Consider the following 56166-nt stretch of genomic DNA (forward strand, 5'->3'; position numbering starts at 1 on the left):
AACGGCCCGCGCGCGGTGTCCCGGTGGACGTCCACCGGGACACCGCGCGCGGTCAGTCGGACGACCCGCCCCGCCGCTGCCGTCGCCTCGCCCGGTCCCGCCAGCTGCGTGCCAGCCGGTGCAGCTCGGCCACCTGCGCCTCCGGCAGGTTCCAGGTCTGGGTCAGCAGCCGCAGCGTCGACACCCGCGGGCAGGACACACCCCGCTCCAGGTCGCGGATCGACCTCACGCTCAACCCCGTCGCGTCACCCAGCTGCTCCTGCGTCATCCCCATGTCCAGCCGGATGGTCCGCAGCAGCGTCCCGAGTGTCGCGCCCTCCCCCGTGACCGTTCCGTCCATGCCTGTTCCCCCCTCAACTCAGAACAGCTCAACTTGCCCGTCCGGGACGGGCTTTGTGTGAAGTGAGTTCCGTCGCACGCTAACCGCATCCGGCCCGTACGGCAGGCGAACCCGGGCGCCGGGCGCGTGACGTGGCTCACTCGGCGCACCGCGGCGCGCACCGCGCCCCACCCCCGGCACGCTCCGTGACCGGCACCCGTCGCACCGGCCGCCGACCCCCGCGAACAGCGCCGGAACGAAGATCGACGCGCCCCCGACCGCCCCTGTGAGCGGCGCCCGGGATGAGGCAGGATGGGAGGTGGAAAGGGCGGCCTCTCATTGCCGGCCACCACGTGCACTGAGGAAGAGGACCCCCATGAGCATCGACCCGTCGTCCATCCCGTCCTTCGGCATGCCCCAGGGGGGCCAGCCCGGCGGCCAGGGCGGGCAGCCGGCCGGCCCGCCGCCGATCATCGTCCCGGACCAGGGCCTGGTCGCCCAGCTGCTCGACCAGATGCAGCTCAAGCACGTCGTGGACGAGGAGGGCGACCTCACCGCCCCCTGGGAGGGCTTCCGCGTCTACTACATGTTCCGCGGCGACCAGAAGGAGCTCTTCGCGGTGCGCGCCTTCTACGACCGCGCGTACCCGCTGGAGAAGAAGGGCGAGATCCTCGACCTGATCGACGAGTGGAACCGTGAGACCCTCTGGCCCAAGGTCTACACCCACACCCACGAGGACGGCGTGGTCCGCCTGATCGGCGAGGCCCAGATGATCGTCGGCACCGGCGTCAACCTGGACTACTTCGTGACCACCACCGCCAACTGGACCCAGGCCGCGGTCGGCTTCGAGCAGTGGATCGTCGAGCGCCTCGGCCTGCAGAACGAGATCGAGGGCGAGGACGGCGAGGCCCCCGAGGGCACCGACGAGGCCTGATCCCCAGGCCTGATCCCCGGGCCTGATCCCCGGGGCCCGCTCCGGCCCCGGCGACGTCCGGTACGGCCCGCCACCGCGTTCGCGCCGGTGGCGGGCCGTCCTCGTCCCCGGCCCCGGCGGGCCGTCCTTGTCCCCGGCCCCTGGCTGTCCCAGGATGGGCGCGACGACGACGCAGGAGGAGCCGCAATGGGAACCAGGCCGCTGTTGAACCGCCGATTGGTCGGTATGGGAACGACGATCTTCGCCGAGATGTCCGCCCTGGCCACGGCCACCGGCTCGATCAACCTCGGCCAGGGCTTCCCGGACACCGACGGGCCCGACGAGATCGCCCGGGCCGCCGCAGACGCCGTGCTGACCGGCCGGGGCAACCAGTACCCGCCCGGCCCCGGCATCCCCGAGCTGCGCACCGCGATCGCCGAGCACCAGCAGCGCTTCCACGGCCTGACCTACGACCCGGACGGCGAGGTCCTGGTCACCGCCGGCGCCACCGAGGCCATCGCGGCCACCCTGCTGGCCCTGCTGGAGCCCGGCGACGAGGTCATCGCCCTCGAACCCTTCTACGACTCCTACGCCGCCTGCATCGCCATGGCCGGCGCCACCCGCGTCCCGCTCACCCTCCGGGCCCCGGACTTCCGCCCCGACCTCGACGAGCTGCGCACCCTGATCACCCCGCGCACCCGGCTGCTGCTGATCAACACCCCGCACAACCCGACCGGCACCGTGCTCACCGCCGGGGAGCTCCGGGTCATCGCCGAACTCGCCGCCGAGCACGACCTGCTGGTGGTCACCGACGAGGTCTACGAGCACCTGGTCTTCGGCGCGACCCACCACCCGATCGCCGCGCTGCCCGGCATGCGCGAGCGGACCGTCACCATCTCCTCCGCCGGCAAGACCTTCTCCTTCACCGGCTGGAAGGTCGGCTGGGTCACCGCGAGCCCCGCCCTGGTCGCGGCCGTGCGCACCGCCAAGCAGTACCTGACCTACGTCAGCGCCGGCCCCTTCCAGTACGCCGTCGCCGAGGCGCTGCGACTGCCCGACGCCTACTTCGACACCCTCCGCGCCGACCTGCTGCGCAAGCGCGACCTGCTGGTCGACGGCCTGGCGGCGGCCGGGTTCCGGGTCTTCACCCCCGAGGGCACGTACTTCGTCACCAGCGACATCACCCCGCTCGGCGAGAAGGACGGCATCGAGTTCTGCCGCGCCCTGCCGGAGCGCTGCGGGGTCGTCGCCATCCCCAACGCCGTGTTCTACGACGACGTCGACGCCGGCCGTAGCCTGGTCCGGTTCACTTTCTGCAAAAAGGATGACGTCCTCCAGGAGGCCGTTGCGCGACTGCAGCGCCTCTGAGGGCCCGCGCGCCCCCTTTCACGCCCTTCGAACAGTGTCGCCGCAGTCCCGACGGCTGTTCTGATGCATCATCAACTCACGTGATCGAACTGCCAGGTTGCCGCCTCCACGGCAGATCCGACGGCCCGTCCGGCACAGCTCAGCCGCCCTCCCCGCCCCGTGCGAGGAGGGCGGCGGCGCGTGATGCGCGCTGACGGCGCACAACCAGCGCGCACGGCGCGCGACCCGGTGACAGGGGCGCGCGCTGTGCAAACTCGCACACCGGCTCGATCAGAGCCGGGAAGCAGGTGTGCTCGAAACGGTGAATGCTTGACAAAGTTGGGTAAATCACCGGCGGACCCGGCGTATTCGTGCTTCTCTGCTGCTGAATCTCCAGCCGGAATCCTTCCTTCCACGGTCGGCCGCGCCCAGGGCCGCACAGCCCCGAACAGCCTCGCCATCGCCTAGGCTTTTCTCGCTGCTGCTCGGCGGGCGCGCACGGAGCTGAAACGCGGAGCCGAGCATGCTCACCACACTGCAGACCTCCTACACGGACACCCGCGCCGGTGACCTGGCCTGGTGCCTCGGCGGCGACCCGCTGCCCGCTCTCGCGGTCCGCGACCTGAGACTCGACGGCGGCGGCCGTCCCGGCACGACCGGCACCCTCCAGCTGCGGCTGCTGGGCGCCTCGCACCAGGTGGTGATCGACGCCGGTCCCGGCCAGTGCCTGGAGACCGTCGCCTGCCTGCCCGGCCGCCGCACCCCGCTGCCGGCACGGGTGGCCAAACAGGTCGGCGGCTGGGAGTACGAGTTCGCCGCCCGGATCGAGGCCCTGCCGCCGCACGACTTCGCGGCCCGCGCCCAGGAACTGCTGGCCCTGGTCGAGGGCCACCCCCGGGGCCTCGCCGGGGTCTTCCCGGGCGACCCGAGCGCCTTCACCGCACTGGTCACCCAGGGCGGCACGGACCGCCTGCTCTGGCGGACCTGGCACGCCTACCCCCAGGAGGGGCAGCTGGTGTGCACCCGCTCCTCGCTCGTGGTGTCGGGGGCATGACCGCCGGGAGTCCGGGCGAGAGCACCGGTCCGGGCATACGCTGCAAAGCGAAGGTCAACGAATCGCACGCAGGAACGATTCGTCAATCAGACGTGGCTCAGTGTCCGTCGGATGGGCGCAGCTATCCGTCCCGCACGTCCCCTAGCGTTTGTTCGTGATCAACCATCCGGCCGGTCCGCCCGCACGCCCGCGAGTGGACCTCGACGACGGCACCCCACTCCGACCCGGGCACGGCCTCACCCCACTGCCCGCCCGCCGTCGATCCCGGCTGCGATCCCGCCCCCGGCTCGCCCGCCTGACCGTCCTGATGGCCGCGTTCGTCTGCGCGGCCTGCGGGCTGGTCTACGAGCTCGAACTCGTCGCGCTCGGCGACTACCTGCTCGGGGACGCCGTCACCCAGACCTCCGTGGTGCTGTCCGTCATGGTGTTCGCCATGGGCCTCGGCTCGCTGCTCGCCAAACGGTTCACCCACCGGCCCGCCACCGCCTTCGCCCTGGTCGAATGCGCACTCGCCCTCACCGGCGGACTCTCCGTCCTCACGCTCTACTCCTGCTGGGCCTGGCTCGGCCGCTACCAGACCGCCATGGTCGGCCTCACCTGCCTCATCGGCATCCTGATCGGCGCCGAGATCCCCCTGCTGATGACCCTCATCCAGCGGATCCGCCGCGAGGACGCCGGACGCGCCGCCGCCGACCTGTTCGCCGCCGACTACGTGGGCGCGCTCATCGGCGGCCTCGCCTTCCCCTTCCTGATCCTGCCCACGCTCGGCCCCGGCGACGGCGCGCTGCTCACCGGCGCCGTCAACGCCGTCGCCGGCGCGGCCGTCGTGCTCTGGCTCTTCCGGGAGGAACCCGTCCCCCGGATACGACGGCTGCTCTGGGCCGGCTGCCTGCTCGTCCTCGCCGTCCTCGCGGCCGCCGCCGCCGGCTCCGACACCGTCGAACGCGCCGCCCGGCACACCCTCTACGGCGACCAGGTCCGCTACGCCACCCGCAGCCGCCACCAGGAGATCGTGCTCACCGGCCCCGCCGAAGGCCCGCTCCGGCTCTACCTCGACGGACGCCTCGCCGTCTGCGGGCCCGACGAGTACCGGGCCAGCGAAGGCCTCGTCCACCCCGCCATGGCCGCCGGCCCCGACACCCGGGTCCTGCTGCTCGGCGGCGGCGACGGGCTCGCCCTGCGGGAAGTCCTTCGGCACCGGGGCGTGCGCACCGTCCGCCTCGTCGACGCCGACCCCGCCCTCCCCCGGCTCGCCCGCACCGACCCCGCGCTCGCCGCCCTCGGCGACCACTCCCTGGACGACCCCCGGGTCCGCACCACCGCCGCCGACCCGATGGCCTGGCTGCGCGGAGCCGACCCGGGCACCCCCGGCGGCGACGGGCCGTACGACGTGGTGCTCGCCGACCTGCCCGCACCGGCCGACGGCGGACCGGTCAAGTTCCACTCCCAGGAGTTCTACGGCCTCGCCACCCGGCTGCTCTCCCCCGGCGGCCGGATCGCCGTCCGGGCCGGGAGCGACCCGGACGGCCTCTGGCAGATCGACTCCGGCCTGCGGACCGCCGGACTGCAGACCGCCCCCTACGCCGTCCCCGGCAGCCCCACCGCCGGCTGCCGCCCCGGCCCGCCGGACACCGCCCAGAACTACCTCCTCGCCGCCGCCGGCCGCCCCCCGCTCACCCTCGCCCCCGACGCCCCGCCACCCCGCGCCCTCACCCCCGACACCCTCCGCACCTCCACCGCCCGCCTCACCTCGACCCGCCCCGCCCACCCCCCGGCCGCCCTCACCCTCCTCGGCCCCCGCTGACCGGCGGCCGCGGTCGCGGAGCGGCCTCCGGAAAGAACGGCGCCCCCGCCGAACGACGGCAGGGGCCAGGCACCGCGGTCGGGCGGGGAAGTCGGGTGGTGGTGGGTAGGGACCGGGCGCCCTCCTCGGCCCCCGCTGACCGGCGGCCGCAGTGGCGGAGGAACCCGCGTGGTCGCGGAGCGGCGCCCGGAAGGGGCGACGGCCCCCGGCCGGAGGGCGGCGGTGGCCCGGGGCCGGGGTGGGGCGGGTGGGGCGGGGAAAGTCGGGTGGTGGTGGGTAGGGACCGGGCGGGGTTGGGTCGGTAGGCTCCGTGGCATGGAGCATGAGGTTGTCGTCCCGATGTCCGCCGAGCTGGTGCGGCAGGCCTTGCAGGATCCGGCGCTGCTGGCGCGGAGCGTCCCTGGGCTGAGCACCGAACCGGCCGCCGTCGGGGGCGGGCCGGCCGAGGAGATCGGCGGGCGGCTGAAGCTGCGGATCGGCGGCTCCACGATCACGTACAAGGGCGTGCTGTCGCTGATCGAGGGCCGTGGGGGCGTGCTGACCGTGCTCGCCGAGGGCGAGGAGGCCCGGGGCAGTGGCGAGGCGACCGCCACCGTGCGGGTCAGCGTCGTGGACGGCGCCGAGGACGGCACCGCCGTGATCCGCTTCACGGGCGACCTGAGCGCCACCGGCCGGCTGACCGAGTTCGACGAGGAGACCCTCGACGGCACCGGCCGCCGGCTGCTGGACCGGTTCGCCGCCGCCCTGGTCGCCCCGGAGGGCGAGCAGGAGCAGGACGACGACTCCGGCGCCGCGACCGCCGCGGTGGTCTTCATCGAGGACCGCCAGGACCAGCCCGGCGACGACCTCGACGACGACCTCTCCGAGCTGATCGCCTTCTCCGACGCGGACGCCGAGCGCTTCGGCCTCCCCATCGGCTCCGCCGACGACGAGGACGCGGACGCGAACGCGGACGCGGACGGCAACGGGGGCGAGGACGACGAGGCCCCGGACAGCAGCGCCGCGGCCGAGCACGGGGAGCCCGTCGAGGCGGCGGACGACGTCGAGGAGCGCTCCGCCGGGCAGGACTCCGTGGCCGAGGAGATCCCGGTCGAGCCGCTCTTCGCGTACGAGGACGAGCCGGCGCTCTCCGGCCCGGTGCGCCGCAGCATCGTCGGCCGGTCCGCCGAGGAGGTGGACCACGCCCCGCCGCGCGGCCCGTACGCCCCGGCGCTGCCGGCCCGCAGCGCGCGGGCCCGGGCGGCGTCCCGCTGGGGCGGCGAGGCGGGCGGGATCGTGGTGCCCGGTACGGGTGGCCGCAGCGCGGTGCCGTGGGTGATCGGCGGTTCGGTGGCGCTGCTGGGTGGTGCCGTGGTGCTGGTCAGGGCGCTGCGCCGCCGCTAGTCCGGGGGCGCCGTCGGGGACGTCAGGCCCTAGACTGAACGCTCATGAGCAACGACCGCGACGCCCTGCTGGCACAGATCAAGGACAAGGCCGTCGTGCACGGCAAGGTCACCCTTTCCTCCGGCAAGGAGGCCGACTACTACGTCGACCTGCGCCGGATCACGCTGGACGGCGAGGCCGCCCCGCTGGTCGGCCGGGTGATGCTGGACGCGACCTCGCACCTGGAGTACGACGCCGTCGGCGGTCTGACCCTGGGCGCCGACCCGGTGGCCACCTCGATGCTGCACGCCGCCGCCGCGCGCGGGCGGACGCTGGACGCCTTCGTGGTCCGCAAGACGGGCAAGGCGCACGGTCTGCAGCGCCGGATCGAGGGCCCGGAGGTGAAGGGCCGCCGGGTGCTGGCGGTCGAGGACACCTCCACCACCGGTGGTTCGGTGCTGCAGGCCGTCGAGGCGCTGCGTGAGGCGGGCGCCGAGGTGGTCGGCGTCGCGGTGATCGTGGAGCGCGGCGGCGCGGGCGCGGTCGAGGAGCAGGGTCTGACGTACGTGACCGCGTACACCCTGGACGACCTGGGCCTCTGACCCCGGCACCGCCAGGGAATCGGAACCTCCGGAACCCCCGGGACTTCCCCACGGACGACTGAGGGCCGGGCCTGTTTCACGTGAAACAGGCCCGGCCCTCGTGCTGTCCGCTCGTGGCCGGGGCTCAGCCGCGCCGGTGGCGGCCGCCGGCCTGCGCCGTGGCGTCGGCGACGCTCTCGGCGACGCCGGCCTTCTTCTTCTTCCGCTCGCGCAGGATCTCGATCAGGATCGGCGAGACCGACAGCAGGACGATCAGCAGCACCGCCGGGATCAGGTACTTGTCGATCACCGGGGCGAGCGCGTCGCCGAAGAAGTAGCCGATCAGCAGCATCGACTCGGTCCAGAGCACACCGCCGATGACGTTCCAGAGGAAGAACGTCCTGGCGGGCATCTCCAGGGTGCCGGCGACCGGGTTCAGGAAGGTGCGGACGATCGGCATGAAGCGCGCCAGCACCACGGCCTTGCCGGCGCCGAACTTGTTGAAGTACTCCTCCGCCTTCACCACGTACTCGCGGCGGAAGATCTTCGACTCCGGCTTGTCGAACATCTTCGGTCCGACCTTGACACCGATCAGGTGTCCCAGCTGGGCACCGGCGATCGCCGCGATCGGGCAGCCGACGAGCAGCACCGCGATCGGCAGCTTGGCACCGTCGCCGAGCACCGACGAGGCGGCGTTCGAGGCGGCGACGCCCGCGAGGATCAGCAGCGAGTCGCCCGGGAAGAAGAAGCCCACGAGCAGGCCGGTCTCCGCGAAGATGATCGCGATCAGCCCGATGGCGCCGAGGGACGAGATCAGGGATTTGGCGTCGAGCAGATTGACGGCCAGCTGGTTGTAGTCCACGGGCGCAGGATAGCGGGCGTACCTTGCGGGCGTACCTCGCGGGCGAGCGGCCGTACCGTGCCCGGGGGCTCCCGGCGGGCGCCCGTCGGGGCGGGTCCCACCGGCCCCGGCCGCCCCGGGGTGCGGCGTTTCGACTGGCGGGCTCCTGCTGACCTGCGGGCACGAGTCTGGGAAGATGGCCGAGGCGTCCGGTCCGCGGCGGCCCTCCACCCTCATGGCCGTACCGCGGAGGTCGCCTCGAACCTTGGTGCCGGAGAGCCACACCGCAACGCCGCGCGTCGGCGGGCCGGCACGGAGTCGTCAAGAAGGCGTACACAGCGTCGGACAGCACCGTCCGTACGCCGCAACCCGACAGGAGCGGATCGCATGCCCATCGCTACTCCCGAGGTCTACAACGAGATGCTCGACCGGGCCAAGGCGGGCAAGTTCGCCTACCCGGCCATCAACGTCACCTCGTCGCAGACCCTGCACGCCGCGCTGCGTGGTTTCGCCGAGGCCGAGAGCGACGGGATCATCCAGATCTCGACCGGTGGCGCGGAGTTCCTGGGCGGCCAGCACAACAAGGACATGGTGACCGGCGCGGTCGCGCTCGCCGAGTTCGCCCACATCGTCGCCGCCAAGTACGACATCACGGTCGCCCTGCACACCGACCACTGCCCGAAGGACAAGCTGGACGGCTACGTCCGCCCGCTGCTGGCCGTCTCGGCCGAGCGCGTGGCCAAGGGCGAGAACCCGCTGTTCCAGTCGCACATGTGGGACGGTTCCGCCGAGACCCTGTCGGACAACCTGTCCATCGCCCAGGAGCTGCTGGCCCAGGCCGCCGCCGCCAAGATCATCCTCGAGGTCGAGATCACCCCGACCGGTGGCGAGGAGGACGGCGTCACCCACGAGATCAACGACGAGCTGTACACCACCGTCAACGACGTCGTGCGCACCGCCGAGGCGCTGGGCCTGGGCGAGAAGGGCCGCTACCTGCTGGCCGCCTCGTTCGGCAACGTGCACGGCGTGTACAAGCCGGGCAACGTCGTGCTGAAGCCGGAGCTGCTGCGCGAGCTGCAGGACGCGATCGGCAAGCAGTACGGCAAGACCGACCCGTTCGACTTCGTCTTCCACGGCGGCTCGGGCTCCTCCGCCGAGGAGATCGCCACCGCGCTGGAGAACGGCGTCGTGAAGATGAACCTGGACACCGACACCCAGTACGCCTTCACCCGCCCGGTCGCCGGCCACATGTTCGCCAACTACGACGGCGTGCTGAAGGTCGACGGCGAGGTCGGCAAGAAGAACACCTACGACCCCCGCACCTGGGGAAAGCTGGCCGAGGCCGGCATGGCCGCCCGCGTGGTCGAGGCCGCCGAGCAGCTGCGTTCGGCGGGCAAGCGCCTGAAGTGAGCGCGGTCACCGCGTGAGACACGGGTGCCCCCGGCGGTCCTCCGCCGGGGGCACCCGCACGTCCGGGGTTCCTCTGGTTCCCTCTGTTCGAACGGCGGCTCGGACTACTGCTTGAGCTCCGCGTACGCCTCCGCGCTGCTGTCCTTCAGGAACTGCCAGCAGCGGGCCTCCTCCTCGGTCTCCTTGATCGCGCCGGCCGCCCGCGCGAGCGCCGCCAGGCAGCGCAGGAAGCCGCGGTTGCCGCGGTGCTCCCACGGCACCGGGCCGTGGCCCTTCCAGCCGTTGCGCCGCAGCGCGTCCAGGCCCCGGTGGTAGCCGGTGCGAGCGTAGGCGTACGACTCGACGTAGCGGCCGGCCGCGTAGGCGTCGTCGGCGAGCATCGCCCAGGCGAGGCAGAAGACCGGGAACTCGGCAGCCACCTGGGTCGGGGAGGCCGACTCCTCCGCCAGCATGCGGTAGGGCCGCTCCTCCTCGGGCAGGAGGGTCGGTTCGGGACCGTCGAGAAGATTCCTGTGGATCGCCATGCCCTGAAGTCTGCCACCCGAGCCGCAGGGGTCAACCGTCGCACCGTGGTCGTCGGCCACCGCGCTCCCGCCCGCCGCCGTCGCGGGGCCGTTCAGTGCCGGACGGTCACCACGATCTTCCCGACCTGTCCGTTGGACTCCATGTGCCGGTGCGCCTCGACGATCTCCGTCAGGTCGAAGACCCGGTCGATCAGCGGCTTCAGGGTGCCGTTGCGCAGTCCGGCGTGGACGAAGGCCCGGCCGCGGCGCAGCGCCGCCGGGTCGGCGACGAGGCCGGCCACGGCGTAGCCCCGGACGTCCAGCGGCCACACCATCGGCAGCGGGGTGGGCCGGGGGTCGAGCCAGCCGTAGACGATCAGGGTGCCGCCCGGGGCGACCAGGGTGGCGAGGTCGGTCAGACCCGGTCCGGCCACGCAGTCGAGGACGATCCGCGCGCCCTCGTCACCGGTCACCGCCCGGACCTTCGCCACCGTGTCGGCGGCGCCGTCCGCGACCACCACGTGGGCCGCGCCGGCCGCCCGCAGCTGGTCCTCCTTCGCCGCGGCGCGGGTGACCGCGACCGCGACACCGCCGAGGGCCGCGACGATCTGGATCGCGGCGACGCCGACGCTGCTGGACGCGGCGGTGACCACCACGCGGTCGCCGGGCGCGATCCGGCCGGCCTCGACCAGCGCGCCGTAGGCGGTCAGGTAGGACAGCCAGACCGCTGCACCGGTGACGGCGTCCAGGTCCGCGGGCCGGGGCAGCAGGGTCGTCGCGGGCACCACCGCGTGGTCGCCGTACACGCCGGAGCCGGACATCCCGGTGCCGACCGCCAGGACGCTGACCGCGTCGCCGGGCGCGACCTCCGTCACGCCGGGGCCGACGGCGAGCACCTCGCCGGCGGCCTCGCCGCCGAGCCGGGAGCCCGGCAGGGTCGCGTCGTACCAGTAGCCGCCGGAACGGAAGAGCGCCTCGGCCCGGTTGAGCCCGATCGCGTCGATCCGGACCAGCGCCTCCCCCGGGCCCGGGTCGGTCAGCGTCACCTTCTCCAGCCGCAGGACCTCCGGTCCGCCGATCTCGTCGAACAGTACAGCCGTGCTCTCCGTGGCCATGGCTTGTCACCCTCCCCTTGGACGAACCGAGTGATCGATGCTCATTTTCCGTGCACCGTTCTGTTTTCGCGCACCGAACTCTAATTCAGCTCTGTACGATGTCAAGCGTGGAAGATCGGAAACCCGGCCGACGCGCCCGGCTGCGGGCGCAGACCACGGCGGAGATCAAGCGGATCGCCCTGGAGCACATGGCCGAGCAGGGCGCGGACGCGATCTCGCTGCGCGCCATCGCCCGTGAGATGGACATGAGCGGCAGTGCGATCTACAGCTACTTCGACACCCGCGACGACCTGATCTCCACGCTGATCGGCGACGTCTACACCGCACTCGTGGACGCCGTGGAGGCCGCCCGGGACGCCGTGCCCGCCGACGATCCCGGCGGCCGGATCACCGCCTGGGGCGAGGCGCTGCGCACCTGGTCGCTGGCCAATCCGCAGGGCTTCCGGCTGATCTACGGCGATCCGGTGTCCGGCTACCGGCCGCCAGCCGACGGGCCGGCCCCGGAGGCCGCGAAGCGCGCCTGCCTCGGACTGGTCGGCCTGATCGCGGCCGCCTGGCCGACCGCCCGGGCACTCCAGGACGACCCCTCGGCCCGGTGGAGCGACTTCTCCGAGGACCTGGTGGCCAAGGTCCTCGAGCGGGACCCTGACCTCCCGCCCGCCGCCGTCGCGCTGGCGCTGCGGACCTGGGGACGGATGCACGGCCTGGTCGCCCTGGAGCTGCACGGCCACCTGGGCCCGCAGGCGCACCATCCGGACCGGCTGTACCGGCGCGAGCTGCTGGACCTGGTCCGCTCGCTGGGGCTCCCGGCCGCCTGAGCCGCCTACCCGACCGGGCCGTCCGCGGCGGGCGGGGGGCGAACGGGCACACGGGACCTCCGTGATCTGCATACCGGGTACATGGACATTCACCCGTTCGCCATGCCAAGGTGACGATCATGCCCGGAGCCCGACCCGCCAGCAGGCGAGCCGCCCCCCATCGGAAGAGCGGCGGCAGACGCCGCAAGTCGGCCCGGAGAACAGGCCCTGGCATGCTCACGGCACTGGTGCTCTCGGTGCTCGTGCTGGGCGCCACCGCGATCGCGCTGACCTGGCCCGCCGGCACCCCGGAGGCCGCCCCCACCGCCCAGGCGCGGGTCGTCCCGCCCGGCGAGCAGACCGCACCGGCGGCACCGGCCCCCACGCCCACCGCGGCCGCCACGCCGGCACCCACCCCGACGCCCACGCCGCCGCCGGTCCCCACTCCCCCGCCCGCCCCCGCCGGGCCGGACCCGGGCCCCACCAAGGGCACGGGCACCTTCACCATCGCCCAGGCCGGCGCCAAGGCCGTCGGACGCGGCACCGTGCGCCGCTACCGGGTCGAGGTCGAGGACGGCATCGGCATCGACCCCGCGACCGCCGCCGCCCAGATCCACGGCATCCTCGGCGATCCGCGCGGCTGGACCAACGACCGCCGCAACGGCTTCCAGCTGGTCGCGACCGGCTCCTACGACTTCACCGTGAAGATCGCCTCGCCCGCCACCGTGGACCGGATCTGCGGCGCCTCCGGGCTGGACACCCACGGCGAGGTCAACTGCAACGTCGGCGACCAGGTGCTCGTCAACTCCAAGCGCTGGAACACCGGTTCACCGCAGTTCAGCGGCCCGATCGAGGAGTACCGGGCGCTGATCGTCAACCACGAGGTCGGCCACCGGATCGGCCACGGCCACGAGAGCTGCCCCGCCCCCGGCAAACCCGCGCCCGCGATGATGCAGCAGATCTACGGCCTCAAGGGCTGCACCCCCAACGCCTGGCCGTACTCGGCGGACGGCACGTACCTCAGCGGGCCGTCGGTGCCGTGACCCGGACGGCACCGCAACGGAGTTGAGACCGTACCGGCAGCCCGGCGGGACCCCCGGCCCGTACGCTGCGATCATGACCGCTGCCCAACGCCGAAGGCCCACCGCCCTGTTCGCATCCGCCGCAGTCCTGCTCGGCGCGGCCGCCTGCTCGTCCTCGTCCGGGGGCGTGCCGTCCGGCCCGGGCGGGCTCTCGTACGACACCGTCCGCACGGTCGCCGAGAAGCTGCTCCAGGACCAGGCGGCGGGGAAGGGGAAGGAGGCCGCCTGCCCGTTCGGCCTCGACCTCGGCAAGGCGCTCAAGGCGGCCGGGATCCCCGGGACGCCCGCCCTCGACACCGGGGACGAGCACGCCGTGGACGGCGACATCGGCAACGGCGAATCGCCGCAGCCGTGGCCGTCCGGCATGAGCCACCCCCCGGAGATGCCGTCGATCCCGGCCAAGCCCCCGCTCGCCGACGTCTCCTGCGGCTGGCGGGTCGGCTCGGCCAAGCTGGACCTCGAACTGCTGGCCACCACCCAGCGCGGGGTCGCCGTCAACCTGATGCTGCCGGGCATCCAGCACGCCGCCCGCCTCGGCGCCTCCGACCTCCAGCAGCTCGCCGCCGACCAGCCGGGCCCCGGGCAGACGAAGCTCCTCGCCGGCCGGGGCACCGCGGCGCTCTCCCGGATCACGCCCAAGGGCGACGGGGACATCGTCCTGCTGGTGTCCCAGAACTACGACGCCCAGCCGGACGAGGCGCTCACCGGCGAACCGCTGCGCAAGCTCGCCGAGTCACTGGCGGGCCAACTGCGCTGAGCCGCCTCACGGGCTCTATCCCAGGACCGGCAGGTGGTCCCGGAGGTCGCTGCGCTCCCCGGAGGCGGACACCGCGGCCGCCTCCACCGCCGTCGCCCAGTCGGTCCGGCCGGTGGCCAGCCGGATCCAGGTCAGCGGGTCGGTCTCGACCACGTTCGGCGGGGTACCCCGGGTGTGCCGGGGGCCCTCGACGGCCTGCACCACGGCGTACGGCGGGATCCGCAGCTCGACCGCGCCGCCGGGGGCGCGCTCGGCGAAGGCGTCGGCCAGCATCCGGGCGACGGCGGCGACGGCCTGCCGGTCGTGCGGGAAGGCCTCCGGGCCGAGCGCGGCGGCCAGGTCGTCGGCGTGCACGACGGCCTCCACCAGCCGGGTCACCAGGTAGTCGGTCAGGAGCATCGACCGGCCCGCCAGGAGGGTGATCCGGCGCCCCGGCTCCGCCACCACCGGCCCGTCGAGCACGGCCCGCACGGCGTCGAGCGGCCGGTCGAACGCCGCGGCCACCGCCTCGGGCGGGCCTGCGTACCCGGTCGCCGCGTGCTCGGTCACCGCGGCGTCGACGGCCCCGGCCATCGTCCTGCTCAGCTCCGCGTAGCCGGCCAGCGTGAGCACCGGCCCGTCCGGCCCCTGGTCGTCCAGCGTGTCCGGCAGCCGGCCCAGCGCCAGGCCCAGGTGGGCCACCAGCTCCCGCACCCGCCAGGAGCCGAGCCTGGTCGGCAGCTCCAGCTGCGCCGCGGTCAGCCGGTGCACCGCGGCGCGCAGCGCCTCGTTCTGCGCCGCCAGCGCGGCGCTCGTCTTCTGCGGTTGGTACGTACGGGACTTGGGAGGCATGGGCCCCAACATACGCCGAGGGGCGGACGGTTCCGTAGAACCGTCCGCCCCTGTTACTCGCCCGCTCGCCCCCGAGCCAAAGGGGCGGCCCGTCAGCCCAGCAGGGCCTCGATGACGCCGGTGTGGGCGTCCTTCAGCTCGGTCAGCGAAACGCTGAACTGGCCCTGGACGTCCAGCTCCTGGCCGTCCACGACACCGATCCGAGTGGCCGGCAGGCCACGCGCGGTGCACATGTCGTTGAAGCGGAGCTCCTCGCTGCGCGGCACCGCCACGACGGCGCGGCCGGCCGACTCCGAGAACAGCAGGACGAACGGGTCCGTGCCCTCGGGCACGACGATCCGCGCGCCGTGGCCGCCCTTGAGGCAGCTCTCCACGAGCGCCTGGCCGAGGCCGCCGTCGGAGAGGTCGTGCGCGGCGTCGATCATGCCGTCACGGGAGGCGGAGATCAGGATCTCGCCGAGCAGCCGCTCGCGCTCCAGGTCCACCTTGGGCGGCAGGCCGCCGAGGTGGTCGTGGACCGCCTGGGACCAGGCCGAGCCGCCGAGCTCGTCCGCCGTGTCGCCGAGCAGGTAGAGCAGCTGCCCCTCCTCGGCGAAGGCGAGCGGGACGCGCCGGGTGACGTCGTCGATGACGCCGAGCACCGCGACCACGGGGGTCGGGTGGATGGCGACCTCGCCGGTCTGGTTGTAGAGCGAGACGTTGCCGCCGGTGACCGGGGTGCCGAGCACCAGGCAGGCGTCGGCCAGGCCGCGGGTGGCCTCGGCGAACTGCCACATCACGTCCGGGTCCTCGGGGGAGCCGAAGTTGAGGCAGTCGGAGACGGCGAGCGGCTTGGCACCGCCGGCCGCGACGTTGCGGTACGCCTCGGCCAGGGCCAACTGGGCGCCGGTGTACGGGTCCAGCTTGGCGAAGCGGCCGTTGCCGTCGGTGGCGACCGAGACGCCGAGGTTGGTCTCCTCGTCGATCCGGATCATGCCCGAGTCCTCGCCGACCGAGAGCACGGTGTTGCCGAGCACGAAGCGGTCGTACTGGTCGGTGATCCAGGACTTGGAGGCCTGGTTCGGGTGGCTCGCGACCTTCAGCAGGTCGGCCTTGAGGCCCTCGCCGGTGGTCGGGCGGGCCAGCCGCTCGGCGGTCGGGGCGTCGGCCTGCAGCGCGTCCTGCCAGCTCGGGCGGGCGTACGGACGCTCGTAGGTCGGGCCCTCGTGGGCGACGGTGCGCGGCGGGACGTCCACCACGAGCTCGCCGTGCCAGAAGATCTCCAGGCGCTCGCCGTCGGTCACCTCACCGATGACGTTGGCGATGACGTCCCACTTCTCGCAGATCTCCAGGAAGCGGTCGACCTTGTCGGGCTCCACGATCGCGCACATGCGCTCCTGCGACTCGCTCATGAGGATCTCCTCCGGCGAGAGCGTGTGGTCGCGCAGGTGCACGGTGTCGAGCTCGATCCGCATGCCGCCGGAGCCGGCCGAGGCCAGCTCGCTGGTGGCGCAGGACAGGCCGGCGCCGCCGAGGTCCTGGATGCCCTTGACGAGCTTCTCGCGGAAGATCTCCAGGGTGCACTCGATGAGGAGCTTCTCCTGGAACGGGTCGCCGACCTGGACGGCCGGGCGCTTGGCCGGCTTGGTGTCGTCGAAGGTCTCGGAGGCCAGCACCGAGACGCCGCCGATGCCGTCGCCACCGGTGCGGGCGCCGTACAGGATGACCTTGTTGCCGGCGCCGGAGGCCTGCGCGAGGTGGATGTCCTCGTGCTTCATGACACCCACGCACAGCGCGTTGACCAGCGGGTTGCCCTGGTAGCAGGAGTCGAAGACGACCTCGCCGCCGATGTTCGGCAGGCCCAGGCAGTTGCCGTAGCCGCCGATGCCCGCGACGATCCCGGGCAGCACGCGGCGGGTGTCCGGGTGGTCGGCCGCACCGAAGCGCAGCGGGTCCATCACGGCGACCGGGCGGGCGCCCATCGCCAGGATGTCGCGCACGATGCCGCCGATGCCGGTGGCCGCGCCCTGGTAGGGCTCGATGTACGACGGGTGGTTGTGCGACTCGACCTTGAAGGTGACCGCGTAGCCCTGGCCGACGTCGACCACACCGGCGTTCTCGCCGATGCCGACGAGCATCGCGTCCGAATCGGGCTTCTTCTCGCCGAACTGCTTCAGGTGGACCTTGCTGCTCTTGTACGAACAGTGCTCCGACCACATGACCGAGTACATGGCGAGTTCGGCGCCGGTCGGGCGCCGGCCGAGAATCTCCCGGATGCGCGCGTACTCGTCCTCCTTGAGGCCGAGTTCGGCCCAGGGCTGGGCGGCGTCCGGGGTCTGCTCGGCGTTCTTGACGGTGTCGAGGCTCATCAGGCGTTCACCAGCTGCTTCAGGACGGAAGTGAAGAAACCCAGGCCGTCCGTGCCGCCGGTACCCACCAGCGGCTCGACCGCGTGCTCCGGGTGCGGCATCAGACCGACGACGTTCCCGGCGGCGTTGGTGATGCCGGCAATGTCATTGATCGAACCGTTGGGGTTGACGTCCAGGTAGCGGAAAACCACCCGGCCCTCCGCCTCCAGCTCGTCGATGGTCCGCGCGTCCGCGGTGTAGCGGCCGTCCATGTTCTTCAGCGGGATCCGAATCTCCTGCCCGGCCGCGTAATCGCGGGTCCAGGCGGTGCCCGCATTCTCCACCCGCAGCTTCTGCTCGCGGCAGATGAAGTGCAGGTGGTTGTTGCGGAGCATGGCGCCGGGCAGCAGGTGGGACTCCGTCAGCACCTGGAAGCCGTTGCAGATACCGAGGACCGGCATTCCGAGCTTCGCCTGCTCGATGACGCTCTGCATCACCGGCGAGAACCGGGAGATGGCGCCGGCCCGCAGATAGTCGCCGTAACTGAATCCGCCGGGCAGGACGACGGCGTCGACCTGGTGGAGATCCTTGTCACGGTGCCAGAGGGCGACCGGCTCGGCGCCGGCGAGGCGGACCGCGCGCTGGGCGTCGCGGTCGTCGAGGGATCCGGGGAAAGTGACGACGCCGACGCGGGTGGTCACTTCGCCGCCTCCTCGACCCGGACGGTGAAGTCCTCGATCACGGTGTTGGCGAGAAAGGTCTCGGCGGCTTCGCGGATACGGGCGAGCGCCGCGTCGTCGACCGGGCCCTCCACATCCAGCTCGAAACGCTTGCCCTGGCGGACGTCGGCGATCCCGGTGAATCCGAGACGGGGCAGTGCACGCTGCACCGCCTGGCCCTGGGGGTCGAGGATCTCCGGCTTGAGCATGACGTCGACTACGACGCGTGCCACTGGCACTCCCGGTGGTGTCTTCGGTGAGGCGGGGGAACTCCAGACTACCGGTGGTTTCGGGCGGCATTGCTGGCCGGGGATAGCGACGCGCGTAGACCCCCGACCCTTACGCCCCAAGGGATCCGGCGCCCCTACCCCCCGCCCCGGCGGGCCGGTTTCGACGGTTTCGGCGCCCGGAACGGCCCCGCCCGGAGAACACCCGAATACGGCACTTGGGGACAGATCCGCCCGTCCCGCACATCGGTATCCGGCAGTCCCGCGAAGACACGTGAATATCCGGAAAAGAATGCCGGACTCTTCGATTTCGACCCCCTTCGGGTGCAGAATAGGGCCACCTGTCGCGGCAAGTGCTGCGTATCAGGCGGGCCAACGGGCCTGCCCGTATGCGCTTGCGCGAGTTGGTGCACATCAGGCCCCGGGCGTACCCCCGCGGACCGGTGGCCGAATTGCCGAGAGGATTGACACCCATGGCTCAGCGTGTAGTTGTCACGCTCTCCGACGACCTGGACGGCGGCGCTGCCGCGGAAACCGTCCACTTCGGCGTCGACGGGAAGTCGTACGAGATCGACCTGTCCCTGGACAACGCGGAAAAGCTGCGCGAGGCGCTCGCCCCGTTCGTCGCCGCCGGACGCCGTCAGAGCCGCACCGGAAAGTCCTTCCGCCGCACCGCCCTCACCCCGGACCCGGCCGCCGTCCGCGCCTGGGCCCAGTCCCGCGGCATGGAGCTGCCGGCCCGCGGCCGCATCCCCAAGCACGTGTACGAGGAGTTCGCCGCGGCGAACTGACCCCCGGGGCCGGCCCGAAGGCGGGCCCCCGGTCGCCCCGCCCGCCCTGGACCGAAAGGGTGGGGCGACCACCCCGAAAGATGCTGTAGAGTATTCCTCGTCGCCGCAACGGAGAGATCCGGAGAGGCGGCGGGTGCCCCACCAGGCACCGTGCGGACGTGGCTCAGTTGGTAGAGCATCACCTTGCCAAGGTGAGGGTCGCGAGTTCGAATCTCGTCGTCCGCTCGCAGTGCGCGAGCACAGCACAACTCAATAGTTTGACCTGCGGACGTGGCTCAGTTGGTAGAGCATCACCTTGCCAAGGTGAGGGTCGCGAGTTCGAATCTCGTCGTCCGCTCAGAAACGAAGGGCCCCCTCGATCGAGGGGGCCCTTCGGCATTCCCTCCGCGCGGCATTCCCCCACGAAATGGCCCATGACATTTGTCATCGCCCACCCGTGGATCCCCACCGCGATGTCATGACGGCCCGCACTGCCTGCGGGGCCCGGGCGGCGGAAGGCTTGGGGCATGGAAACGAGCCAGCCCTCCCGCCCCGACGACAGCGTGATCGAGGTCACCGACCTGCACCGCCGCTACGGCAGTGGCACCACCGGCTACCACGCCGTCCAGGGCGTCGACCTGACCGTCGGCCGCGGCGAGCTGTTCGCCCTGCTCGGCACCAACGGGGCCGGCAAGACCTCCACCATGGAACTCATCGAGGGCCTGGCCGCCCCCAGCGGCGGCACCGTCCGGGTGCTCGGCCACGACCCCCACCGGGAGCGCGCCGCGGTCCGCCCGCGGATCGGCATCATGCTCCAGGAGGGCGGCTTCCCCGGCGACCTCACCGCCGCCGAGACCGGCCGCGCCTGGGCCGGCATGACCAGCGGCACCCGCCCGGTCGAGGAGGCCCTGGAGCTGGTCGGCCTCGCCCACCGCCGCGACGTCCGGGTCAAGCAGCTGTCCGGCGGCGAACGGCGCCGGCTCGACCTCGCGATGGCCCTGCTCGGCCGCCCCGAGGTGCTGTTCCTCGACGAGCCCAGCACCGGCCTCGACCCGGAGGCGCGCGCCGCCGTCTGGCGGCTGGTCCGCGAACTGCGCGCCCAGGGCACCACCGTGCTGCTCACCACGCACTACCTGGAGGAGGCCGAGGAGCTGGCCGACCGGCTGGCCATCATGCACGGCGGCCGGGTCGTCACCAGCGGCACCGTCGCCGAGGTGATCGCCGGACGGCCGTCCCGGATCTCCTTCGAGCTGCCCGCGTTCGGCGGCACCTCGCTCCCGCCGCTGGCCGCCGAGGTCGCCGTCGACGGCCGCAAGGTCACCGTGCAGACCACCGACCTCCAGCAGACCCTCTACGACCTGCTCGGCTGGGCCCACCGGCACGGCATCGCGCTCGGCGCCCTGGACGCCCGCAGCGCCTCGCTGGAGGAGGCCTTCCTCGCCATCGCCTCCGAGGCCGCCAACCAGGCCCCGCCGCAGGCCGCACCGCCCTCCGGGACCGCCGCCCCCGCCCGTACCGCCCGCCGCCGCCTGATCGGATCCGCCCGATGACCACCGCCGTCCCCACCGCCACCGGCCCCACCACCGCCGGCCCGCGCAGCACCACCGCCCGCCGGCTGCTCGCCCTCGGCCGCGCCGAGGCCACCCTGCTGCTGCGCAACCGCACGGCCCTGTTCACCGCCCTGCTGCTGCCGCTGTTCCTGCTCTTCACGCTGCGGGGCACGCTCACCCAGCAGGCCGAGGACCACCCCGGGCTGGACGTCGACTCGCTGCTGGTCTACGGCTCGGTCGGGATGATGCTCGGCTTCGTCGTCTACTACAACCTGACCGCCGCCTACGTCGCCCGGCGCGGCGAGCTGGTCCTCAAGCGGCTGCGCACCGGCGAGGCCCGGGACATCGAGATCATGCTCGGCACGGCCGTCCCCTCGCTGGTGCTCGCGCTGCTGATGGCCGCCGTGATCGGGATCGGCGGCAGCGTCGCCCTGCACCTGGCGGTGCCGGTCAACCCGCTGCTGATGCTCGCCGGCCTGGTGCTGATCCTGGCCACCATGATCGCCATGGCCGCGCTGTCCAGCTCCTTCACCAAGACGGTGGAGAGCGCCGGCATCACCACCATGCCGATCATGCTGGTCATCCAGCTCGGCTCCGGCCTGTTCATCCCGCTGGAGGTGATGCCCGACCGGGTGGCCGACGTCTGCCGCCTGCTGCCGACCACCCCGGCCTACCAGCTGATCCGCGTCGGCTGGTTCGGCACCGACGGCTCGTCCGCCGCGACCGGCTTCGCCGGCAGCTGGGGCACCGCGGCCCCGCACCTGGTCACCGCGGCGGTCTGGCTGGGCCTGGCGGTCTGGGGCGCGGTGCGCTACTTCCGCTGGGAGCCGCGTCGCTGATTGGCCGACAGCAAATCAAGGTAATACCCCCAGTCAGACCTCTGATATGAAGGCAGCTGCAGGATCGTGGTCGAACTGGGGGCAGCACGTTGAACATGGGTTCACCACTGCGCAGATGGCGGGGCTTCGGAAAGCCCAAGCGCGCCGAGCTCTACTTCCGCTGGTCGATCTACCTGATGCCGCTGATCGTGCTGCCGGTGGCCCTGCTCGGCCTCGCCGCCCAGACCGGGCAGTACCCGGTCGGCTCCGCCCGGGTCATCCTGGCCGTCTCACTGGCCACCACCCTGGTGGGCATCCGGGCCTGCCGCACCTCGCTCGACCACTACCTGGGGCGGCCCACCGACCACCACCGCTGGCTCCTGGCCAACGGCGCGGTCACCGTCGTCGGCGCCTGGGCGCTGCTGCTGACCGGCCCGGCGATCGACGGGCCCACCGCTCCACCGCCCACCCTCCTCCTCACCACCGGCCTGCTGGTCGTCGCCTTCGCCCCGCTGTCCATCGGCCTCCCGCTGCGCTGGTCCGCCCCGGCCGCCGTCGTCCTCGCGCTGGTGGTCGCCCCGGCGATGATGCTGGCCGGGATGAGCGTCGGCAGCACCGCCGGACAGCTGGTCGGCACCGTGCTCGGGATGCCCTTCGTCGCGGCGAGCTGCCGCAGCTTCGCCTGGCTGACGGCGGTGGTCTGGGAACTGGACGGCGCCCGCGAGACGCAGTCCCGGCTGGCCGTAGCCGAGGAGCGGCTGCGCTTCTCCCGCGACCTGCACGACGTGATGGGCCGCAACCTCACCACCATCGCGCTGAAGAGCGAGCTCGCCGTCCAGCTGGCCCGCCGCGGACGCCCGGAGGCCGCCGAGCAGATGGCCGAGGTGCAGAAGATCGCCCAGGAGTCGCAGCGCGAGGTCCGCGAGGTCATCCGCGGCTACCGCACAGCCGACCTGCACGCCGAGGCGATCGGCGCCCGCGCGGTGCTGCGCTCCGCCGACGTCGCCTGCGAGATCGACCTCGGCGAGCACGCCGACGAACTGCCGCCGCCGGTCCAGTCGGTGTTCGGCTGGGTGATCCGCGAGGCCACCACCAACGTCCTGCGGCACAGCGAGGCCGGGCGCTGCCTGATCCGGCTGCGCCGGGAGGACGGCCGGGCGGTGCTGGAGCTGGAGAATGACGGGGTGCCCGCCGTGCCGCTCCCCTCCCAGGGCGGCGGCACCGGGCTGCGCGGGCTGCGCGAGCGGCTCGCCGCCCACGACGGCGAGCTGACCGTGCCGCCCGCGGCGGCGGGCACCTTCCGGATGCTCGCCACCGTCCCGCTGCCGGACCACGCGGACCGGACGGACCAGGCGGGCCACGCAGACCAGGCGGACCGAACGGACCAGGCGGACCGAGCGGCCCGCGCGACCTGAGCGGTCCGCCCGCCGCCGGACCCGAGCGACCCGAGCCGACCCGAGGAAGGCCCCACCCGATGACCGACCCCACCGTGCCCGTCCGCGTCCTGCTCGCCGACGACGAGCACCTGATCCGGGGCGCGCTCGCCGCGCTGCTCTCGCTGGAGGACGACCTGGAGGTGGTCGCACAGGCCGGCTCCGGCCCCGAGGCGCTCGCGATGGCCCGTACCCACCGGCCGGACGTCGCGGTGCTGGACCTGCAGATGCCCGGCAAGGACGGCATCGAGGTGGCCGCCGAGCTGCGCCGGCTGCTGCCGGACTGCCGCTGCATGATCGTCACCGGGCACGGCCGCCCCGGCTACCTGAAGCGGGCGCTGGAGGTCGGGGTGCGCGGCTTCCTGCCGAAGACCGTCTCGGCGGCGGACCTGGCGGGCATCATCCGCACCGTGCGCTCCGGCGGCCGGTACGTGGACCCGGAGCTGGCGGCGGACGCGATCAGCGCCGGGGAGACCCCGCTGACCCCGCGGGAGACGGACGTCCTGGAGCTGGCCGCCGACGGCACCTCGATCGTCGAGATCGCCGAGCGGGCCTCGCTCTCCCAGGGCACCGTCCGCAACTACCTGTCCTCGGCGGCCACCAAGCTGGGCGCGGAGAACCGGCACGCGGCGGTGCGGATCGCCCGCGAGCACGGCTGGATCTGACCGGCCGCGCCCGCGGGCGTCACCGGGTCACTGCCAGGTGGTCCCGGTCAGCCGCTCGTACACGTCGATGTACTTGGCGCGGGTCAGCTCGACCACCTCGGCGGGCAGCGCCGGCGGCGGCTGCTCGCTGTAGCGGTCCCAGCCGGAGGCCGGGGAGACCAGCCAGTCGCGGATCAGCTGCTTGTCGAAGGACGACTGCGAGCGGCCAGGCCGGTACTCGTCGGCCGGCCAGTAGCGGGAGGAGTCCGGGGTGAGCACCTCGTCGCCGATCACCAGCTCGCCGTCCAGCAGGCCGAACTCGAACTTGGTGTCGGCCAGGATGATGCCGCGCTCGCGCGCGATGTCCCGGGCCCGGGCGTAGACGTCCAGCGTGGTGCGGCGCAGCTGGGAGGCCAGCTCGGCGCCGATCCGGCGGGCGGTCTCCTCGTAGGGGACGTTCTCGTCGTGCTCGCCGACCTCGGCCTTGAGCGCCGGGGTGTAGATCGGGGCGGGCAGCTCGGAGCTGTTCTCCAGGCCCTCCGGCAGCGCGATGCCGCAGACCGTACGGCTCTCCTCGTACTCGCTCAGGCCGGAGCCGGCCAGGTAGCCGCGGGCGACGGCCTCGACCGGGATCATGTCCAGGCTGCGGCAGACCAGCGTGCGGCCCTTCCAGTCGGCGGGGGCGCCGGCCGGGACCTCGGTGGAGATCACGTGGTTGGGGACGATGTCGGCGATCCGCTCGAACCACCACAGCGACAGCTGGGTGAGGATGCGGCCCTTGTCGGGGATCTCGTTCGGCAGCACCCAGTCGTGGGCGGACGTCCGGTCGCTGGCCACCATGACCAGCTCTCCCGACTCGGTGCGGTAGAGGTCGCGCACCTTGCCGGTGTGCAGGTGGACCAGGCCGGGTACCTGGACCGGCTCGGGCTTGGTGACAAATCCGCTCAAGGTGTTCAGTCCTCAGGGGTCGTTCGCGGGCGTGGGGCACGGCGAAAGGGGAGGTCACTGCCCCCGCAGTCTTTCACGCCCGCCGGAACTCAGTTCTTGCAGAGCCGGTCCAGCAGGTTGGCGGTGGCCCGCTGGATCCGCTCGTCGGTCAGCCCCGGGCGGCCCAGCGCGGGCGACCAGGCGAAGGTGCCGGCCGCGAAGACGTACGCGCCGCTGGGCGCCCGGTACAGCGAGGTCTCCTGGTAGCGGGTGCGGCCGGCCAGGTCCCGGTACGGCGAGTGCGCCAGCAGCACCCGCTCGGTGTGCTCGGGCAGCGCCACCTTGGGGTAGTACCGGTCGGCCTCGCCGGCCACCAGGCCGGGCAGCTCGTCGCCCTCCTGCAGGCCGGTGCCGTCCCAGAGCCAGTGCGCGGTGTGCCGGGCGACCAGCGGGACGGGCGCGGCCACCCGGCCCGAGTACTGCACCCCGAGCAGGTGCTGCTCGGGCTCCCCCGCGTCCCGCCAGAGCGCGCTGGCGGCGCCGGTGGCGCCGGCGGCCGGGCTGCCGGGCCCGACCTTCTGCCGCTTGCGGCAGTTGAGCAGCCGGTTGGGCTCGCCGGAGGCGGCGGCGGTCAGCTCGACCCGCCAGTACATGGTGTTGGCGGACAGGAACACCAGCGAGGTGCCGCCGTCCCTGGCCCGCTCGGCGGCCCGGCGCATCGGCGCGGACCAGTACTCGTCGTGGCCGGGGAAGACCAGCGCCCGGTGCCGGGACGGGTCGACCAGTCCGGCGTGCAGGTCGGTGGCGGTGGCGTAGGAGAGGTCGTAGCCGTAGCGCTCGGCCCAGCGGATGAAGTCGTACGCGTGGCCGACGTGCAGCGGCAGTCCGGCGGTGGCGTGCGGACGGTCGAAGGAGACCGTGACGGCCGCCTCCGGCTCGCCGACCAGGTCGCCCCGGCCGTCCCAGGCGTGGTAGAGGCTGGCGCCGGTGCGGCCGTCCTCGGGGAACAGGTTGTACGCCTGCCAGGTCACGTCCGGGAGCACCAGGAGCAGTTCGGCGGTGTGCCCCTGGTCCTCGAAGTCCCGCACGGTGAACGGGATGTGGCTGCGGTGCAGCAGGTCCGCCGTGGTCAGCACGGCGACGTACGCGCCGGGCTTCCAGTGCGCCGGGACCTGCAGGCGCCAGGAGTGCCACCAGTGGTGGCAGGAGACCGTCCGGTCGACCACCAGCGGGGCTGGCTGGGCGAGGCCGGAGATCGGCGGGCTGGAGGTGATGTGGCGGGCGCCGTCGCCGCCGTAGTGGCCGATCCGGTAGACGTCCACGGTGAACTCACGGGGCGGGTTGACGGTGACCCGGAAGTCCACCGAGCCGCCGGGGCGGATCACCCCGGCCGAGGCGAAGCCCTTGATCTGCTGGTCGACGTCGTTGGAGCTCTGCGGGGTGCCGACCGGAGGCTTGGGCAGGGGGCCGGCCGTCAGCGGCCGCTGGCCGGGCGCGTCCACCGAGACGTACCAGGGCACGGCGCCCTCCGCCCCGGCCAGGTACTGGTCCGGGCTGCGCAGCCAGGGCAGCGGGCCCTGGCCGAAGGGGTCGGAGACGCTGTAGGCGTGCGTTCCGGACTCCCAGCGGCGGTTGAGTTCCGTCCCCACGCGCCCCTCCCAGGTGCACTTCCGCGACTCCTCGTTCGCCTCCGGGTGCCCCTGATCCGGTGTCGACGGTCCTGGCTCGGCGCTCGTCGCTTCCGGCACCGGCGCGCCCTTCGGCTCCCGAGGCCCGGTTGGCACGTGCCCCCCGGATGTGCGTGCGGTCTAATACACCACACAGTGCTGCCGGTTCGTCACCCTCCGGTGGCAATTGGTGCCGGGAATCTGACGGCCCGCCCGGAGGGGGCCTCCGGCCTGCGAGGACGACCGGCGGCCGGACCGGCCGGGGGCGCGTGCGGTGGTGTCGAGCGCCGCCCCACCGGTCACAGCCGGACGGTCACAGCCGGACGGGCTTCTCCAGCCGGACGTCGGCCGCGTCCAGCCAGGCCCGCAGCGGGCCGTCCTGGCCCTGTTCGACGGCCTGGGCGACCGGGCCGGCCAGGTCGGTGCGGCGGACCCCGCCGAGCAGCAGCACCGGACCGTCCAGCCAGTCCAGGCCGGGAGCACCGCCCGCGGTGTCCACGGCCGCGCAGCAGACCATCGCGGTGACGTGCTCGACCAGCAGGTCACGGCCGCTGCGGTCGGGCTCCAGCAGCGGGGCCGGGGCGGTGGTGCGGGCCAGCTGGGCGGCGAGGGCGGCGGCCAGCCGCTCGCCGTCGCCCTCGGCGAGCCGGACCAGCAGCCTGGTGAGGGTCGGGGCGCCGGGCCGGGACTGCGGGGCGAGCCGGTCCAGGGCGGACTGCAGCGCGGCGGCGCCCGCCCGCCAGCCGGCGTCCACCACCTCGGCCGGGTAGTCGGCCCACTCCAGCTCGTGCCAGGCGCCGGCCGCCGGGCGGCCGAAGAACAGCTCGGCGGCGAGCCGGGAGACCGCCCGGTCGACGGAGCCGGGCTCCTCCAGCAGGTCGCAGGCGGGGCGGTCGCCGAGCCGGCTGCCGTAGCCGTCGGCCAGCCGGTCGCGGCGGGACAGCTCGGTGAGGGCGGCGACCACGCCGGCGTTGAGGTGGGCCGGGTGGCGGCCGAGCCGCCAGGCGGGCAGCGCGACCCGGGTGAGCAGCCGGTCCCAGCCGGCGTAGGCGAGGCCGACCTGCTCCTGGGCGGCGATCCGCAGCCCGTAGTCGACCGCCCTGGCCTGCTCGGAGGCCCAGCTCGCGACGGCGCGCTCCAGTTCGGCGGAGTGGCCGCGGCAGGCGCCGAGCAGCCGGCGGGTGATCCGCCGGGCGATCCGGTCGGCGAGCGCGGCCGGACCGCGCCGGGGCGGCCGGGGCGGGGCGGCCAGGGTGCCGCCGCCGAGGCCGGGGGCCGCGCCCTGCCCGGAGTCCAGGCAGGCGTCCAGACCGCGCAGGAAGCGGCGGGCGGCGGCGATCTCCGGGTCGGCGGAGGCGGCGGCGCCGGCCACCACGGGGGCGAGCAGGGCGCGCAGCTCGCCGGCCCGCATCCACCAGAGGAAGGGCGAGCCGATCACCAGCACCGGGGCGGGCGGCTCCTCGTGCGGCCGCAGCGGGTGCGCGCGGCGCGGCGGGGCGACGTCCTCCAGCCAGCTGTCGCAGTCCGGGGTGAGGGCGATCGCGGAGGGCGCGGGGACGTCCAGCCGGTCGGCCAGCTCGTCGATCAGCCGGTACAGCTCGGGGGCCTCGGCGCGGTCCAGCGGGACGGCCGGGGTCCGGGGCGGCTCGGCCCGGCGCAGGGCGTGGGCGGTCAGCCCGGCGACCAGCAGGGTCACCCCGGCGACCGCGCAGACCACCCAGCGGGCGGCGTCCCAGCCGGCCGCGTCGGCGGCCCCGGGCGCGCCGATCCGGCCGGTGAACCGGCCCGCGAGCAGGACCACCGCCAGGGCGGCGGGCAGGACGGCGGCGGCCAGCGCGAGGCCTCGGACGCGCAGGACCGCGTGGGCGTGAGCGCGCGCGGTGTCGACAGCGGCCATACGGTGCGGCACCCCCTTCGGAGCCCTCGGGCGCCCGGCTACGGGCCCTGAGCCGACTCGAAACGATCAGTTCCGACCGGGAAGCGGAGGTGTCCGATCCCGGTAGTGCATGCTGCGTGGCGCTACTGCCATTTTCGACGCCCCGGTGCGGGTGGTCGTTCCGGATCTCCCCGGTTCTCACTCGTCCCGGTGACGCCGCCCGAATTCCGGACGCCCGCGACCGGTCCGGTGCGAAGCACCCGGCGACCGCCCGGCCGGACGCCGTCCAGCATCCCCCCGCGGAAGCGCCGCTACCCGGCGGCGACCCCGGCGCGCGACCCCCGCGCGCTGCGATCCAGCGCACCATAAGGCCGGGCGGACCGTTACGTCAGCCGGATGCGGGTGCTGTCACCCGATGGGCTGGAATCCGTCGGCTGAACGGTGCGTCCGCCCCGGGAACCACTCCAGTCCCGAAACGCCGAGGGCGCTGCGTCCATGGGGGTTGGTTCCCACGGCCCGCAGCGCCCTCGGGGCAAGCTTCGGAACGGCTCTCGGAGCAGCCTCGGAGCCGCTCCCGGAACAGCCTCCGAGCGGCCTCTCAGCGGCCTGACGTCGCTACGCGGTGGCCGCCTTCAGCGCGATGTCGGTGCGGTGCTGACCGCCCTTGAGGGAGATCCGGTCCACCGCGGCGTACGCGTGCCCGCGCGCCTCGGCCAGGTCGGCGCCGGTCGCGGTGACCGACAGCACGCGGCCGCCGGCGCTCAGCACCTGCCCGTCCTCGCCCGCCTTCGTCCCGGCGTGCAGCACGAACGCGGTGCCGTCCGCCTCGGCCTCGGCCAGGCCCTCGATCGGGTCGCCGGTGCGCGGCGCGGCCGGGTAGCCCTCGGAGGCGACGACCACGGTCACGGCCGCCCCCTCGTCCCAGCGCAGCGGCTCCAGCTGGTCCAGGGTGCCGGTGGCGGAGGCCAGCAGCACCGCGGCCAGCGGGGTGCGCAGCCGGGCCAGCACGACCTGGGTCTCCGGGTCGCCGAAGCGGGCGTTGAACTCGATCACCCGGGTGCCGCGCGAGGTGAGCGCCAGGCCCGCGTACAGCAGGCCGGAGAACTCGGTGCCGCGGCGGCGCAGCTCGTCCACGGTCGGCTGCAGGACGGTCTCCAGGACCTCCTCGACCAGCCCGGCGGGCGCCCACGGCAGCGGCGAGTAGGCACCCATGCCGCCGGTGTTGGGGCCCTCGTCGCCGTCCAGCGCGCGCTTGAAGTCCTGCGCGGGCTGCAGCGGGACGACGGTCGTGCCGTCGGTGATCGCGAACAGCGAGACCTCGGGGCCGTCCAGGTACTCCTCGATGACCACGCGCTCGCAGGAGGCCGCGTGCTCCAGCGCCTCCGCGCGGTCGGAGGTGACCACCACGCCCTTGCCGGCGGCCAGCCCGTCGTCCTTGACCACGTACGGGGCGCCGAAGGCGTCCAGCGCCTCGGCGGCCTCCGCCGCGGTGGTGCAGACGTAGGAGCGGGCGGTGGGGACACCGGCGCCGGCCATCACGTCCTTGGCGAAGGCCTTGGAGCCCTCCAGCTGGGCCGCGGCGCCGGACGGGCCGAAGACGGGGATGCCGGCCGCGCGTACGGCGTCGGCCACGCCGGCGACGAGCGGTGCCTCCGGGCCGACCACGACCAGGGCGGCGTCGAGCCGCTCGGCCAGGGCGGTGACCTGGGCACCGTCGAGCTGGTCGACCGGGTGGACCGTCGCCACCTGTGCGATCCCGGCGTTGCCCGGGGCACAGTGCAGCTCGGTCACGGCGGGATCTTGGGACAGAGAGCGGCACAGGGCGTGTTCGCGGGCGCCGCCGCCGATGACGAGGACCTTCACGCCTCGCAACAGTAGTCGGTGGCCGGTTCCGGCCGCTCTCCGGTCCCGTCGGATCCTCCAGGAGAACCGCTTTGTACGCCGAGGATGCCGGAGGATCCTCCAAGTCCGAAGGGGGTCGGACGGCGGTCGGTGCCCGGGTCACGACCACGGGTCACCGGGCCCTCGCTCGGACGGGTGAAATCCCGCCGGGCCCCGCAACCCGCTCACCTCGGGTTCCGGTGGCCGAAACCGGTAACGATCAACCACGAAGCTCCCCCATGGTCAGCCATTTGGCGGTAAGAAGTGCTGTTGGACAACCACCGGCAGACCCAGCGTCAGCCGATGCACCGCCAGCACCCAGCCGCCCGCCCGCCACAGGGAGCCCCACAGGTGAGCCAGCCGGAAATGCAGCCCGAGGAGAGTGCCTGGGGCAAGGAGATCGGCGAGGAGGACCCGCCCGCCGCCGCCGTGGTCCGGCGCGCCTCCACCCGCCACCGGACCGATCTGAGCACCCGCCAGTTCCCGCTCGGGGACTGGGGCGAGCCCGCCGAGCGGCTGGAGGAGCTCTACCGCTGGTCCGAGGAGCGGGCGGTCGAGGCGATCGAGTGGTACCGCCGGGACCGGGTCTGGAAGCGCCGCTGGGCACGGCTGCTGCGGTTCGGCACGGCCGGGTTCGCGGTCGGCGGGGTGACCGCCCCGCTGGTCGACCTGGCCGGCGCCTTCGCGCACGGCACCAGCTGGGGCTACGTCGGCCTGGCGCTCTCCGCCGGCTGCTACGGCGTCGACCGGGCCTTCGGCGTCACCTCCGGCTGGATGCGGGACGTCTCCACCGGGCAGGCCCTGCAGCGCCGGCTGGAGGCCTTCCAGTTCGACTGGGCCTCGGAGTGCGTGCGCGAGGTGCTCGGCCCGACCGAGGGCACCGCGGGCGAGGCCGCCGAGCGCTGCCTGGGCGTGCTGCGCCGGTTCTGCGAGGACGTCTCGGACATGGTCCGCACCGAGACCTCGGAGTGGATGCTGGAGTTCCGCGCCTCGATGACCCAGCTGCCCACCCAGGCCCCCGGGAGCTGGGGCGGGCGCTCCGAGCCCGGGGTGGGCGCCCAGGTGCGGGTGCTGCCGCCGCCGGGCACCCGGCCGACCATGCCGCGCCAGCGGCCGCCGGAGGGGCCGCTGCGGTAGCGCCTGCCCCTCCTGCGTCGGCGCCCGGCGGCAGCTCAGGCGTTCAGTCGCTCAGTCACGCTACGCGAAGACGATCATCGAGCCCTGGGTGACGCTCCTGGTCGCCGCCGCGTACAGGCCCGACCAGGCGTGCCGCTCCCGGGCGAAGGGGTGCACGTCGTCGATCGGCGGCCCGAACGGCTGCTCCAGACCGGTCGGGCCGAGCGGCCGGGTCGGGTCCGGCGGGTTGAGCGGATCGATGCCCAGCGCCGGTGCCACGGCCTGGAGTTCGCGCAGCAGTCCGTGGCTGGAGCCGAGCGGGCCGCCGGTGGCGAGCAGCGCGTCGTCCACCAGCGGCACCGCGAACTCGATCGGCACGTACGCGCCCGCGTGGTCGAAGTGCCAGACCAGGTGGGACTGTTCGGCGCTGCTCTCGAACATCTCCAGCAGCTGCTCGTAGTCCCCGCCGAGCGCGTCGACCGGGGTGATGTCCAGGCCGGTGAGGCCCAGCAGGTAGGCGCGGCGCAGGAAGTGCAGCGAGTCGTAGTCGAACGCGGCTATCGGCTCGACGGCGCCGCTGAGGCCGGGGACGTACTCGTAGACCGGCACCTCGGGCAGCCCTCGCGAGACCAACACCGAGTTGTAGAGGGCTAGGTCGTCCCGGAAGGGGTTGTCGGGGCTGTGGCTCAGCACGTCCACCAGCGGGACGAGCCAGAGGTCGCAGGCCATGGCCGGCAGTTCCTCTCCGGGCGGCGGGAATCGCCCGCGGAGCGGGGCGACGACGGGGGCGGGGTCGGTACCCGGACGGCCCTTTCACGGGGCGCCCGGTTCGACGCCCGCCCACCCTACCGGCCCGGGGCCGCGTGCGGGTCGGGCCGTCCTCGCGGGGCCTCGGGGGGCGCGGACGGGGGCAGCCGGCGGCCCAACCGGCCGTACGGGACCGAGCGGGGCTGCGGCACCAGGCCGAGGCCCAACCCCAGCTCACGGCCCAGCTCCCGGCCGACCTCGTCGCCCCGCGACGGCCGGCCGCCACGGGCCGGACCGGGCTCGGACCCGGCCTCCGGAGCGGGGGCGGAGGGGGCGGCCGGCTCTCCGGCACCGGGCGCCGGCGGCGTCCCGTCCGTCCCTGCCGTCCCCGCCGTCCCTGCCGCCCCTGCCGCCCCTGCCGTCTCGGCGAGCAGTCCGAGGACCGTCACCGACTCCAGCGGCTGCCCGGCCAGTTCGGCCAGCGTCCGGGCGGTGTGCAGGTTGTACTCGCAGATGATCCGGTGCGCGCCGGCCAGGTCACGCGCCTCGATCGCCGCGACCAGGTCCGGGTGGCGGTCCCAGCAGACCCCGGCCAGGCTGGGCATCTCCCGCAGGTAGGGGGCCGCGAACATCCAGGACTGCACCCGCAGCCAGTCCAGGTAGTCGGCGATCCGGCGGTTGCCCAGCAGCCCCGCGACCTCCTGCCAGAACCGCCGGTCGCAGCCCACCATCACGTCCAGGTTCCCGGCCCTGGCGGCCCGGACGGCCGCGTCGGCCCGGCGGTGCAGCGAGGGCAGCCGGCTGAGGTCGGGTAGGGCGCGGCGGGTCGAGAACTGGCGGTGGAAGCTGTCGGTGAGCAGCACCCGGGACTCGAAGATCTCCAGGAAGTCGTCCCAGCACAGCTCGGGCACCGTGAAGCCGCGGTGGTGCTCGACCCGCAGCAGGCCCTGCGAGCCCAGGTCGACCAGCGCCTCGCGGGCCGGGGTCGCGGAGACGCCGTAGAGCTCGGCGATCTCCTTGACGGTGAAGTTGCGACCGGCCGCCAGTCGGCCGGCCATCATCTCCTCGCGCAAGGCGCCGGCGATCTGTTCGCGCAGGCTGTTGCGCTGGATGACGGGACGGGGGGTGCCGCCGTCGCCGGTGCCAGGCATGGGCGCGACCTCCTCGGGCGGGCCGACCGGGCCGGTCTTCGACGGGCCGGCGGGAACACGACGAGTGCTCATCTTCTCAAACCCGCCCGGGCCAGGTCCGAACCAACCCTCCGGAAGCCGCCGGGCGCCCCCTGGCTCAGCGCTGGACCGGCGCCGGGATCCCCAGCAGGCGGTCCCGCAGCACCGGGAACTCCTCCCGCGCCCTGGCCACCTCGGCCGGGTCGAACTCGACCGTCAGCACCTGCTCCTCCGCCCCCGCCTCGGCCAGCACCCGGCCCCACGGGTCCACCACGATGCTGTGCCCGGCCTGCTCCACCCCGGCGTGCGTCCCGGCCGTGTTGCAGGCCAGCACGAAGGCCTGCTCCTCCACCGCCCGCGCCCGGGCCAGCAGCGTCCAGTGCTCACGCCGCTTGGCCGGCCAGGCCGCCGGGACCACCAGCAGCTGCGCGCCCGCGTCCAGCAGCGCCCGGAACAGCTCCGGGAAGCGCAGGTCGTAGCAGGTGGCCAGGCCCAGCGTGGCGAAGTCGGTGGGCGCGGTGACGATCTCCTGCCCGGCGCCCATCACCACCGCCTCGCCGCTGTCGAAGCCGAAGCGGTGGATCTTGCGGTAGGTGTGCACCAGCTCGCCGTCCGGGGCGAACAGCATCGAGGTGTTGTAGATCGGCCCGTCCGGGTCGCGTTCGACGATCGAACCGGCGTGCAGCCAGACCCCGGCCGCCCGGGCGGCGGCCGCCATCGCGTCCGAGGTGGGCCCGTCCAGGCCCTCCGCGCCGTCCGACCAGAGGTCGTGGGCGAAGCCGCCGAGCGGCCACAGCTCCGGCAGCACCACCAGGTCGGCGCCCTGCTGGGCCCGCACCAGCGCCGCCGCCCTGGCCCGCCGCTCGGCGGGCGGCTCGGCGTCGGAGACCGCGAGTTGGATCAATGAAGCGCGCACAGTACCACCGTCCACGGCAAGAGACCTACGATCGTCACCCGAAAGCGCTGCCCAGCTGTCTCCCGGCAGCGTAACGTGCGGTTAGCGTGTGCGCCCGGAAGCCGGACCATCCCGGTCGGCCAGGACGGCCGGGCGCGGACGGCAAGGAAGCTGACGGAGGGCCGGAGATTCCCGTGACGGACAACCAGACCGTGCAGGCTCACACCGAGGCCTGGACCCAGAGCATCGAGTCCATATCGGAGCTGGTCGCCCCCCTCCCCGAGGGGTCCTGGAACCGGCCCACCGAATGCCCCGGCTGGTCCGTCCGGGACGTCGTCTCGCACGTCATCGCGGTCGAGTCGGAGCTGCTCGGCGACCCGCGCCCGATCCACTCGCTGCCCCGTGACCTCCGTCACGTGACCACCGAGTTCGCCCGCTACGTCGAGCTGCCGGTCGACAAGCGCCGCTGCCACACCGCGCTGGAGATGACCAGCGAGCTGGAGTACACGGTCATCCGCCGCTCCCGCGCGCTGCGCAACGCCAAGCAGACGCCCGGCGAGCCCGTGCGCTGGCCCGCCGGCCCGCTCGCCAGGGACGTCCCGTACCACGAGCTGCTGCGGATGCGGGCCTTCGACGTCTGGGTGCACGAGCAGGACCTGCGCCGGGCCCTGGAGACCCCCGGCAACCTGGACTCCCCCGCCGCGCTGATCGCCCGGGACCTCCTGCTGGAGCTGCTGCCCAAGGCCGTCGCCAACAAGGCCGGCGTCCCGGCCGGGACGGCCCTGGTGCTCGACGTCACCGGCCCGGTGGAGTTCCTGCGCACCGTCCGGGTGGACGCCACCGGCCACTGCACCGTGGACGAGTCGATCAGCCTGGCCCCCGACGTCCAGCTCACCATGGACTGGGAGACGTACGTGCGGCTCGCCTGCGGCCGCGGCCGGCCCGGCCCGGTGTCCGTGGAGGGCGACAAGGAGCTCGCCGAACGGGTGCTGGCGAACTTCTCCGTCACCATCTGAACCACCCGGCGCCCCTGGCGCACACCACCCGGCGTACACGCACCAACGCGCGCCGGGTGGGCACCACTCGCGCATCCATACGTCAACCCAGCACCAGCCACCTCACCTGTTTGGCCTCGTTGTTCCGGGCAGTCCTGCCACCACCCGGAAGAAGGAGGGGCGTCCACCATGGACGACGAACAGGAACAGCGGGAACAGATGGTGCTGGTGCGGTCGAGCTTCCCGGTCACCGGGCAGCCGATCCGCGTCGTGATGATCGACGGCGAGCCGTGGTTCGTCACGGCGGACGTGTGCCGGGTGCTCGGTCGCGGCAACGCGGCGCAAGCTGTGAAGGGGCTGGAAGAGCACCAGCACCGCACCGTCGACATGAGGGCGGTAACTGTCACCAAAAGTGATAGTTACGACGTTTCCGCAGGTCGGAAACTGTACAGCCACGCGAATCCATACCTACGCGTGCTGAACGAGGCAGGCCTGTACACCCTGCTGATGCGGTCCAACAAGGCGTCCTCCAAGCCGTTCAGGGATTGGGTCACCCGTGACCTCCTCCCTTCCATCCGCCGCGGGGACACCGACATCCCCACCCAGCAGCGGCGGATGGCGGAGACCCTGGCCGAGGCGGTCGGGCAGCAGGTGGAGATCATCGCCGAACTCAATCGCGACGGCTGGCCCCAGGTCTACCTGCGGTCGGACGGGGCGGTGTACTGCAAGCACGGGGAAATGCTCTACGACGTGCCGGCGCGCGAGGACGACAGCGGCCCGCCCTTCGGCGGCTACTACTCCTGCCCGAGTGTCGAGCGGGTCGGCATCAGGGGTGGCACGGCCATCCCCCGGTGCTCGAAGGTCAAGATCGTGGATCTGGTCCGCATGCTTGTCCTGGCACCCGCACCAACCCCTCTCGGTGACGGACAGCTGACCGTGGAACTGCATGGCGCTCGAATCTATGGGACGGCCCGGCAGATCTCGGACCTGATGCGCGAGTACGGCCGCTGATGCCATCGCTAACCCTCGCTTTTGGCTAGGGTTAGCGCGTCTTCGCAGGTCAGAAACCCTACGCATCAACCTTCCGGCGCAGCCGGAGGATCATCAGCGTCCCCACTGCCAGCGGGACGTACTGCCAGCAGAACGCCCAGCGGAAGGCGTCGGCCGAGTACGAGCCGGCGCCTTCCGGGGTGAGGGCGTCGAGCAGTACGCCGATGCCGAACAGTGTGATCATCGTTCCGATGAAGCCGCCCATGTTGACGATCCCGGAGGCGGTGCCGAGCCGCTCCGCGGGGTTGCGCGAGCGGGCGTAGTCCAGGCCGACGAGCGAGGCCGGGCCGTTGCTGCCCATCACCAGGATGATCCCGACCAGCAGCCAGGTCGGCGGGTGTCCGCCGGGCCAGGCCAGTACCAGTGCCCAGCCGAGCGCGGTGGCCGTGATGGCGGTGAGCACGATCGGCATACGGGCGCGCGCCGTCGCGGAGAGCAGCCGGCCGAAGAGGAAGCCGAAGGTCATGTTGGAGAGCACCAGCAGGGTCAGCAGCCCGCCGGCCCCGGCCCGGGACATGCCCTGCGCCTCGACCAGGTAGGGCAGGCCCCAGAGCAGGCCGAAGGCGTTGCCGGGGAACTGGGTGGTGAAGTGCACCCACAGGCCCAGCCGGGTGCCCGGCTCCCGCCAGCAGTCCAGGACCTGCCGGCGCAGGCCTGGCCGTTCCCGGTGTTCCACCGGCCGTACCGGGGCCGCCGGCACCGGGGACTCCCGGAGGAAGAGCGCGACCAGCGCGAACACCGCCACGCCGAGCAGCGCGATCGCGGCGAAGGTCGGCGTCCAGCCTTCGCTGTGCAGTGCCTGGGCCAGCACCACGGTGGTGATCAGGTTGCCGCCCATCCCGGCAAGACCGGTCAGCTGGGCGACGAACGGGTTCTTCGCCGCCGGGAACCAGCGGGCGGCGATCCGCAGCACGCTGATGAAGGTCATCGCGTCGCCGCAGCCGAGCACCGCCCGGGAGGCGAGTGCCGGGGCGAAGGTGGAGCTGAACGCGAAGGCGAGCTGCCCGGTGCTCAGCAGCAGCACGCCGAGCAGCAGCACCCGGCGCGGCCCGAACCGGTCGACCAGCAGGCCGACCGGGATCTGCATGGCCGCGTAGACCAGCACCTGGAGGATCGAGAAGGTGGAGAGCGCCGAGGCGCCGATGCCGAAGCGGTCGGCGGCGTCCAGTCCGGCGACCCCGAGGCTGGTGCGGTGGATGACGGCCAGGACGTAGACGCTGACGCCGACGGACCAGGCCAGCCAGGCCGCGCGGCCGCCGGGCGGTCCGGCCGCGGGGACGGCGGTGCCTCGGGGAGCGGGAGCGGAAGCGGGAGCGGGGGCGGACAGGGGCGCGGCTGGGCGGGCGGGCTCCACGGTCATAGTGCGACCAGGTTAGTCATCCCATGATGGGAGGCCCAGGGCGGGGTTCGGTCGTCCGGACGCGAACCCGCACCGACCGGACGCGGCCCCGCGCCCCCGCGGGGCCGTGGATCCGCCGGTGCGCTCCCCGGTCTCAGCCGGCCAGCGTCCAGGACACCGACCGGGTCATGTAGCGGTCCCGGAAGGCCTCGTCCCGTACCCAGTCGGTGGTGTCCCGGACGGTCGCGGTCACGGTGGCCGTCCGGCCCGGGGGCAGGTCCAGCCGCGCGGTGTCCAGCCAGGAGCCGTCGGCCGACTGCGGCGTCACCGGGACGCCGTCCACCTTCCACTCCACCTTCAGCTGCCGCGGCCCGCTCAGCGGCAGCGCCCGGACGTCGAGCCGGGGCCGCCCGGCCACTTCGCCGGGCGGCGGCACCGGGGCGTCGGTCGGGCGGACCTTGCGGTACAGCTCCTCGACGATCGCCTCCCGCGAGGGCAGGTTGTAGGTGCTGCCCAGGGTGCGCATGACCGAGTCCGGGGTCGGCCGGTAGAGGCCGTTGGCGCTGCGGTAGGCCCCGACCAGCCCGGCGCCGTCCGGGGACTCGGCGCCCAGCCAGCGCCACCACTTGGTCTGCTTCCTGCGCATGTCGTCGGCGTTGAGGGTGGAGAGGTTCGGGTAGTCGGCGTCGTCCGGGGCGCTGTCGTACTCGTCGCCGAGGTCCCCCACGGTGTGCCCGATCTCGTGCTGGATGATCCGCCCGGCGTCCTGGCTGCCGCCCGCCAGGGTGGTCACCCCGGTGCCCCCGGCTCCGCCGTACTCCGTGGAGTTGGCCAGGGCGATCAGGTACTGCGGCCCGGCGCCGTCCCCCGCGTAGCGGGCGGTGGCGGACTCGTCGGCGCAGAGCAGCCGGGCGGTGCCCTCGCACCAGAAGTGCATGCCGAGCGGGGTGGCCGGGTGGCGGCCGCGGCTCTCGCTCTCGGCTATCCCGGAGACCGGGGAGACCACCTCGACCCGCCGTATGTTGAAGAAGCCCTGGTAGGTGCGGAAGGGCTCGATCTCCATCAGCGCGTGCCAGGCCCGGTCGGCCTGCTGCCGGAACAGTTCCTGTTCTCCGGCGGTGTAGCCGTCGCCGAGCAGGACCAGGGTGATCCGGTTGGCCGGGTCCCCGGTGCGGCGTATGTCGACGGTCGGGGCGGCCGCGGGTATCCGCTGGTCGGCGCGGACCGCGGTGTGCGGCGGCACCGCCCGGTCGGCCGGGGCCCCCGGCCCGATCACGCCGAACGGCGAGGGGGCGGCCAGTTCCAGGGCGGCGGGCAGCAGGGCGGTGGACACCAGCACGAGCGCGGCCAGACTCCGGACGAGACGGCCAGGGTTGCCAGACGGCATACGGGTGCGTCCTCGGGGCTCCGGTCACCCGGCGTCGCCCGGGTGGTGGAGCGGAGACGTACCCGGCGCGGCGTGTCGCCCCCACCGGCGGACGCAAATGTCACCGACCTGGCCGAACGATCCGCATCCTCCCCGCCGTACCGGTCATGCCCGTCATGCCCGTCATGCCTGTCGTGCCTGACATACCAACCAGATCGCCGCTCAGGACCGCCGGAAGTCCAGCACCAGATGGGTGCCCAGCCCGAAGAGCAGCCCCCAGAAGGCCGAGCCGATCCCGAACAGGCTCATCCCCGAGGCACTCGCCAGGAAGGTCACCACCGCCGCGTCCCGGCCGCGCTCCTCCGCGACCGCCGCCGTCAGGCTGCCCTGCAGCGCGGCCAGCAGCGCGACCCCGGCGATCACCGCGATCAGCTCCTTCGGCAGCCCGGTGAACAGGCTCACCAGCACCCCGCCGAAGCTGCCCACCAGCACGTACAGCACGCCCGAGGACATCCCCGCGACGTAGCGGCGGCGCGGGTCCGGGTGGGCCTCCGGGCCCGAGCAGATCGCCGCCGTGATCGCCGCCAGGTTCACCCCGGGCGAGCCGAACGGCGCCACCAGCATCGACACCGCGCCGGTCGAGCCGATCAGCAGCCGGTCGTCCGCCCGGTAGCCGAAGGCCCGCATCACCCCGAGGCCCGGCGCGTTCTGCGAGGCCAGCGCGACGATGGTGAGCGGCAGTGCCAGCCCCACCAGCGCCGACCAGGAGAAGGCCGGCACCGTCAGCACCGGCACGGTCGGCCCGCCCGAGCCCGGCCGCAGCGACAGTCCGACGGTCAGCGCCGCCAGCACCCCGCCGACCAGCAGCGCGACCGGTACGGCGTACCGCGGCGCGAGGCGCTTGGCCAGCAGGAAGGCCGTGAAGCTGCCCAGCACCAGCACCGGCGCGCTGTGCACCGCGCCGAAGATCCCGGCACCGAAGGAGAACAGGATGCCCGCGAGCATCGCGTTGACGATCCCCACCGGCACCGCGGCGATCAGCCGGCCGAACCAGCCGGTCACCCCGAACAGCGCCACCACCACCGCGCTCACCAGGAACGCCCCGACCGCTTCCCGGTAGGGGTAGTCGCCCAGGCTGGTCACCAGCAGCGCGGCCCCCGGGGTGGACCAGGCGGTGATCACCGGCGTCCGGGTCCACCAGCTCAGCGCGAAGCCGCTCAGCCCGCTGCCGATCGCCACCGCCCAGATCCAGGAGGCGGTGTGCGCCGGGTCCAGCCGCCCGGCGGCCGCCGCCGCCAGCACCACCACCAGCGGTCCCGAGAAGGACACCGCGACGCAGATCAGGCCCGCCAGCAGCGCCGGCCCCGACACGTCGCGCCGCAGCGAACGGCGTTCCCCGCTCCCGACCGGTGTCGTCTCCGGTCTGATCGTCAGCTCATCCGTCATCCCGGCAGTATCCCGAAGCAAGGGTCCGGAGGTCCCGAAAAAGTTTTTGAATCCACCTGCAACCCCCGGCGGGGATGCGCGTCTATACGGATGAAGGCACGGAGAGCGAGACCGGCAGAGCCGGGGGGGCGCTTCCGCTCGGTAGGAGCGGGGCCGGTCGTCTTCACCATCACACCGTCAGTCACATGACCCTGGGGAGTCACGTCATGCGCATGCCCGTTATCACCCGTTTTGCGAAGAACGACCGCGCGCTCTCCGGCCGCCGCCGCGTCGCCGTCCTCGCCGCCACCACCGTCCTCGCCGGCGGCGTCCAGTTCCTCGCCACCGACACCGCCTGGGCCTGCGGCAGCTCCACCGGAACGACCTTCCCCGCCCCGACCACGCCCGCCTCCGCGCACCACGGCTCCTTCTCCGTGGGCTTCCACATGACCCCCGGCGGCCAGACCATCACCGCGGGCGGCGCCAAGGTCGAGGTCGGCGTCGGCATCACCAACTTCACCGGTGCCCCGTACGAGAACGTCTCCGCGATGCTCTCGCTGTACAACCCGGTGTCGAGCCACCCGGGGGAGGGCGTCGACCTGGGGACCGCCAACCTCCGGACCGAGGACTTCACCGTCGAGGTCATGAGCGGCGGCGTCTGGAAGCCGGTCGCCCTCCGCCACAGCTGCGACCCGGCGCTCTTCACCCTCGTCTCCCCCGCCACCACCACCGCGCGGCTGGAGGACGGCCGGGCCGCCAACTTCGCGTTCCGCGTGGGCCTCTCCGCGAAGGCGCCGAAGAGCCTGAGCGAGATCGAGATCGGCGTCCTCGCCACCGCGCCCGGGTTCGGGGCCGCCGGCGGCGGACAGCAGCACACCTACCGCGTGGAGCGGGCCGCCTCCGAGCCGACCACTCCGGCCAAGCCCAAGCCCACCAAGCCGGCCGCCCCCACCAAGAAGGCCGAGCCCGCCGCCGCGCCGGCCGCCGACAAGACCCCCGCCAAGGCCACCCAGCCCGCCAAGGCACCGGCCGCCGCGCCCGCCGCGCCGGTCGCGACCCCGTCCGCCGCCCCGGCCACCACGGCGCCCGCCGGCACCCCGGAGCTGGCCCAGACCGGCGCCTCGTCCGCCAACACCTTCCTCGCCCTCTCCTCCGCCGCCCTCCTCGCCCTCGGGGCCGGCGTCCTGATCGCCGTCCGCCGACTCCGTCCCCAGCGGTAACCGGCGGGCGGGCACAGGAAAGGGGGCCCTCCTCTTCCGCACGGCGGTGCGGAAGAGGAGGGCCCCCTTCTCATTCCTTCGGGGCCGTCAGCCCCAGGTGATCAGGCGCTTCGGGCGCTCCAGCAGGGCGGCCACGTCGGCCAGCACCTTGGAGCCCAGCTCCCCGTCCACCAGGCGGTGGTCGAAGGAGAGCGCCAGCGTGGTCACCTGACGCGGGACCACCTTGCCCTTGTGCACCCACGGCAGTTCCCGGACCGCGCCGAAGGCGAGGATGGCCGCCTCGCCCGGGTTGAGGATCGGGGTGCCGGTGTCGACGCCGAAGACGCCGACGTTGGTGATGGTGATCGTCCCGCCCTGCATGTCGGCCGGCGAGGTCTTGCCCTGGCGGGCGGTCTCGACCAGCTCGCCGAGCGAAACGGCCAGCCCGGAGAGGGTCTTGGACCCGGCGTCCTTGATGTTGGGGACGATCAGGCCGCGCGGGGTGGCCGCGGCGATGCCGAGGTTCACCTGGCCCCTGATGACGATCTCCTGGGCCGCCTCGTCCCACTGCGCGTTGATCTCGGGGTGCCGCTTGACCGCGGTCAGCAGCGCCCTGGCGACCAGCAGCAGCGGGCTGACCCGGACGTCCCGGCCCAGCTCGCCGCTCTCCTTGAGCCGGCGGACGAACTTCATCGTGCGGGTCACGTCGACCTGGACGAACTCGGTGACGTGCGGGGCGGTGAAGGCCGAGGCCACCATCGCCTGCGCGGTCGCCTTGCGGACGCCCTTGATCGGCACCCGGACGTCGCCCGTGGCCGGGGCGGCCGCCGAGGCGACGACCGGCTCGGCCACGACGGCCTCGGCCACCGGCGCCGGAGCGGCCGCAGCCGCCGGAGCCGCCTGGGCCGTGGCGTACGCGTGCACGTCCTCGCGGGTGATCACGCCGTCCCGGCCGGTCGGGGTCACGGCGCGCAGGTCGACGCCGAGGTCCTTGGCCAGCTTGCGCACCGGCGGCTTCGCCAACGGCCGGTCACCGGCGGGGACTTCGGCCACCGGCGCCGGAGCGGCCGGAGCCACCGGGGCGGGCGCGACCGAAGCAGCGGCCGGAGCAGCGACAGGCACCGCCGCCGGCTTGGCCGCGGTGACGGTGGTGGTGGTCCGCCGGGCCCGGCGGGTGGAGCCGCCGGTGCGCGGGCCGTACCCGACCAGCACCTCGCGGCGCTCCGGCTCGGCCTCCTCGGCGGGGGCCGGCGCGGCGGGTACCGCCGCGACGGGGGCGGCCGGAGCCGCGGCCCCCGCCTCCCCGGCGACCGCGACGGAGATGATCACGGTGCCGACGTCGACCGTGGTGCCCTCGGGGAAGTGCAGCTTCTCGACCACCCCGTTGAACGGGATGGGCAGCTCCACCGCCGCCTTGGCGGTCTCCACCTCGCAGACGACCTGCCCGTCGGTGACGGTGTCACCGGGCTTGACGAACCAGCTGAGGATCTCGGCCTCGGTGAGGCCCTCGCCCACATCGGGCATCTTGAACTCGCGGAGCGAGCGAACTTCGGTGGTCATCTTCGCTCCCCGGTATCAGTACGCGAGCGCGCGGTCGACGGCGTCGAGCACGCGGTCAAGGTCGGGGAGGAAGGCCTCCTCGACGCGGGACGGCGGGTACGGCGCGTAGTAGCCGCCGACCCGCAGAACCGGTGCCTCCAGGTGGTAGAAGCACTTCTCCGTGAGCCGGGCGGCCAGCTCGGCGCCCATGCCCAGGAAGACGGGTGCCTCGTGCACCACGACGGCGCGACCGGTGCGCTTGACCGAGTCCTCCAGGGTGGTGAAGTCCACCGGGGAGAGCGAGCGCAGGTCGACGACCTCCAGCCGGCGGCCGTCCTCCTCGGCGGCCGCGGCGGCCTCCAGGCAGACCTTGACCATCGGGCCGTACGCGATCAGCGTCGCGTCGGTGCCGGGCCGGACGATCCGGGCGTCGTGCATGCCCAGGTCGGGGGCGTCGCCGACCTCGCCCTTGTCCCAGTAGCGGCGCTTGGGCTCCAGGAAGATGACCGGGTCGTCCGACTCGATCGCCTGGCGCAGCATCCAGTGCGCGTCGTGCGGGTTGGACGGGGTGACCACGCGCAGACCGGCGGTGTGCGCGAAGTAGGCCTCGTGCGACTCGCTGTGGTGCTCGACCGCGCCGATGCCACCCGCGTAGGGGATCCGGATGGTGACCGGCATCTTGACGTGGCCGAGCGCGCGGGCGTGCATCTTCGCCAGCTGGGAGACGATCTGGTCGAAGGCCGGGTAGACGAAGCCGTCGAACTGGATCTCCACCACCGGGCGGTAGCCGCGCAGGGCCAGGCCGATCGCGGTGCCGACGATGCCGGACTCGGCGAGCGGGGAGTCGATCACCCGGTCCTCGCCGAAGTCCTTCTGCAGGCCGTCGGTGATCCGGAAGACGCCACCGAGCTTGCCGATGTCCTCGCCCATGAGGAGGGTCTTCGGGTCGTTCTCCAGCGACTTGCGCAGCGCTCCGTTCAGCGCCTTGGCGATGCTCAGCTGACCGGCCATCAGAGGTTCTCCCCCGCCTCGAAGGAGGCCGCGTACGCGACGTACTCGGCCCGTTCCTCATCGACCAGTGTGTGCGGCTCGCTGTACACGTGGTCGAAGATCAGGGTCGGGTCCGGGTCCGGCATGCCGCGCACGCCCTCGCGCACCCGCAGCCCCAGCTGCTCGCTCTCGGCGTCGACGGCGGCGAAGAACTCCTCGTCGGCCAGGCCCTCCTTCTCCAGGTGGGCGCGGAGCCGGCTGATCGGGTCCTTGGCCTTCCAGGCCTCGGTCTCCTCGGTGTGCCGGTAGCGGGTGGGGTCGTCGGAGGTGGTGTGGGCGCCCATGCGGTAGGTGAACGCCTCGATCAGCACCGGGCCGTTGCCGTTGCGGGCGTGGTCGAGCGCCCAGCGGGTGACCGCGAGGCAGGCCAGCACGTCGTTGCCGTCGACCCGCACGCCGGGGAAGCCGAAGCCGGAGGCGCGGCGGTACAGCGGGATCTTGGTCTGGGTGGTGGTGGGCTCGGAGATCGCCCACTGGTTGTTCTGGCAGAAGAACACCACCGGCGCGTTGTAGACCGAGGCGAAGGTGAAGGCCTCGTTGACGTCGCCCTGGCTGGAGGCACCGTCGCCGAAGTACGCGATCACCGCGTCGTCGGCGCCGTCCTTGGTGATGCCCATCGCGTAACCGGTGGCGTGCAGGGTCTGCGAGCCGATCACGATGGTGTAGAGGTGGAAGTTCTTCTCGTTCGGGTCCCAGCCGCCGTGGTTCACGCCGCGGAACATGCCGAGCAGGTTCAGCGGGTCGACGTCGCGGCACCAGGCCACGCCGTGCTCGCGGTAGGTGGGGAAGGCGTAGTCGCCGGTGCGCATGGCGCGGCCGGAGCCGACCTGGGCGGCCTCCTGGCCGAGCAGCGAGGCCCACAGGCCCAGCTCGCCCTGGCGCTGCAGCGCGGTGGCCTCGCCGTCGAACCGGCGCACCAGCACCAGGTCGCGGTAGAGGGAGCGCAGCTCGTCCGGAGTGGTGGTGAGGGGGTAGTCGGGGTGCTCGACCCGCTCGCCTTCCGGCGTGAGCAGCTGGACGAGCTCCGGCTGGGCGTCCGTACCCGCGGCGCGGAGGGTGTCAGGGACAGCGGGGGCCGCCTTCTTGCGGGCCCTCGCCGTGCTTTTGACGGTCACGTTCACTCCTCGGTCTGTCCGGCCGCCCGGGGTCGCCGGTGACCGGTCCGGTCACCGCCTCGCGGGGCGCGCGTGGGTGTGCGCTCCCACTGCGGGGCAGGTGGTGATCCTGTTCCGACGGCACCCTCACGAGAACGTTACCCAGCGTCCGCCCTCGGCGCGCTTGCGCTAGGACGTCCTACTTGTTCAGGGCCTACAACCCCGAGGGTGCCGCGTTCGGCTCGCCGTCGGAAGGGTGGGGGTGACGGTCGGCGTGACGCAGCTCTCAATTCGAGCGCCTTCAGGACACCAGCGCACGTTATCCGGGCGGACGCCCGCGCGTAAGGGGGTTCTCGGTATCGGTTTCGGATGTCTCTGGCCGGATCACGTCTTTACGGCGTTGAGAGCGATAGGTCTTTCCTACGGTGATATGGGAGGCTTTGGACGTGACTGACAACGGACAAATCAGGGTATTCCTGCTCGATGATCACGAGGTCGTCCGACGGGGTGTGCACGACCTGCTCTCGGTCGAGGACGACATCGAGGTGGTCGGCGAGGCCGGCACCGCGGCCGAGGCGCTCACCCGGATCCCCGCGGTCCACCCCGACGTCGCGGTGCTGGACGTCCGCCTGCCGGACGGCAACGGGGTCGAGGTCTGCCGCGAGATCCGGTCCCGCCTGCCGGAGATCAAGTGCCTGATGCTGACCTCGTTCTCCGACGACGAGGCGCTGTTCGACTCGATCATGGCCGGCGCCTCCGGCTACGTCCTGAAGGCGATCCGCGGCACCGACCTGATCACCGCCGTCCGGGACGTCGCGGCGGGCCGCTCGCTGCTCGACCCGGTCGCCACCAGCCGGGTGCTCGCCCGGCTGCGCGACGGCGGCGAGAAGGAGGACGAACGGCTGGCCCAGCTCACCAAGCAGGAGCGACGGATCCTCGATCTGATCGGCGAAGGTATGACCAATCGTCAGATCGGCAACGAGTTGCACCTGGCCGAGAAGACGGTGAAGAACTACGTCTCCAGTCTGCTCGCCAAGATGGGCATGGAGCGACGGACCCAAGCGGCCGCCTTCGTGGCGCGGCACCAGGCCGACCACCAGTACTGAGCCGACGACTGCACAGTCCTGACGGTTTGTCAAGGGCCCCCGCCAGGGGGCCATAACCTCTGGCTGTGACTTTCAGCCAGACCCTCGCCTGCGCCCCGGCCCGCCCCGATCTCTCCGCACCACCGATGGGAACCCTCAGTCCGCCCGTCCCGCACACCGCGCTCGCCGAGGTCCTGGCCCGTTACCGGGTGGGGCGCCTGCTGACCGCAGAACCCGTCGCCGAAGGCCTGTTGAACCGGGGCTACCGGGTCACCACCGAGGCCGGCGCGTACTTCCTGAAGTGCTACGTCGACTCCGCCACCGCCAGCCGCCCGAAGATCCTCGCCCACCACCGCGCGATGGCCGCGCTGAACACCCTCGGACTGCCCGTCGCACCCCCGCTGGCCTGCGCCGAACGGTCCGGCACGGTGGCCGGCTGGGGCGGCCGGCTGTTCGCGCTGTTCCCGTGGACCGATGGCCGACACCGGCACGGCACCGAGCTCGACCTCCCGGGGTGCGAGGAGCTCGGCGCGCTGCTCGGCCGCCTGCACGGCGCCCTCGACGACGTCTGCGCCCCCGTCGACCCGCCCGCCGGCTACCGCAGCGCCGACCCCGCCGACAGCGCCGGGATCGCCCGCGACCTGCGGCTGCACGCCCGCGAGCACCGCCCGTACGGGGAGCTGGACGCGCTGGTCGAGCAACGGCTCACGGAACGGCTGGAACTGCTCGCCGAACACGCCCACCGCCGCCCCGCCCCGCAGGCGGCCCCGCCCACCGGCTGGACCCACGGCGACTTCCACGGCCTCAACCTGCTGTACGACGAGGGCCCGGGGGGCGGCCGGGTGACGGGCGTCCTGGACTGGGACAAGCTCGGCCCGCAGCCGCGCGCCGAGGAGGCCGTCCGGGCCGCGACACTGCTCTTCAACGACCGGGCGTCCGGCGTCCTCGACCTGGTCCGGGTCCGCCGCTACTCACAGGCCTACCGGGCCTCCGGCGCCGCCACCGCCGAGCACCTGGCCGCCGCCGCCCACCGGGTCTGGTGGGAACGGCTGAACGACTTCTGGATGCTGCAGTGGCGCTACCAGCGGGCCGACCACCGGGCCGACCCGCTCTACCCCGCCTCGGCCGGCCAACTGGCGTGGTGGTGCCAGGAGTACGAGCAGGTCCTGGACGCCTTCGCCAACTGACCGGATCAGCCGCCGGGGGGCGGCGGTGTGATCGGCCCCTTCGTGGAGGACGGCGGCACCGGGTTGGTGGGCGTGCCGCCCCCGCCGCCCGGGGTCGGCGTCGTCCCGCCCGTCGACCCGCCCGTCGCGGTCGCCGACGAGGAGGGCGTCGTCGTGTGGCTGGGCGAGGTCGTCGCGGTCGGGGACGGGGTGTTGTGCTTGCCCGTGGTCGCCGACGGCGTCGTGTTGTTGCCGCTGTTCCCGGAGTTGTTCCCGCTGTTGTTGTTGCCGGTGTCGGTCGGCTGCTGCGGCTTCCTGCTGCCGGAGACCGAGGCGGGCGGGCTCGTCGTACCGCTCTGGGTCGGCGTGGTCGGCTCGGCCGTGCTCACCACCGGCGCCGGCGTGGAGGGCACGCCGTGGTCCTTGTTCCCGCCGTCGTCGGTGCCGCTGAGCGCGAAGGCGATGCCGGCCCCGGCCGCGACCAGCACCGCGACGCCGCCGGCCACCCAGGCCCACGGCCCGCGCCGCCGGCCGTGCCCGTCGTCGCCGCCACCACCGTCGTCGCCGCCGTACGAACCGCCACCGCCCGAGTAGGGGGTGAAGGGGGTCTGCTGGTCGCCCGACCCGTAGGGCAGCGCGGAGGTCTGGTCGCCCGGGCGGACCACGCCGAAGGCCGCGGTGGCCGCCGTCTGGTCCGGCCGGAGCACCTGGGTCGCGCCGGTGTCGCCGGGGATCCCGGGCACACCGGCCCAGCCGGCCCCGGCCGCGCCGTGCATCTCGCGCAGCGCGTGCTGCACGTGGGCGCGGAACTCGTCGGCGTCCTGGAAGCGGTCGTCCGGGTTCTTGGCCAGCGAGCGCAGCACCAGCCCGTCGAGGCCGACCGGCACCCGGCCGTTGGCCTGCGAGGGCGGCACCGGCATGTCCTGGACGTGCTGGTAGACCACCGAGAGCGGGGTGTCGCCGGTGAAGGGCGGGCGCAGGGTGAGCAGTTCGTACAGCATGCAGCCGGCCGCGTACAGGTCGGAGCGGTGGTCGACCGGCTTGCCGAGCGCCTGCTCGGGCGAGAGGTACTGCGGGGTGCCCATGACCATGCCGGTCTGGGTCATCGTGGTGGCCCCGCCGGTCAGCGCCCGGGCGATGCCGAAGTCCATCACCTTGACCGCGCCGCTGTTGGTGATGATCACGTTGGCGGGCTTGATGTCGCGGTGGACGATGCCGTGCCGGTGGCTGTAGGCGAGCGCCTCCAGCACCCCGGCGATGATGATCAGCGCCTGGTCGACCGGCGGCGCGGCCTCGTCCGCCAGCAGCTCGCGGACGGTCCGGCCCTCGACCAGCTCCATCACGATGTACGGCGTGGACTCGTCCCCGACGTACTCCTCGCCGGTGTCGTAGACCGAGACGATCGAGTGGTGGTTCAGCGCCGCGACGGCGTGCGCCTCGCGGGTGAACCGCAGCCGGGCGATTTCGTCCTGGGCGAGCTCGCCGCGCAGCAGCTTGACGGCGACGGTACGGCCCAGCCGCACGTCCTCGGCGGCGACCACCTCGGCCATGCCGCCGCGGCCCAGCCGGTGGGTCAGCCGGTAGCGGCCGTCACCGACGGTGCCCAGCGGTGCGGCGGTGCCGCGGCCGGGGGTGTGCGGGCCGCCACCGAAGGCGGGCGGCAGCGCCGAGGTCGCGGCCTCGCTGCCGGGCTCGGGGAGCCTCGGCGTCCCGCCGGTCCGTCCGGCCGCTCGGGCACCCGCGTCGTCGTCCGGCTGCTGCGTCTGTGCCATCGCTCCTCGCCCCGGGCGTTCGCTCGGATCGCGGTGCCCTGTCGCTTTCGTATCCCCGAACGCTACCGCCTCCGGGGCGGACCCGTGCCACCCCCGAACCGGTCGGAAACCGTCAGAGCAGGCCATTCCGGTCGGACGGGACGTCGACCACCAGCACGTTCGCCGGGCGGTCGGCGTGGCTGAACTTGCCGCCGGTCTTCTTGTCGGCGTTGTTGACCACGATCGCGATGATGATGCCGGCGAGCACCAGCACGCCGATGATGATCCCGACCACGACCACGGCCGTCGAGCAGCCGCCGCTCGCCTTCGGCTGCTGGTACGGCGGCATCGGCTGCTGCGGCATCGGCTGCGGCGGCGGGGTGTGCGCCTGCTGGGGGAAGGGGTGCGGCGTGTGCGGGGCCTGCGGACGCGGGGTCTGGTAGGCCGGCGGCGGGGTCTGGTACTGCGGCTGCCCGCCCTGCTGCAGGTACTGGGGGTGCGGCGTGTGCGGGGCCTGCGGACGCGGGGTCTGGTAGGCCGGCGGCGGGGTCTGGTACTGCGGCTGCCCGCCCTGCTGCAGGTACTGGGGCGGCGGGGTCTGCGGGTTCTGCTGGGCGGCGTGCACCGAGCGCGGGCCCTCGTTGATCACCAGCGGGGTGCTGGCCTGCAGCTGGTGCCCGCTGCCGCCGCCCTTCGCCGCCTGGATCAGCCGCTCCGCCTCGTCCCGCATCGCCGCGGCGCTCTGGAACCGGTGCGCCGGGTCCTTGCGCAGCGCCTGGGCGACGAAGGCGTCCAGCTCGGGGGTGACCGAGCGGTTGAGGGCGGAGGGCGCCGGCGGCTCCTCCTGGACGTGCTTGTAGGCGATCGAGAAGGCCGAGTCGCCGTCGAAGACCAGCTGGCCGGTGAGCATCTCGAAGAGCATCACGCCGACCGAGTACAGGTCGGAGCGGGCGTCCACCGGCTTGCCGAGCGCCTGCTCGGGCGAGAGGTACTGCGGAGTGCCGACCACCATGCCGGTCTGCGTCATCGACGTGACGCCGGATTCCAGCGCCCGGGCGATGCCGAAGTCCATGACCTTGACGTTGCCCTTGCGGTCGAACATGACGTTGCCGGGCTTGATGTCGCGGTGCACCAGGCCCATGTCGTGCGAGGCCTCCAGCGCGTTCAGCACGCCGACGGTGACCTTCAGGGCCTCCTCGGCGGGCATCGCGCCGTGCTGGGCGACCGACTCGTTGATCGCCTCGCGCAGGCCCTTGCCGTCGATCAGCTGCATGACGATGTACGGCGTGCTGGAGCCGTCCGGGGCGATGTCCTCGCCGCTGTCGTACACCGTGACGATGTTCGGGTGCTCCAGCCGGGCCACCGCCTGGGCCTCGCGGCGGAACCGCTCCTTGAACGAGTCGTCCCGGCCCAGCTCGCTGTGCATGCTCTTCAGCGCGACCTGCCGGTCCAGCACGCTGTCGTAGGCCAGGTGCACGGACGCCATGCCGCCCTCGCCCAGCAGCCGCTGCAGCACATAGCGGCCGTTGCCCAGGGAGAAGCCCTCGACCGCCGCGTTGCCGTGCTCGCTCATGGTCCTCTGCTCCCCCTCGGCGCGGCCGTGCTGCCGCCACCGTGACGTTCGGTCTCGTCCGTGCGTGTGGGCCCGGCCCGCCGGCCTGGCGGACCCCTGTCGCGGCGGATCCACCGGCCTGCGACAGGGGTCAGGGTATCGGCTCGCGCCGACGGTGATCGGTCCAGGGCCGGTCCTGGGTCCGGGCCGTCGGCACCGGATCCCGGCGGTACGGCCCGGGGCGGATGGTCGTGGTACGTCCGGTCCGGCGGGCCGCCCGGCCCGCCGGCGGGTACCGGCGAGTAGCGGCTACAGGTACGGGCCGGAGCGGATGCCGCGGCCCTGGCCCGGCTCGTCCTCGTCCGGGTCGCCGCCGTGCAGGCCCGGCGGCAGCGCCCGCCGCATCTGCTCCAGCTGGGCCCGCGCCGCCATCTGCTGGGCGAACAGCGCGGTCTGGATGCCGTGGAACAGGCCCTCCAGCCAGCCGACCAGCTGGGCCTGGGCGATCCGCAGCTCGGCCTCGGTCGGGATGGTGTCCTCGGTGAACGGCAGCGACAGCCGCTCCAGCTCGGCGACCAGCTCCGGGGCCAGGCCGAGTTCGAGCTCCTTGATCGAGCTCGCGTGGATGTCCTTCAGCCGGACCCGGCTCGCCTCGTCGAGGGGCGCCGCCCGGACCTCCTCCAACAGCTGCTTGATCATGCTGCCGATGCGCATGACCTTGGCGGGCTGCTCGACCATCTCGGTCACCGGGAGCTCACGCGGCATGTCGCCGTCGTCGTCCGAGTCCCCCATCGGGCCGGCGAAACCCTGGCCCACCGGCAGCCCGTCCGGTCCGACGATCAGCACCTTCTGGCCGTCCTGCGGCTGCCCGCCGGCGGCCTGGTAGGGCTCCCGCGACGAGCGCTCGTTCATCGGATTCGTCATGAACAACATTCTCTCTCACTGGGGTTGGTCGGGCGGAAGCCCCCGTTCGTCCCGCCGGCCTGCGCCACCCGTCACGAAGGTACGCCCCCGAGCGCCGCGCGGGAATCCGTACGGGTACTCAGATCCCGTGCCGGGCGCGCCGACCGCCCCACGGAACCCGCACCGAACCTCCACCCCCACCACCCGCCGCCGACGGCGCCGGCGACCCGGTCGGTCACCCTGGGGAACCGGTCACACACTCCCCGTCGCCCAGCCGCACCGTCGACTCAGCGCCTCCGCAGCCGCAGGCCGACCAGCCCCAGGCCGCAGCCGATCAGACCCAGGCCGGCGCCCAGCGGGAGCTGGGTCGTGGAGGCGTCCTGCCAGCGGGCCGGCAGGACGATCGGGACGGTGACGGCCGTGACGGGCCCGGCGGCCGCCGTGACCGCGTCCGGTGCGACGGCGTCGCCGCCGGCGGCCTGGTCCTGGGCGTCCGGGTCGCTCTCGACAGCCCGGTCCGGGGCCTGCTCGGACGCCTGGTCGACGGCCTGCTCCGGCGCCTGCTCCGGCGCCTGGTCCGGGGCCCGCTCCGGCGCCTGCTCCACGGCGGCGTCGGAACGCTCCGGCAGCAACGCCGGGCGGTGCCGGTGGGCCCGGGGGAAGTCGCCGTCCTGGTGCGACCGCGGGCCGGGGCGCAGCGGCGGCGCGGCCGCCGGGGTGGGCGCGGCCGGGTGCGCCGGGGCCTCCTCCGCACCGGCCGGGCTCGCGGCGCCCCCCGTACTCGCCGCGCCCGCCGCGCCCGCCGCGCCCGCTGCGCCCGCCGCGCCCGTCGCGCCCAGCCCGACGCCGGGCGTCGGCGCGGAGGGCGGAGCAGCCGAGGGGAAGGGAGCGGGTGTGGGGAAGGGAGCGGGCGAGACCCCCGCCGAGGGCGAGGGCATCGCCGCCGCCGCCGCCGACGCGGCGGCCAGCGGGAGCGCGAGCCCCAGCACGGCCGCCGCGAACAGCCGCTGGGCGCGGCCCGGGTGCGGGTGGCGGGCGGACGGGTGGCGACGGGTACGACGGCGGTGCGGCTCCCGGGGCAGCGGCCCGAGGCGTGCGTGCGGCGATGCGGCCACGGTCGGAGTCCTTCCGACGGCCGCCCGCGCCCGGGGGCGGGGTCGGCGGCGGGACAGCTCCGGACCAGCGTCGCACGGCCCGACAATCCAGGCATTTCGGACACGTACCCGGTCGGTCGCCGCACCGCGCCGCCCCTCGGGCCGGCCCGGCGATCAGGCCCGCAGGACGACCTTGCCGACCTGCTCGCCGGCCTCCAGCACCCGGTGCCCCTCCCCCGCGTCGGTCAGCGGCAGCACCCGGTCCACCACCGGCTTCACCACCCCGGACTCGACCAGCGGCCACACGTGCTCCCGCACCGCCGCCACGATCGCCGCCTTCTCCGCCAGCGGCCGCCCGCGCAGGTTGGTGGCGATCACCGCCGCCCGCTTGCGCAGCAGCGCGTTGAGGTCCAGCTCGCCCTTCACCCCGCCCTGCAGCCCGATGATCACCAGCCGCCCGTTGACCGCCAGCGCGTCCACGTTCCGCTGCAGGTACTTGGCGCCCATGATGTCCAGGATCACGTCCGCCCCGGCCCCGCCGGTGGCCTCGCGGAGCGCCTCGACGAAGTCCTGCCGGCGGTAGTCGATCACGATGTCCGCCCCCAGCTCGGTGCACCGCGCCAGCTTCTCGGCACTGCCCGCGGTGACCGCGACCCGCGCGCCGACCGCCTTGGCCAGCTGGATCGCCATCGTCCCGATGCCGCTCGCGCCGCCGTGCAGCAGCACGGTCTCGCCGGGCCGCAGGTGCGCGGTGAGGAAGACGTTGGACCACACCGTGCAGGCGACCTCCGGCAGCGCCGCGGCCTGCTCCGGGCTCAGCCCCGCGGGCACCGGCAGCAGCTGCCCGCTCGGCACCGCGACCCGCTGGGCGTAGCCGCCGCCCGACAGCAGCGCGCACACCTCGTCGCCGACCGCCCAGCCGGACACCCCGGCCCCGAGCGCGACGATCCGCCCGGCGCACTCCAGCCCGGGGTAGGGCGAGGCGCCGGGCGGCGGGTTGTAGAAGCCCTGCCGCTGGAGCAGGTCGGCGCGGTTGACGGCGGTGGCCGTCACCTCGACCAGGACCTCGCCGTCGGCGGGCACCGGGTCGGGCACCTCGGCCCACACCAGTGCCTCGGGACCACCGGGTACGGGAATCGTCATCGCATGCATGCCCCGAACCTACTGCGCGTCAGGGCGGTTCGCGGGCAGCGCCCGCACGGTCCGGCCGTCCGGTCAGCCGGCCGCCTTGATGACGATCACCCGGTCGGTGAGCTGCAGCACGGCGGCCTCCGGCTCGGTGTAGTTGAGCACCCGCCGGCCGCGGACCACCGCGACCACCAGGTCCGCGCACTCGCGCGGGCTGTGCCCGGCCTCGGCGCGGGTGACCGGACGCTCCACCACGTCCAGCCCGTTGCCGTACGTCAGCAGGTCCTCCATCACCGCGCCGGCGTGCGGGCTGAGCATCGACATCCCGAGCAGCCGCCCGGCCGAGCTGGAGCTGGTGACCACCACGTCGGCACCGCTCTGCCGCAGCAGCGGGGCGTTCTCGTCCTCCCGTACGGCGGCGACCACGGTGGCGCCCTTGTTCAGCTGGCGCGCCGTCAAGGTGATCAGCACGGCGGTGTCGTCCCGCTCGGGCGCGACCACCACCCGGGCCGCCGCGGGCAGGGCGGCCCGCACCAGCGTGTCGGTGCGGGTGGCGTCGCCGACCACCCCGACCAGGCCCTGCTGCGCGGCTTGGTCGATCACCTTGCGCTGCGGGTCGACGACGACGATCTCCTCCTTCTTCACCCCCTGCCCGAGCAGGGTGTCGACGGCACTGCGGCCCTTCGTCCCGTACCCGATGACGACGGTGTGCTCGTGCACGGTGGACCTCCAGCGGTTCAACCGCCATTGCAGGCGGGTCCGTTCGGTGAGCACCTCCAGCGTGGTGCCGACCAGGATGATCAGGAACACCACGCGCAGCGGGGTGATCACGAAGATGTTGGTGATCCGGGCGCCGTCGCTGAACGGCGTGATGTCGCCGTACCCGGTGGTGGAGAGCGTCACGGTGGCGTAGTACGCCGCGTCGAGGAAGCTGACCCCGCCCCCGGCGTTGTCGTTGTAGCCGTCCCGGTCGAGGTAGACGATCAGCGTGGTGGCGACCAGGACGGCGAGCGCCACCAGCAGCCGCGAGCCGACCTGCCGCACGGCGGGCGCGGCCCGGCGGGCGGGCAGCACGATCCCGCCGTCCGACCACGGATCCGCCCCGGTCGCCCCGGCCCGTCGCATCCGACTCATGCGTCCACCCCGCCGCACACGCTCCGCTCGCTCACATGCCCACCCCGCCGGAAACGCACCCCTCGACGGCTCCCCCACCCCGCTCGCTCACGGCACCTCCAGCAGCTCGACCGTCTCCCCCGCCGCCGCCCCGCCGGGCGGGACCACGGCCAGGGCGTCGGCCCGGGCGAGGCCGCGCAGCATCGCGGGCCCGTCGAAGGCGAGCGGCACGACGCCCCCCGCGGTGCGCCGGACGGGCTGCAGCCGGGTGTCCGCCGGGTGCCCGGGCAGCGCGGCCGCGGCGGGTGCGAGGACGGGGGCGCCGACGGTCCGCCCGCTGCGGGCGTGCAGCAGCGGCAGGGCGAGCGTGACCGTCCCGGCGACGGCGGCCAGCGGGTTCCCCGGCAGGCCGACGAGGTGGCGCCCGCCGGGGAGTTCGGCCAGCAGCATGGGGTGTCCGGGCCGGACGGCCACGCCGTCCACCAGCAGCCGGGCGCCGGCCTCGGCGAGCGCCCGGTGCAGGTGGTCGACCGGCCCGGCGGCCGTCCCGCCGGTGGTGACCACGATGTCGGCGGTGGAGTGCCGCAGCGCGTCCCGGAGCAGCCCGAAGTCGTCGCGCACGTACCGCACTTCGCCGACCTCGGCGCCGGCGGCCCGCAGCCAGTGCGGCAGCAGCGGCCCGAGCGCGTCCCGGACCAGGCCCGGGCCGGGGATCCCGGAGTCCAGCAACTCGTCGCCCAGGACGAGCAGTTGGACCACCGGGCGGCGGCGGACGAGCAGCCGGTCGTGGCCGCAGGCGGCGGCCAGGCCGAGCACGGCCGGTCCGACCGGGGTGCCGGCCGGCAGCAACTCCTCGCCCCGGCGGCACTCCTGGCCGCGCGGCCGGACGTCCTGGCCGGTGGTCAACCGGTCGGGCCCGTGTTCGTGGAGCAGCGCGCCGTCCGTCCGGCCGTGCTCGCGGCGCAGGACGGCGGTGGCGCCGGAGGGCAGCCGGGCGCCGGTGGCGATCTCCACGGCGCCGCCGTCGGCCAGCGGCGCCGGTTCGTCCGGTCCGGCCAGCACCCGGCCGGCGACCCGCCACGGGCCGGGACCGGCGACCGCCCAGCCGTCCATCGCGGAGGTGTCGAAGGCGGGCAGGTCGGTCAGCGCGGCGAGCGGCTCGGCGAGGGTGTGCCCGAGCGCTTCGGCCAGTGGCAGCCCGGTCCCGGGCAGCGGGCGCAGTCCGGCCCGGCGCGCGGTCTCGCGGGCCCGGGGCCAGGTCTCCACGGCGGGGCCGGTGGACGGGGCGGCCACGGTGGTCTGCCCGACCGCGCTCACTGCTCGCCCGGCCGGTCGGCGGCGACCCACCGCTCGGCGAGGGCCTCGGTCCGCCGGGAGGCCTCGGCGACCGCCTCCGGCCCGCCGCCCTGCTGGGCCGCGGCGTAGCCGATCAGGAAGGCGGTCAGCGGAGCGGCCGGCCGGGCCACTCCGTGCGCGACCACCCGGGCCAGGTCGAGCAGACCTCGGACGTCGACGTCCAGGTCGATGCCCAGCTCGGCCTTGGCCTCGGCGATCCAGTCATCCAGCGTGCGCTCCATGCGCCCATGCTGCCTGATCGGCGGTTTCCCGGGGGTGTTCACCCCGTGTGCGGGGCGCGTCGTTTCCCTCACGGGCCGGTGGCGGCTGCGGTGAGGGTCAACCCCGGTCGCGCTCCCGGGCCTGTTCCAGGTCCTCCCAGGTGTCGCAGTCGTACGCGACGTTGTCGGTGTCGGCGACCCGCAGCCGCGCCAGTGCGCCGACCAGGCGGCGCAGCGGCTGCCCGGCCGGGTCGCCGAGGGCGGTGAGCGCGGCGCGCA

Annotated in this window: 49 protein-coding genes, 2 tRNA genes and 1 pseudogene (1 of these 52 running past the window's edge); 23 read left to right on the forward strand and 29 right to left on the reverse strand. The window is 73.7% G+C overall.

Translation table 11 applies throughout. The annotated features are described in order from the left end of the window. Positions 1–52 precede the first annotated feature (52 nt). Positions 53–340 carry a helix-turn-helix domain-containing protein gene (locus IE332_RS01560; RefSeq protein WP_189913205.1) on the reverse strand — a complete coding sequence of 96 codons (288 nt, stop codon included), beginning with the start codon at positions 338–340 and terminating at the stop codon, positions 53–55. 355 nt (positions 341–695) lie between these two features. Between IE332_RS01560 and IE332_RS01565 the strand changes: the two genes are divergently transcribed. The 6 genes from IE332_RS01565 to pyrE all read left to right on the forward strand — a co-directional run bounded on the left by IE332_RS01565 (position 696) and on the right by pyrE (position 7401). Next, positions 696–1253, forward strand: a complete 558-nt coding sequence (locus tag IE332_RS01565; protein WP_189913206.1) for a type III secretion system chaperone family protein — start codon at positions 696–698, stop codon at positions 1251–1253. 186 nt (positions 1254–1439) lie between these two features. Next, the gene (locus IE332_RS01570) at positions 1440–2600 is read left to right on the forward strand and encodes a pyridoxal phosphate-dependent aminotransferase (RefSeq protein WP_189913207.1); all 1161 of its coding nucleotides are present in this window, start codon (positions 1440–1442) and stop codon (positions 2598–2600) included. 502 nt (positions 2601–3102) lie between these two features. Beyond that, entirely contained in the window at positions 3103–3633 is a 531-nt protein-coding gene (locus tag IE332_RS01575; protein WP_189913208.1) for a DUF2617 family protein, read from the forward strand. A gap of 307 nt (positions 3634–3940) precedes the next feature. Further along, positions 3941–5437 (forward strand): polyamine aminopropyltransferase, encoded by a 1497-nt coding sequence (locus IE332_RS01580; protein ID WP_189913535.1) that lies wholly within the window; start codon positions 3941–3943, stop codon positions 5435–5437. 315 nt (positions 5438–5752) lie between these two features. After that, positions 5753–6820, forward strand: coding sequence for an SRPBCC family protein (locus IE332_RS01585; protein ID WP_189913209.1), 1068 nt, complete (start codon positions 5753–5755; stop codon positions 6818–6820). A gap of 44 nt (positions 6821–6864) precedes the next feature. After that, positions 6865–7401 (forward strand): orotate phosphoribosyltransferase, encoded by a 537-nt coding sequence (gene pyrE / locus IE332_RS01590; RefSeq protein ID WP_189913210.1) that lies wholly within the window; start codon positions 6865–6867, stop codon positions 7399–7401. Positions 7402–7525: 124 nt separating this feature from the next. Here the strand turns inward: pyrE and IE332_RS01595 are convergent, their stop codons facing one another. Next, positions 7526–8242, reverse strand: a complete 717-nt coding sequence (locus IE332_RS01595; protein ID WP_229928214.1) for a DedA family protein — start codon at positions 8240–8242, stop codon at positions 7526–7528. Positions 8243–8608: 366 nt separating this feature from the next. Between IE332_RS01595 and fbaA the strand changes: the two genes are divergently transcribed. Beyond that, the gene (fbaA, locus tag IE332_RS01600; RefSeq protein WP_189913212.1) at positions 8609–9631 is read left to right on the forward strand and encodes a class II fructose-bisphosphate aldolase; all 1023 of its coding nucleotides are present in this window, start codon (positions 8609–8611) and stop codon (positions 9629–9631) included. 104 nt (positions 9632–9735) lie between these two features. On the opposite strand, the gene IE332_RS01605 is transcribed toward fbaA, so the two are convergent. Together IE332_RS01605 and IE332_RS01610 are read right to left on the reverse strand one after the other, a co-directional pair. After that, positions 9736–10155, reverse strand: a complete 420-nt coding sequence (locus IE332_RS01605; protein WP_049659647.1) for a DUF3151 domain-containing protein — start codon at positions 10153–10155, stop codon at positions 9736–9738. Between the two features lie 92 nt (positions 10156–10247). After that, the gene (locus IE332_RS01610) at positions 10248–11249 is read right to left on the reverse strand and encodes a zinc-dependent alcohol dehydrogenase family protein (protein ID WP_189913213.1); all 1002 of its coding nucleotides are present in this window, start codon (positions 11247–11249) and stop codon (positions 10248–10250) included. A 98-nt stretch (positions 11250–11347) separates the two neighbouring features. Here IE332_RS01610 and IE332_RS01615 point away from each other — a divergent pair, with 98 nt between their 5' ends. From IE332_RS01615 to IE332_RS01625, 3 genes are all read left to right on the forward strand, one after another. Beyond that, entirely contained in the window at positions 11348–12067 is a 720-nt protein-coding gene (locus IE332_RS01615; protein WP_189913214.1) for a TetR/AcrR family transcriptional regulator, read from the forward strand. Between the two features lie 212 nt (positions 12068–12279). Then, complete coding sequence (locus IE332_RS01620) at positions 12280–13089, forward strand: DUF3152 domain-containing protein (RefSeq protein WP_189913215.1); 810 nt, start codon at positions 12280–12282, stop codon at positions 13087–13089. Between the two features lie 73 nt (positions 13090–13162). Continuing rightward, positions 13163–13885, forward strand: a complete 723-nt coding sequence (locus IE332_RS01625) for a hypothetical protein (protein ID WP_189913216.1) — start codon at positions 13163–13165, stop codon at positions 13883–13885. 15 nt (positions 13886–13900) lie between these two features. On the opposite strand, the gene IE332_RS01630 is transcribed toward IE332_RS01625, so the two are convergent. The 4 genes from IE332_RS01630 to purS form a co-directional block, all read right to left on the reverse strand. After that, entirely contained in the window at positions 13901–14716 is an 816-nt protein-coding gene (locus IE332_RS01630) for a maleylpyruvate isomerase family mycothiol-dependent enzyme (protein WP_189913217.1), read from the reverse strand. A 92-nt stretch (positions 14717–14808) separates the two neighbouring features. Then, a complete protein-coding gene (purL, locus tag IE332_RS01635) occupies positions 14809–17064 on the reverse strand; it encodes a phosphoribosylformylglycinamidine synthase subunit PurL (RefSeq protein WP_189913218.1) in 2256 nt (751 codons plus the stop codon). Further along, complete coding sequence (gene purQ / locus IE332_RS01640) at positions 17064–17744, reverse strand: phosphoribosylformylglycinamidine synthase subunit PurQ (protein ID WP_189913219.1); 681 nt, start codon at positions 17742–17744, stop codon at positions 17064–17066. The genes purL and purQ overlap by 1 nt, the downstream gene beginning before the upstream one ends. Next, positions 17741–17995, reverse strand: a complete 255-nt coding sequence (gene purS / locus IE332_RS01645) for a phosphoribosylformylglycinamidine synthase subunit PurS (RefSeq protein ID WP_030232982.1) — start codon at positions 17993–17995, stop codon at positions 17741–17743. The genes purQ and purS overlap by 4 nt, the downstream gene beginning before the upstream one ends. Before the next feature lie 467 nt (positions 17996–18462). Between purS and IE332_RS01650 the strand changes: the two genes are divergently transcribed. The 7 genes from IE332_RS01650 (at position 18463) to IE332_RS01680 (ending at position 23225) form a co-directional block, all read left to right on the forward strand. Continuing rightward, positions 18463–18780 (forward strand): histone-like nucleoid-structuring protein Lsr2, encoded by a 318-nt coding sequence (locus IE332_RS01650; RefSeq protein ID WP_189913220.1) that lies wholly within the window; start codon positions 18463–18465, stop codon positions 18778–18780. 152 nt (positions 18781–18932) lie between these two features. After that, positions 18933–19005, forward strand: a tRNA-Gly gene (locus tag IE332_RS01655). 39 nt (positions 19006–19044) lie between these two features. Next, positions 19045–19117: transfer RNA gene (locus IE332_RS01660), tRNA-Gly, on the forward strand. A gap of 169 nt (positions 19118–19286) precedes the next feature. Further along, complete coding sequence (locus tag IE332_RS01665; protein WP_189913221.1) at positions 19287–20309, forward strand: ABC transporter ATP-binding protein; 1023 nt, start codon at positions 19287–19289, stop codon at positions 20307–20309. Continuing rightward, positions 20306–21148, forward strand: coding sequence for an ABC transporter permease (locus tag IE332_RS01670; protein ID WP_189913222.1), 843 nt, complete (start codon positions 20306–20308; stop codon positions 21146–21148). The genes IE332_RS01665 and IE332_RS01670 overlap by 4 nt, the downstream gene beginning before the upstream one ends. A 95-nt stretch (positions 21149–21243) precedes the next feature. Next, the gene (locus tag IE332_RS01675; protein ID WP_189913223.1) at positions 21244–22542 is read left to right on the forward strand and encodes a sensor histidine kinase; all 1299 of its coding nucleotides are present in this window, start codon (positions 21244–21246) and stop codon (positions 22540–22542) included. 59 nt (positions 22543–22601) lie between these two features. Further along, positions 22602–23225 (forward strand): response regulator transcription factor, encoded by a 624-nt coding sequence (locus tag IE332_RS01680; protein WP_189913224.1) that lies wholly within the window; start codon positions 22602–22604, stop codon positions 23223–23225. 27 nt (positions 23226–23252) lie between these two features. On the opposite strand, the gene IE332_RS01685 is transcribed toward IE332_RS01680, so the two are convergent. From IE332_RS01685 to purD, 4 genes are all read right to left on the reverse strand, one after another. Next, positions 23253–24152, reverse strand: coding sequence for a phosphoribosylaminoimidazolesuccinocarboxamide synthase (locus IE332_RS01685; protein ID WP_189913225.1), 900 nt, complete (start codon positions 24150–24152; stop codon positions 23253–23255). 89 nt (positions 24153–24241) lie between these two features. Beyond that, a complete protein-coding gene (locus tag IE332_RS01690; RefSeq protein ID WP_189913226.1) occupies positions 24242–25780 on the reverse strand; it encodes a N,N-dimethylformamidase beta subunit family domain-containing protein in 1539 nt (512 codons plus the stop codon). Positions 25781–26111: 331 nt separating this feature from the next. After that, entirely contained in the window at positions 26112–27695 is a 1584-nt protein-coding gene (locus IE332_RS01695; protein WP_189913227.1) for a M48 family metalloprotease, read from the reverse strand. 594 nt (positions 27696–28289) lie between these two features. Next, positions 28290–29537 carry a phosphoribosylamine--glycine ligase gene (gene purD / locus IE332_RS01700; RefSeq protein WP_189913228.1) on the reverse strand — a complete coding sequence of 416 codons (1248 nt, stop codon included), beginning with the start codon at positions 29535–29537 and terminating at the stop codon, positions 28290–28292. 369 nt (positions 29538–29906) lie between these two features. Here purD and IE332_RS01705 point away from each other — a divergent pair, with 369 nt between their 5' ends. Then, complete coding sequence (locus IE332_RS01705) at positions 29907–30692, forward strand: SLATT domain-containing protein (protein WP_229928216.1); 786 nt, start codon at positions 29907–29909, stop codon at positions 30690–30692. A 60-nt stretch (positions 30693–30752) separates the two neighbouring features. On the opposite strand, the gene IE332_RS01710 is transcribed toward IE332_RS01705, so the two are convergent. From IE332_RS01710 to IE332_RS01720, 3 genes are all read right to left on the reverse strand, one after another. Then, entirely contained in the window at positions 30753–31400 is a 648-nt protein-coding gene (locus IE332_RS01710) for a putative DNA-mimic protein (protein WP_189913229.1), read from the reverse strand. Between the two features lie 116 nt (positions 31401–31516). Continuing rightward, positions 31517–32569 carry a GntR family transcriptional regulator gene (locus IE332_RS01715; RefSeq protein WP_189913230.1) on the reverse strand — a complete coding sequence of 351 codons (1053 nt, stop codon included), beginning with the start codon at positions 32567–32569 and terminating at the stop codon, positions 31517–31519. A 136-nt stretch (positions 32570–32705) separates the two neighbouring features. After that, a complete protein-coding gene (locus IE332_RS01720; protein WP_189913231.1) occupies positions 32706–33503 on the reverse strand; it encodes a carbon-nitrogen family hydrolase in 798 nt (265 codons plus the stop codon). 173 nt (positions 33504–33676) lie between these two features. Here IE332_RS01720 and IE332_RS01725 point away from each other — a divergent pair, with 173 nt between their 5' ends. Both IE332_RS01725 and IE332_RS01730 read left to right on the forward strand, forming a co-directional pair. Further along, positions 33677–34498 (forward strand): maleylpyruvate isomerase family mycothiol-dependent enzyme, encoded by an 822-nt coding sequence (locus IE332_RS01725; protein WP_189913232.1) that lies wholly within the window; start codon positions 33677–33679, stop codon positions 34496–34498. Positions 34499–34666: 168 nt separating this feature from the next. Next, positions 34667–35488 (forward strand): BRO-N domain-containing protein, encoded by an 822-nt coding sequence (locus IE332_RS01730; protein WP_189913233.1) that lies wholly within the window; start codon positions 34667–34669, stop codon positions 35486–35488. A 58-nt stretch (positions 35489–35546) separates the two neighbouring features. Here IE332_RS01730 and IE332_RS01735 read toward each other — a convergent pair whose 3' ends face one another. The 3 genes from IE332_RS01735 to IE332_RS01745 all read right to left on the reverse strand — a co-directional run bounded on the left by IE332_RS01735 (position 35547) and on the right by IE332_RS01745 (position 39678). Then, positions 35547–36887: an MFS transporter gene (locus IE332_RS01735; RefSeq protein WP_189913234.1), complete on the reverse strand. Its 1341-nt coding sequence runs from the start codon at positions 36885–36887 to the stop codon at positions 35547–35549. 133 nt (positions 36888–37020) lie between these two features. Next, positions 37021–38253: a M64 family metallopeptidase gene (locus tag IE332_RS01740; RefSeq protein WP_189913235.1), complete on the reverse strand. Its 1233-nt coding sequence runs from the start codon at positions 38251–38253 to the stop codon at positions 37021–37023. Between the two features lie 201 nt (positions 38254–38454). Continuing rightward, positions 38455–39678: a benzoate/H(+) symporter BenE family transporter gene (locus IE332_RS01745; RefSeq protein ID WP_189913236.1), complete on the reverse strand. Its 1224-nt coding sequence runs from the start codon at positions 39676–39678 to the stop codon at positions 38455–38457. A gap of 206 nt (positions 39679–39884) precedes the next feature. Between IE332_RS01745 and IE332_RS01750 the strand changes: the two genes are divergently transcribed. Further along, the gene (locus IE332_RS01750; protein WP_189913237.1) at positions 39885–40877 is read left to right on the forward strand and encodes an LPXTG cell wall anchor domain-containing protein; all 993 of its coding nucleotides are present in this window, start codon (positions 39885–39887) and stop codon (positions 40875–40877) included. An 87-nt stretch (positions 40878–40964) separates the two neighbouring features. On the opposite strand, the gene IE332_RS01755 is transcribed toward IE332_RS01750, so the two are convergent. Genes IE332_RS01755 through pdhA form a run of 3 tightly spaced genes read right to left on the reverse strand, consistent with a single transcriptional unit; the run spans position 40965 to position 44560 of the window. Continuing rightward, positions 40965–42416, reverse strand: coding sequence for a dihydrolipoamide acetyltransferase family protein (locus tag IE332_RS01755; protein ID WP_189913238.1), 1452 nt, complete (start codon positions 42414–42416; stop codon positions 40965–40967). Between the two features lie 15 nt (positions 42417–42431). Then, positions 42432–43406, reverse strand: coding sequence for an alpha-ketoacid dehydrogenase subunit beta (locus IE332_RS01760; RefSeq protein WP_373313664.1), 975 nt, complete (start codon positions 43404–43406; stop codon positions 42432–42434). Then, on the reverse strand, positions 43406–44560 hold the full coding sequence (pdhA, locus tag IE332_RS01765) for a pyruvate dehydrogenase (acetyl-transferring) E1 component subunit alpha (protein ID WP_373313665.1): 1155 nt from the start codon (positions 44558–44560) through the stop codon (positions 43406–43408). Before pdhA ends, IE332_RS01760 begins: the two co-directional genes overlap by 1 nt. Positions 44561–44985: 425 nt before the next feature. Here pdhA and IE332_RS01770 point away from each other — a divergent pair, with 425 nt between their 5' ends. Next, positions 44986–45645, forward strand: a complete 660-nt coding sequence (locus IE332_RS01770) for a response regulator (RefSeq protein WP_189913240.1) — start codon at positions 44986–44988, stop codon at positions 45643–45645. A gap of 65 nt (positions 45646–45710) precedes the next feature. Next, positions 45711–46811 (forward strand): phosphotransferase, encoded by a 1101-nt coding sequence (locus IE332_RS01775; protein ID WP_229928217.1) that lies wholly within the window; start codon positions 45711–45713, stop codon positions 46809–46811. A 5-nt stretch (positions 46812–46816) separates the two neighbouring features. Here IE332_RS01775 and IE332_RS01780 read toward each other — a convergent pair whose 3' ends face one another. The 8 genes and pseudogenes from IE332_RS01780 to IE332_RS40535 all read right to left on the reverse strand — a co-directional run. After that, entirely contained in the window at positions 46817–48562 is a 1746-nt protein-coding gene (locus IE332_RS01780) for a protein kinase domain-containing protein (RefSeq protein ID WP_189913241.1), read from the reverse strand. A 112-nt stretch (positions 48563–48674) separates the two neighbouring features. Beyond that, a complete protein-coding gene (locus tag IE332_RS01785) occupies positions 48675–50114 on the reverse strand; it encodes a protein kinase domain-containing protein (RefSeq protein WP_189913242.1) in 1440 nt (479 codons plus the stop codon). A 288-nt stretch (positions 50115–50402) separates the two neighbouring features. Beyond that, positions 50403–51017 carry a bacterial proteasome activator family protein gene (locus IE332_RS01790; RefSeq protein WP_229928218.1) on the reverse strand — a complete coding sequence of 205 codons (615 nt, stop codon included), beginning with the start codon at positions 51015–51017 and terminating at the stop codon, positions 50403–50405. Between the two features lie 266 nt (positions 51018–51283). Then, positions 51284–52111: a hypothetical protein gene (locus IE332_RS01795; RefSeq protein ID WP_189913243.1), complete on the reverse strand. Its 828-nt coding sequence runs from the start codon at positions 52109–52111 to the stop codon at positions 51284–51286. 153 nt (positions 52112–52264) lie between these two features. After that, the gene (locus IE332_RS01800) at positions 52265–53242 is read right to left on the reverse strand and encodes an NAD(P)H-quinone oxidoreductase (RefSeq protein WP_189913244.1); all 978 of its coding nucleotides are present in this window, start codon (positions 53240–53242) and stop codon (positions 52265–52267) included. A 63-nt stretch (positions 53243–53305) separates the two neighbouring features. Then, positions 53306–54352, reverse strand: coding sequence for a potassium channel family protein (locus IE332_RS01805; RefSeq protein ID WP_189913245.1), 1047 nt, complete (start codon positions 54350–54352; stop codon positions 53306–53308). An 87-nt stretch (positions 54353–54439) separates the two neighbouring features. Next, positions 54440–55648 carry a molybdopterin molybdotransferase MoeA gene (locus tag IE332_RS01810; protein WP_229928219.1) on the reverse strand — a complete coding sequence of 403 codons (1209 nt, stop codon included), beginning with the start codon at positions 55646–55648 and terminating at the stop codon, positions 54440–54442. Beyond that, positions 55645–56166, reverse strand: a pseudogene (locus IE332_RS40535) (NTP transferase domain-containing protein); it runs 421 nt beyond the window's last position. The gene IE332_RS01810 and the pseudogene IE332_RS40535 overlap by 4 nt, the downstream one beginning before the upstream one ends.

The organism is Kitasatospora xanthocidica (assembly GCF_014656195.1).
GTDB lineage: Bacteria > Actinomycetota > Actinomycetes > Streptomycetales > Streptomycetaceae > Kitasatospora > Kitasatospora xanthocidica.

Bases quoted from the DNA above. Each gene is read 5' to 3' on its own strand.
- IE332_RS01790 (WP_229928218.1), bottom strand. From the start codon at position 51,017: ATGACGAATCCGATGAACGAGCGCTCGTCGCGGGAGCCCTACCAGGCC.
- IE332_RS01615 (WP_189913214.1), top strand. From the start codon at position 11,348: ATGTCAAGCGTGGAAGATCGGAAACCCGGCCGACGCGCCCGGCTGCGG.
- IE332_RS01680 (WP_189913224.1), top strand. From the start codon at position 22,602: ATGACCGACCCCACCGTGCCCGTCCGCGTCCTGCTCGCCGACGACGAG.
- pyrE (WP_189913210.1), top strand. From the start codon at position 6,865: ATGAGCAACGACCGCGACGCCCTGCTGGCACAGATCAAGGACAAGGCC.
- IE332_RS01580 (WP_189913535.1), top strand. From the start codon at position 3,941: ATGGCCGCGTTCGTCTGCGCGGCCTGCGGGCTGGTCTACGAGCTCGAA.
- IE332_RS01630 (WP_189913217.1), bottom strand. From the start codon at position 14,716: ATGCCTCCCAAGTCCCGTACGTACCAACCGCAGAAGACGAGCGCCGCG.
- IE332_RS01585 (WP_189913209.1), top strand. From the start codon at position 5,753: ATGGAGCATGAGGTTGTCGTCCCGATGTCCGCCGAGCTGGTGCGGCAG.
- IE332_RS01575 (WP_189913208.1), top strand. From the start codon at position 3,103: ATGCTCACCACACTGCAGACCTCCTACACGGACACCCGCGCCGGTGAC.
- IE332_RS01745 (WP_189913236.1), bottom strand. From the start codon at position 39,678: ATGACGGATGAGCTGACGATCAGACCGGAGACGACACCGGTCGGGAGC.
- IE332_RS01750 (WP_189913237.1), top strand. From the start codon at position 39,885: ATGCGCATGCCCGTTATCACCCGTTTTGCGAAGAACGACCGCGCGCTC.
- IE332_RS01675 (WP_189913223.1), top strand. From the start codon at position 21,244: ATGGGTTCACCACTGCGCAGATGGCGGGGCTTCGGAAAGCCCAAGCGC.
- IE332_RS01650 (WP_189913220.1), top strand. From the start codon at position 18,463: ATGGCTCAGCGTGTAGTTGTCACGCTCTCCGACGACCTGGACGGCGGC.
- IE332_RS01695 (WP_189913227.1), bottom strand. From the start codon at position 27,695: ATGGCCGCTGTCGACACCGCGCGCGCTCACGCCCACGCGGTCCTGCGC.
- IE332_RS01710 (WP_189913229.1), bottom strand. From the start codon at position 31,400: ATGGCCTGCGACCTCTGGCTCGTCCCGCTGGTGGACGTGCTGAGCCAC.
- purL (WP_189913218.1), bottom strand. From the start codon at position 17,064: ATGAGCCTCGACACCGTCAAGAACGCCGAGCAGACCCCGGACGCCGCC.
- IE332_RS01735 (WP_189913234.1), bottom strand. From the start codon at position 36,887: ATGACCGTGGAGCCCGCCCGCCCAGCCGCGCCCCTGTCCGCCCCCGCT.
- IE332_RS01570 (WP_189913207.1), top strand. From the start codon at position 1,440: ATGGGAACCAGGCCGCTGTTGAACCGCCGATTGGTCGGTATGGGAACG.
- IE332_RS01805 (WP_189913245.1), bottom strand. From the start codon at position 54,352: ATGAGTCGGATGCGACGGGCCGGGGCGACCGGGGCGGATCCGTGGTCG.
- IE332_RS01785 (WP_189913242.1), bottom strand. From the start codon at position 50,114: ATGAGCGAGCACGGCAACGCGGCGGTCGAGGGCTTCTCCCTGGGCAAC.
- IE332_RS01560 (WP_189913205.1), bottom strand. From the start codon at position 340: ATGGACGGAACGGTCACGGGGGAGGGCGCGACACTCGGGACGCTGCTG.
- IE332_RS01800 (WP_189913244.1), bottom strand. From the start codon at position 53,242: ATGCATGCGATGACGATTCCCGTACCCGGTGGTCCCGAGGCACTGGTG.
- IE332_RS01715 (WP_189913230.1), bottom strand. From the start codon at position 32,569: ATGCCTGGCACCGGCGACGGCGGCACCCCCCGTCCCGTCATCCAGCGC.
- fbaA (WP_189913212.1), top strand. From the start codon at position 8,609: ATGCCCATCGCTACTCCCGAGGTCTACAACGAGATGCTCGACCGGGCC.
- IE332_RS01740 (WP_189913235.1), bottom strand. From the start codon at position 38,253: ATGCCGTCTGGCAACCCTGGCCGTCTCGTCCGGAGTCTGGCCGCGCTC.
- IE332_RS01780 (WP_189913241.1), bottom strand. From the start codon at position 48,562: ATGGCACAGACGCAGCAGCCGGACGACGACGCGGGTGCCCGAGCGGCC.
- IE332_RS01620 (WP_189913215.1), top strand. From the start codon at position 12,280: ATGCTCACGGCACTGGTGCTCTCGGTGCTCGTGCTGGGCGCCACCGCG.
- IE332_RS01565 (WP_189913206.1), top strand. From the start codon at position 696: ATGAGCATCGACCCGTCGTCCATCCCGTCCTTCGGCATGCCCCAGGGG.
- IE332_RS01670 (WP_189913222.1), top strand. From the start codon at position 20,306: ATGACCACCGCCGTCCCCACCGCCACCGGCCCCACCACCGCCGGCCCG.
- IE332_RS01755 (WP_189913238.1), bottom strand. From the start codon at position 42,416: ATGACCACCGAAGTTCGCTCGCTCCGCGAGTTCAAGATGCCCGATGTG.
- IE332_RS01665 (WP_189913221.1), top strand. From the start codon at position 19,287: ATGGAAACGAGCCAGCCCTCCCGCCCCGACGACAGCGTGATCGAGGTC.
- IE332_RS01610 (WP_189913213.1), bottom strand. From the start codon at position 11,249: ATGGCCACGGAGAGCACGGCTGTACTGTTCGACGAGATCGGCGGACCG.
- IE332_RS01625 (WP_189913216.1), top strand. From the start codon at position 13,163: ATGACCGCTGCCCAACGCCGAAGGCCCACCGCCCTGTTCGCATCCGCC.
- IE332_RS01760 (WP_373313664.1), bottom strand. From the start codon at position 43,406: ATGGCCGGTCAGCTGAGCATCGCCAAGGCGCTGAACGGAGCGCTGCGC.
- IE332_RS01730 (WP_189913233.1), top strand. From the start codon at position 34,667: ATGGACGACGAACAGGAACAGCGGGAACAGATGGTGCTGGTGCGGTCG.
- IE332_RS01605 (WP_049659647.1), bottom strand. From the start codon at position 10,155: ATGGCGATCCACAGGAATCTTCTCGACGGTCCCGAACCGACCCTCCTG.